We start from the raw sequence: 54,865 nt of genomic DNA, 5'->3' as shown, positions 1-54,865 counted from the left end.
CAGGTAGGCGCGAACACCCGCGCCCAGACCGTGAGCTGGACATCGTTCACCTCCTTGAGGCAGCCCGAGCCGAGACCGGGACGCAACATTGAGCATGCTCAAAATGCCCCGGAGTCCTGTTCTAACACTGACCGTTGAGCATGCGCAAGCCTTGATTTGTGCATGCTCAACGAGTACGGTTGAGCATGCACAACCACCTTCTGGGTGGACTACATCGATGCCTTGCCCGTTGCGAAGGGAAGGGGGTCACCGTCATGACCGAAGACGAGAGCCAGGCTGCGGCCGAAGACCTCGCCAAACGTCTGCGGCTCCTGATGGATGTCGCCGTCGCCGAGTCCGGCACGGAGCCGACCTACTCGCAGATCGCCGGCTACCTCCAAGAACGAGGCACCAACCTGTCGCGGTCGCGCTGGACGTACATGGTCAACGGCCACCGCTACGTCCAAGACCCCGCCGTCTTCGAAGGGCTCGCGGAGTTCTTCGACGTGGACGCCGCGTTCCTGCTCGGCGAGGACGGTGCTGCCACTCCCGAGAAGGTCTCTGCGCAGCTCGACCTGGTTCGGTCCATGCGTGCCGCGAAGGTGAAGTCCTACGCTGCCCGCACCCTCGGCGATATCTCGCCGAAAGCACTCCACGCCATCACCAAGTTCCTGGACGAGGAAATGACACACATGCCCGAGCACTGACCGGTACCGCACGATGGAGCCGCCACCGGTCCCTGCTCCCTACAGAGAAGGGGCGAACCGTGAAGATCGAACAGACCGTATCGGCGGCCGTCGCGGGCCTTGAGCTCGGCAATACCTTCGCCCTTGACGATCTCCTCCACACCGTCCAAGACCGGCGGCACCGTAGGCTCCGCGTCGTCGAACTCGCAGACCTCGACACCCACGACGGCCTCTGCGCGCTCTGGCTCTCCACCGATGCCGAAGACGTCGTGCTTCACGCCCGCAGCGACTCCGCGCTGCATCGCCAGCAGTTCGTGCTCCACGAGCTCGCCCACATGATCCTTGGCCACGGCGAAGGCGACGGCTGTGCAGTCGGGGAGGTACTGCTGCCCAACATCCCGCCGTACACCAGAGGTCGCCTGCTCAGGCGGCAAGACCTCGACAGCGAAACCGAGATCGCCGCCGAGTCCCTCGCCGACCGGCTCGCCGCCGGCATCCGAGGGTCGGTGTTCGCAGAGTCCAGATACTCGGAGATATTCGGATGATCCAGACGCTCGTCGCAACGCTCATGTGGGCGCTCGTGGCGAGCCTGCTCATCTTCCGACGCAAACGCACCGACCGAAGCATCACCTACGCCGCCCTCACCATCGCCATCGCGATGACGCTCAACGTGGATGCCGCCTACAGCGCCGTCGATCGACTGCTCGGTGGCACCAACCTCGCCACCCTGATCGCGGACGCGCTCCTGATGACCGGGCTGTTCTTCCTCGGCCGCGGCGTCATGAAGACCGGCGAGTACCGGCCCAGGCTCGTCCGAGCCGCCGTCAGCATCCCCGTCCTGCTCGTCGCGCTGCTCGCGATCACCGCATCGTTCCTGCTCATCGACCGCGGCACCACTACCACACGATTTATGATCGACCTCGGCGCACAGCCAGCGGCGGCGGTCTACTCGATCATCAACTTCACCTACTGCCTCGTCATTGTCGTGGCGATGCTCGTCCTCGCCATAAGGCAGTACCGGCACAACACCGGCATCCAGCACCTCCCCGCGGCACTGTTGAGCCTGGGGTCGGCGTTCGGCGTCGCGCTCTGCCTCGCCGTGATCGTCATGGACGTTGCCCACGCCACGGGCCACCTCGACCTCATGCACACTATCCAGTCCGCCTACGATCCGCTCTCCGTCCTGACCTTCGTGTTCCTCTGTGCCGGGTTCGCGCTCCAGCCTGCCGTCCGTCGCGCTCAGCACCGCGCCCGGCAGAGGCAGACCGTCGCCCTCACAGCGCAGCTGGAGTCGCTTTGGCACCAGGCGACGCGCGCACGGCCCGGGCTGAGCCAGGCCGACCCCCTCGCCGCCAGTAGCGAAGACCCCGAAGGGCACCTCCACCGAGTGATCGTCGAAATCCGCGACGCGATGATCGACCCTCGCATCACCTTCGACATCAGCACCGACGACCGCGACCTGCTCGAACGCGCCGAGAGCCACCTCGTCGGAAGCGACAGTGCCCTCGCGACGACCTCGCCCGTTCCCTACGTCGAGGAGCGGGAGTCGTGATAGGCCGCATCGCTCTCGGCGCTGGGGCCGCGGCGGCAGCGGTTGCCGGGGTCGGGTGGGCCATCGCGCGGCGGCTCACCGCACCCGTCGGCCCACGAATGTTCGACCTCACCGTTCGAGGCGTCGAGTACACCGACGACGGCGACCTGATCGTGCTCGACCGCACCGACCAGGCCGCCGCGCCAGGCATCTACAATCTCTGGTTCGAGCACGGCGGCTGGGCGCAGCTCGCCACAGATACCGTCGATCGAGGACCCACCCGCGTCGCTCGCAGGATCACGGGCACCACATCGGGTTTCACTCCGAAGACCGGCGATTGCGCCTCCTGGAGCGGCATCTACTACGCCACCCCAGCCGACGCCGGACTCCACACACGCGACATCACCATCACGACCCCCGCAGGACCATGCCCGGCCTGGCGCATCGACGGCGACCTCGCGACCTGGGCCATCCACATCCACGGCCTCGGCAGCACCCGCGCCGGCACCCTCCGCGGCGTCCTCGCCGCAACCGAACTCGGCTACACCTCCCTCGTCGTCAGCTACCGCAACACAGCAGAAGGGCCGCGAGTTGGCACCGGCCGGACGACCTTCGGCTACGCAGAGACGAGCGACGTTGACGAGGCCATCGGGTACGCCGTCCGACGAGGAGCCGAACAGGTCGTGATCTTCGGCTGGTCGATGGGTGCCGCTGTCGCTCTCCAGCTCGCCGACCACCCGCGACATCCGGGACTGATCGCCGCGCTCGTACTCGACTCCCCAGTCCTCAACTGGACCGAAGTCATCAAGTCCAACTGCGCCCGCAGCGGATGGCCTGCAGCAGCCGGGCACCTCGCGATCCCGTGGCTCACCCTCGACCCACTGGCACGCACAGTCGGCCTGCCAGGACGCATCCCACTTCCCACCTTCGACTGGACATCCCGAGCCGTAGAGCTCAACACGCCGACCCTGATCCTCCACGGCACCCGAGACGACTCCGTGCCGATCCGGCTCTCACAAGCACTCCGAGACGCTCGCCCGGACCTCGTTGAGCTTGAGACCTTCGATGCCGGCCACACCCTCTGCTGGAACAGCGATCTGGACCGCTGGCGGAACACGGTGACCGCCTGGCTCAAGGTGCGCATCCCACGCTGATCGGCAGAACGCAGCGGCCACTCTCGAAACCCGTCTCGTTCGGCCACGCCCGGAGAAACCCAACTCAAGCCGTACCTCAGCCGGTATCATCGTGGGTGTTGGCCTGCCTGGGCCATTGAGCGAGGAAGGACCAACGTGGCTGAGCCGTGGCTGTCCGCAGACGACATCGCCGCCCACCTCGGGGTCACCAAAGACACCGTCTACACCTGGATCGCCGAGAAGGCCATGCCCGCCCACAAGGTCGGACGCCTCTGGAAGTTCCAAGCCAGCGAGATAGACGACTGGGTGCGCGCGGGTGCGGCGGCCAGTGACCAAGAGCTCCACGTAGCCCATCCCGGTGTCGGTGGACGCTCCTACGCTCATGACAACGACGAGCACGGGGAGGGGGGAAGATGAACCTGAAAGACGCCCAGCGCTTGGTGAAGTCCAAGCAACGCGTTGCGGACCACGGCGAGGTGTTCACGCCGGCGTGGATGGTCGAGGACATGCTCGACCTCGTTAAGCACGAGTCTGAGCGGATCGACTCCCGCGTACTCGAACCCGCCTGCGGCTCGGGCAACTTCCTCATCCCCGTCCTGGCTCGCAAGCTCGCCACGGTCGAGCTTCGGCACGGCAAGAGCGAGTTCGAGAAGCGCCACTACGCATTGTTCGCGCTCATGTGCACCTACGGTATCGAACTTCTCGCAGACAACGCCGAAGAGTGCCGCCACAATCTCGCCGAGGTGTTCAACACATTCTTGGGTATCGGCAACGATGACCAGTGGGCGCGAGCGGCCCGCGCGGTTCTCGCCGTGAACATCGTCCAGGGCGATGCCTTGACCATGACCGTGCCAAGCGGCCAGCCGATCACCTTTCCTGAGTGGGGCTACCTCGGCAAAGGCAAGTTCCAGAGGCGCGACTTTCGCTACGACGACCTCACTCAGCGCGCCTCGTACGAGGGAACCCTATTCGGCGAGCTCGATGACGAGGACCTGTTCGTCCCCGCGCAGACTTACCCGACGATGACCGTCAGTCAGATCGCCGAGGCCGCCGCGTGACCCTTGCACCTTTCACCCTCCGAGGGCACAACCCGGATGTGTTGACGTGCATCGCGAACCTCTCCAACGATGAGGTCTTCACCCCGCCGGAGTTCGCGAACCAGATGCTCGACACGCTTGCCGCCGCGTGGGCAGACGCCAACGACGGCGCCGACATCTGGACCAACCCCGATGTCACGTTCCTCGATCCTTTCACCAAGTCGGGGGTCTTCCTTCGCGAGATCACTCGCCGCCTCACCGACGGACTGATCCTGACGTTCCCTGACCTCGCCCAGCGCGTCGATCACATCCTCACCCGTCAGGTTTTCGGCATCGGGATCACACAGCTCACTGCACTGCTGGCTCGCCGGAGTGTCTATTGCTCGAAGTTCGCCAACGGCCCGCACTCGATCGCCAGGTCGTTCACGACCGAGGACGGCAACATCTGGTTCGATCGCACGGACCACGCCTGGGGCGGTGGCAAACGCGAGTTTCGGGTTGATCCGCTTACGCGCGAAGAGATCGCCGTCTATACCAACCGCAAGTGCACCTACTGCGGTGCTAGCGAAGGCAGCTACGCACGCGGTGACGACTTGGAAACTCACGCCTACGCATTCATCCATACCGACGACATCAGAGCTCGGATCGCCGAGCTGTTCGGAGACAACATGCAGTTCGACGTCATCATCGGCAACCCGCCCTATCAGTTGGGGGATGGAGGCGGTGGTGGCGGCGCGTCGGCCACGCCCATCTACAATCTCTTCGTCGAGAAGGCACTCGCGCTCGACCCTCGCTATGCCGTGATGATCACCCCGTCGCGATGGTTCTCGGGCGGGAAGGGTCTGGACGATTTCCGGGATCGGATGCTCGCCGACCACCGCTTTGCGAAACTCATCGACTATCCGCAGCTGTACGACGTCTTTCCTGGCGTGAAGATTCGAGGCGGCGTGTCGTACTGGTTGTGGAGTCGAGACCATGAGGGACCGTGCGAGGTCACCACCAAGATCGGAGACGAGGCTATCGGCGAACCCGCACTTCGGATGCTTGACGCCTATGACGTGCTCGTGCGTCGCAACGAGGGCGTGCGGATTCTGGACAAGGTGAGGGCGCACAGAGTTGACGGAGAGTCGGAGCCTCTCCTCGGCGATGTGGTGAATCGCCCTGGGTCTGATGGAGGCTCGGGCTATTGGATTCCGACCAGGGTCTGGTCGGTCCGTTTCGTAGCGTAGAACCGCTCTTCGAACTCTGCTGGCGGGACGTCGGCCAGGTAGCTGTGGAGGCGGTCGTGGTTGTGCCAGTGGACCCAGCTCAGGGTGGCGAGCTCGACGTCCTCGACCGTCTTCCATGGCCGTCCCTCGCGTGCGGGGCCGCGGATCAGCTCGGCCTTGTAGTAGCCGTTGACGGTCTCGGCGAGCGCGTTGATGCTCCTATAGATCGTCAAGTCGATCAGGCCGCGATTTCGAGCTCTCCATTAACGGGCTTGGCGATGGCGTCCGGGGCCGGCAGCAGGCGGAAGAGCTCGCGAGCGAGGTACCGCTTCAGGCACCGGATGATCTCCCGCTTCGACATGCCCTCGGCGGTGCGACGGGCCACGTAGTCGATCGTCGGCTGATGCCAGCGCATGCGCACGATGACCACGCGATACAGCGCGGCGTTGGCCTGCCGGTTCCCGCCGCGGTACAGACGGTGCCGGCTGTTGGTCTTGCCGGATCCAGCCGGGATCGGGCACGCGCCACACATCTTGGCAAACGCTGCCTCGGACTTGATCCGGTTGGCGTTGTCGCCGGCGGTGATCAGCATCTGTGCCGCAGTGTCGTAGCCGACGCCGACGGCCTCGACGAGCTGGGGCGCAGCGGCCGCAGTGAGTGCCTTCAGTGATGCGGCGTGAGCCTTGGCCTCCTCGTGCAGCGCCAGCCAACGCTTCGCCATCGAGGACAGCACGTGTCGCATCGCCACATCCGGGTCGCCCGGCACAACAACGGCAGGTGCGCCACGGCGCACGGGCGGCAGTGGAGTCGGACCCTCCAGCGCCGCGCACGCGAGGATCAGCTTGTGGTCGGTGAGCGTCTCCAGCTCCGCCCGCAACGCCTCGCTCCCGGTCGCGAGGGTCGCCTTGAGCGTGATCATCGCGGTTGTCCGCGCTTGAACGGCACCGTCGTAGGCGATCTTGACCAGCCTGATCGTTTCGACCGCGCCGTCGGCGGTCTTGGGTGTCGACAGCCCGTGCCCAGCCAGTAGCTGGCGTGCAGCGTGCTCGGCATCGATGGTGTCGTTCTTCCCTGCGAGTCGACGTTCCGCGGCCCGTGCTGGGCGGGCGATCTCGTGGACGTCGTGACCGTGGTTGCGCAGGTAGCGCGCCAAGCCGACCCCGTAGGAGCCGGTGCACTCGACGCCGAACCCGATCAGCCGACCGGCCGACCCGACGAAGGCCAGACAGAAGGCGAGGAGCTCCTCAAACCCGGCGATGGTGGTGGGCACGACGATGTCGCCGAGCCGGCCGCCAAAGCCGTCGATCGCGACCGCTACGTGGTTGTCCTTGTGGGTGTCGACGCCGACGATGACATCGTCACGCCGAAGCTGCATGCTGGGCATCGGGCTGTGGATCCTCTCTCGCACTTTCCGGGCGGGCTGTCCATGGCTCAGCTGGCCGGAGTGGGCGGACAGGACTGCGATGAGGCCCTGGTCGAGTCAGGCTCCTATCAGGTCACTGCCCACCCGGCCAGCAGCCTGGTGAACGCCACCACCCGGGGCCGACACGTCAACGCGAGGGCACCCGCAGGGCCGGTCATAAGCAAGGGTCAGACCCCAGGTGGTGGCGCAGTCACGATGCTCGCAGTCGAAGCATTATCCGGCTATTCTTCGCCGCGATCAGCCCGTTGGCCGGTTAACGATGTCAGTCTCGGGTGAGCCGGCGGAGTTGTTCTTCGTGGCGTCGTACGCGGGCAGCGAGTTCGTCGACCACGGTGCGCAGGGTGGCGATCTCGTCGGTGAGCCCTGCCATGGTTCCGTCGGTTGCGCGGCGGTGGCGGTGCTCGTTGATCAGCGCGTGGATCGTGGTGTTGCGGTACAGCGTGCTGCGGGCGATGCCGGTGGCGGCAGCGACGGCGGTGAAGGTGACCGGCTGGCCGTCGCGGCGTAGCTGCACGCAGGCACGTTCGATGTCGTTGAGGACGCTCGCACTCATCCGGTCTGCTCCTGGCCGTCTCGGTGGGTGTGTTCGATGAGATGGTCGAGCCGGTCGACGAGCCGTTGGTGGCGTTCGGCTTCGGTGATCCAGCCTCGTTGTTCGGCGTCGCGTGCGAGCGCTTGGGCATCGACCCGCTGGGCGGCCAGGATCGGCAGCGAACTGGCGTCGGTGTGGAAGCTGGGGCAGTGCTCGCAGATGTTGGCGTAGGCGCAGGCTTGCTGGGCGGGTGCACGTAGGCAGAAGCCGCCGGCCAGCCGGGACTTCAGCAGCGGCGTGTCCTTCCAGTCTTTCCCGCCGGTGATGTTGACGAGGGGCAGCTCGACCCGGCCCGGGACGGGTGTCCGGGCCTGCTGCTTGGCCAGGTCCAGGGCTCGTTCGTACTCGGCGCGGACGGTGGCGTCGAACAGGCGCCCGTACCGCAGGCTCATCTCTGCAGAGGCGTGTCCCAGCAGCGCCATCAACGCCTGCAGCGACACCCCGGCGTTGACCAGGGCGGTGGCGTAGGTGTGGCGCAGTTGGTGGCTGGTGATGTGCCCGAGTCCGGCGACCGTCGCGGCCCGGTCGAGTTCGGCACGCACGGCCTGCTGGGTCAGGCGTCGGCCCAGGTAGGTGAACAGGAACTGGGCGGGCCGTCGGTAGCGGGGATGCGGCAGCGCCCTGCCCGGTGTGCGCAGCGTGGTGATGTGGTCGCTCAGCTCGAGGATCTCGGCGTCGATGGGCACCATCCGTTCGGTGTCGAGCTTCCCGAGCGGGATCTTGAGCCAGTGACCGTGCTCGGGGACTTCATGGACGCAGTCCATCTCCAGGTCGAGAAGCTCGCCGATCCGCAGCCCACAGGCCCGCTGCAGCCGCAGCGCCGCGGCAGCGAGCTGGTTGGTGGGCTGCTCGGTCAGCGCGGCAGTCGTCTGTCGACGTCGACTGGTAGGTAGCGCGGCAGGATCTGCGGGGTCTTGGGGATGTCTTCGCGGAAGACGAGCTTGCGGGCCGGTGCGTCGGGCCAGCCCCACTCGGTGATGTCGGTGAGAAAGCCGGACAGTGCGATCACCCGGCGGGCGCGGTCGGCGACCGTGATCGGTTCCCCGGTCTTCTCGCTGACAGCGTCCAGCAGGGACGACAGGTAGGGCTCGATGTGCTGGCGGCGTTCCAATCCGGCCAGCGACTCCAGCCGCGGGTCGATCTGGGTGATGAAGGTCCCGAAGTGCTTCAGGCGGGTCGCCAGCGCGGTGACGGTCTTGGGTTGGCAGGTGGCCAGCTTGCGGTCCAGGTAGGCCACCAGTGCGGTCTGGAGCGGCCTGCTGACCCCGGCGAGCCGTTCTGCGAACGGCACTGGTCCGCCGCTGCGGGGCCATTGATCGACGATCGCCAGGTGGTACAGGACTCGCTGGGCGTTGCTGAGTGCCGCCAGATAGTGGTGATGTCCCTTGCCGGCCCGGGCTTCCCGCTCGCGACATGCGGCCGCGAACTCGTCCAGGTCGCCGATGGTGAGCTGCTCCAACGGCCGACCTGTCTGGATCAGCAGCCGGATCGGGACCTGGGAGCCGGTCGCGAATCGAACCCGTTCGGTGAACCCCAGCTCGGCGGCCGCTGTCATGAACCGCTCAATGCTTGCCGCGTACGGGGAGGACTTGATCTCACGCCAGATGCTGGCCAGCTTTCGATCCAGCAGGTAGTCGTAGCCCGGCGCCAGACCCTGATGAAGCATCAGGTAGGTGATGATCGGCCGGGTCGCACTGCCGGCCGACAAGCGCACTTCCAGCGGCTCGGCCGCCCACGTCCTCGGGTCCGACCACCGCTCGAAGAACCGCTGCGCAGCTCTCGTGTAGGACACGTTCCCGCGCCCTGTGGCGGTCAGGTACTCCAAGTACGACTCCAGCAGACCCGGGGACCCGCCAGATGCTTGGGCTGGTAATTCAGGATCGGTCGCGGATGCGAGCGCGAGCGGCATCGAACTCTGCCTTCACATGAGCTGGGGCCAGATGGATGTAGCGCGCGGTGGTGTCGACGTGCGCGTGGCCGAGCAGCGCCTGCATCACCGCGAGGTCCACGCCGGCCTCGGCCAGCGCGGTCCCGAAGGTGTGCCGCAGCGTGTGCGGGTGTCCGGCGGCGACGCCGGTCAGCGCGCGGTGGTAGCGGAAGATGGTGCGCAGCCCGGCCGGCGTCAATGGCTGGCCGCGGTGAGCGCCCTTGGCGACCAGGAACAGTCGCGGCGAGTCAGACTCGGGACGTTCGGTGAGCAGGTAGACCTGGATCACCGACCCCAAGTCGACGTCGAGCGGGACCCGGCGTTCGCGTTGGTCCTTGCCCATCACGCGTAGCCAGCCGCCGCCGATGTCGACGTCGGTCACGTCCAAGCCGAGGACCTCGGCTGACCTCAGCCCGCAGTAGAGCATCAGCCCGGCGATGGACTGGTCGCGCCAGGACTTGAAGCTGCCCAGCAGTTTCGCGGCCTCGCCCTGGGACAACGCGACCGGCAGCCGCCGTGGTTCGCGTAGTCGCAGCGAGGACCGCTTCGCCGGTCGACGTCTGGTGTGCGCCAGCAGCCCGGAGCGTTCCCCGGCCACGACCCAGCGGGCCTCCTTGCCCTTCGGCACCGGACTCCTCAAGTCGGGATCGCGCAGCGTGAGGAACCCGAACAGGCTTGAGATCGCCGCCAGCCGCCGGTTGATCGTCGATGGCGCGTACCGGTCGACCCGCCGTCCCGACATCGCGACCACGTTCGGTCCCGGCCTGCCTGGGACCGTCGCGTCGCGGCAGGCGCGTAGATACCGAAGCAGCACATCGGTGTCGATCGCATCGAGTGGGCTGCCCGCGTCGTCGCGGAGTCCTGTGGCGCTCTCTTCCTCGACCAGCCACCGGCAGAAGCTCAGCAGGTCATAGCCATAGGCCCGCACCGTCTTGGGCGAGTAGTTCCGGTCGACCAGATGCGCCAGGTACTCATCCACAACGACGAACCGGGCAGCGTCGGCGCCGGCCAGCACCCACCCCTCGTCCTGCTCCACGAGCCGAAGATCAACGTCTCTGCCCATAGGACAGGTGTAGCCCCGATGACCCCATCGGAGCCGTCAACCGCAGTCGCCCGGCGTGTCGCTGACCTGGGAAGATGCCTCGTTTAGCCGGTTAAGAGGGACGACCCGACTCGGCCCATCGACTGCCGGATGCCCTGCTGGCGGCAGAGCTTGGTGAACGCGTTCGCGGTGTAGGTCGAGCCGCGGTCGGTGTGGAAGATGACCCGCTCGGCCTCGTCCTCGCGCCAGATCGCCTCCCGTCCGCCACGGGTACTGGACTCGCCGAACCCGGCCGTCGCGCTCGCCGTCGCTCTGGTGGCCTTCCACGGACTGACCGGCAAGCAGGTCCGCGAGCTGCAGCTGACCGACATCGTCGACGGCCGCCTCCACCTCGACGGCCGCGACATTCCGCTCGCCGCCCCCGTCAGGAGCCGGCTCAGCGCCTGGCTCGACCACCGCAACCGAACCTGGCCGGCCACCGCGAACCCACACCTGATCATCAACCGACGCACCGCGCCGCGCCTCGTCCCCAGCGGCCCGTCCTTTCCCTGGCGAGACAGCCGCCTCCGCCCGCGGGCCCTGCGGGAGGACCGCATCCTTCACGAGATCCACGCCAGCGGCGGCGACGTACGCCGCATCTATGACCTCTTCGGGCTCAGCGTCGAAGGCGCCACCCGCTACCTGAAGACCGTCGAGCACCCCGACCTGAGGAACGAAGACCAGCCTGGCACCCGGCCATGACCGTGTCTTTACGTACCGCGCGGCGCGGGTCGAGAGTTGTCGCGACATCCTCACGCCACGGATAAGCAACCGCGGCGCGCACGATTCGGACGCTCTGGCGCTGCTGACTTTGGTCACGGGCCGCAGCGTGGCGGCTCAGCGTCCCCGCATCCGTCCCCCCGAACCGTCGAATGGCGGGGGGACGTGGCGCCCTACACCGCGTTTTATGCAGGTCAGGCGGCTCCCCCCGAAACATCAAGGAGATTCCAGAGCCGGTGGCTCGAGTGGTGGAGGAGGAGTCCCGCCAGCGGATCCACTTCTCGCGGAGCTCGGCGCGACAGCGTTCGTGGTCGGTCTGCTTACCGGCGTCGCGAGTCCGCGGCGCTGCGGCCCTGCGCCGAGCTGGTCGATCCTGGAGGTTCCCACGCCGCAGCCCATTGGGCTATGGACTCGATCACCGGCGCCAGGGAGTGGCCCTTGGTCGTCAGCGTGTAGTGCACGGTGGTGGCGGAGGAGGCGCGTTCCACCACGCCCTCGCGCTCGAGCTCGCGGAGCCGCTGGGCGAGGAGCCGATCGGTGAGCCCGGGGATTCTTGAGCGGATCTCGCCGAAGCGGTCGGCTCCGTCGAGGAGTGCGCGGATGATCGGGCCGTTCCAGCGCCGCCCGATCAGCTCGACCGCGCGGTGGAAGACCGAACAGTAGCCCTGTGTCTCGTCCATGCAGACAACCTCCGCGGCCGACGAGTCGCCGGACCTTGACTCTTGCCAACGCCGTTCCCGGAATGATACTCCTAGAGTCACTTACAAAGAGTAAGTGACTACTTCGCATACGAGGAGCTCTCATGGACGTTCTGGTCCTCATCGGCCGGATCCTTTTCGCGCTACTGTTCCTGGGCGCCGGGATGGGCCACTTCAGCCAGCGGGAGATGATGACCGGCTACGTGGCCAGCAAGGGTGTGCCGGCCGCCGGGTTGATGGTGCCCTTCTCTGGTGCGGTGAGCATCCTGGGCGGCCTCATGGTGGCCGTCGGGGTCTGGCCCGACCTCGGTGCCCTGCTGCTGGTCGCCTTCCTGGTGCCGACGGCGGTGCTGATGCACGGCTTCTGGCGCGAGACCGACCCGGCGAGCAAGGCCAACGAGCAGACCCAGTTCCTCAAGGACCTGTCCCTCGCGGGTGCCGCGCTCGCCCTGTTCGCGTTCTTCGCCTCCGCGGGCGACGAGCTCGGCCTGCTCGTGCTCGGCCCGGTGTTCACGCTGTGACCGGCTTGCTGGTCGACCTGCCCGCCCGCGGCGGCGCCAGGCCGCGCACCACGCCGAGCAATCCGCACACTCAGCTCGATCAACAACCGGACGACGATCGGCCGCGCCGCCTCTTGGAGGAGCGGCTCGCCCAGCTGCCGGACGTGGTCTGGCGCCCCAGCATGATCTCGGTCCCGGGAGCGCGCGCCCTGACCCTGCCGGAAGACGCCGCGCAGGGCCCGCCCGAGGCCTTCATGATCGGCACCGAGTTCGCTCACCTGCACCCCGCCCCGGACCACTCACTGCACCTGGTGCTGCCGCCCGACGTCGCCTCCCGCGTAATCGAGACAGGCTGGGCAGAGCAACACCCGATCGCCCGCCGCGGCCTGATCACCTCAGGCGCGGTGATGATCTACGCACCCCGCGACGAGGAGGAGGCCGAGCTGGTCTCCCAGATCGTGACCGCCGCCTTCGAGTACGCCACCAACCCCCCGGCCTGACCAGCCGTACTGACAGAGCGCCGACGTGACCGGCATCCGGGCCACTCGGGTCCGGACCAGTCGAACAAGGATCGGAGTCACCCATCATGCGCATCCACGAGCTCGGCCACCTGGTGCTCTACGTCCGCGACGTGGAGCGCTCACGGCGGTTCTACCGAGACGTGCTCGGGTGGAACGAGATCCGCGGGGAGGTCCCCCTGCCGGTCCCCGCGGCGGCGTTCTCCTCCGGACGCACCCACCACGAGCTGCTGCTCATCGAGGTGGGCTCGGCCGCGGCCCCGATGCCCCCGGGGCACCGTGTGGGCCTGTACCACTTCGGCCTCAAGGTCGGCGACAACGACGACGACCTACGCGAGGTCGTGCGTCACCTGACCGAGCACGGGGTGCAGATCCAGGGGGCCAGCGACCACACGGTCACCCACTCGCTCTACATCGCCGACCCCGATGGGCACGAGATCGAGCTCTACGTCGACGTGATGGCGACCGAGGAGTGGCTCGCCGACCCGTCGTTGGTCTTCGCCCCCATCCGTCCGCTACGTCTCTGACCTTCTCTGGATGCCTGGAGCGGCGTGGGCGGCAGCGGTTGGGCACGAGCACACAATCGTGCCAAGCACGTCACCCAGCCTGCGACCGGGCCGCCACGTTTGCTGGGTCAGCCCTGAGTCGCTGCGGAGGTCACCGCCCCGCCGGCCCTTCCCCTCGTTGTACGCGGCTGCTTGCCAGTGCTGTCCCGCGTGACCCTGTGCGTCAGGCTGAGGTGAGACACATCTGCTGAGTTCCTTCCCTTGCACGGGGCGAGAAGCGAGTTGCTGCCGATGACGATGACCCTGGCTGATTCCTGCGTCGATGATGGGGGTATGGGACCTCGAGCTGACCGGCCCAAGCGCCGCACCTTCACCGCGGAGTACAAGGCGAACCTGCTGGCCGAGTACGAGGCAGCAGATCGTGGTGAGCGTGGTGCGATCCTGCGCCGTGAGGGCCTGTACTCCTCGCACATCATTGAGTGGCGCAAGGCCGCCGATGCCGGCGCCCGCTCCGGGCTGGCCCCGGCCACCAGGGACCGGCGCGACCGCGAGATCGAGCAACTGCGGGCCAGGGCGGAGAAGGCCGAGGCCGAGCTGGCCCGGACCCGCGCAGCGTTGGACCTGGTGGGAAAAGCACACGCGCTCTTGGAGACGCTCTCCGAGAGCGCGGAGCCGCCGAGGCGGTCGCCGCGGTGATTAACCCGCTGGTCGAGGAGCTCGCCTCGCACACCAACGTCAAGACCGCCTGCGACCTGCTGGGCCGACCCCGCGGCAGTCACTACCGGGCCAAGGCGCCCAAGCCGGCCCGGCAGCCGGGGCCGCGGCCGGCGCCGCCGAACGCGCTCAGCGACGACGAACGCGCCCAGGTCCTCGGTGTTTTGACCAGTGACCGGTTCGTTGACAAGTCGGTGGCCCAGGCGTGGGCGACGCTGCTGGACGAGGGCACCTACCTGTGCTCGATGGCGACGATGCACCGGATCCTGCGCGCCCACGGCGCTGCAGGTGAGCGCCGTGCCCAGGCCACGCACCCGGCGAGGACCAAGCCCGAGTTGGTGGCCACCAAGCCGGGGCAGGTCTGGTCCTGGGACATCACCAAGCTCCGTGGCCCAGAGCGCGGGGTCTATTACGACCTCTACGTTGTGCTCGACATCTTCTCCCGCTTCGTCGTGGCCTGGACGATCGCCGCCTGTGAAGACAGCCAGATCGCCAAAACGATGCTCGAGCAGGCGATGGGAGTGCACGGCATCCCCGAGGCGATCCACGCCGATCGGGGCACCTCGATGACCTCCAAACCGGTTGCCCAGTTGATGGTCGACCTTGGCGTCGCACGCTCGCACTCCCGTCCGCACGTCTCGAACGACAACCCCTACAGCGAGGCCGCGTTCAAGACGCTGAAGTACGCCCCGGTCTTCCCCGAGCGGTTTGGCTCGCTGGCCGACGCCCGCGCGTTCGGCGAGAGGTTCTTCAGCTACTACAACCATGAGCACCGCCACTCCGGGATCGGGTTGCACACCCCGGCGTCAGTGCACTTCGGCACCGCGACCGAGGTCCGCGCCCAACGGCAGCAGACCCTGAACGCGGCCTACACCGCCCACCCCGAGCGCTTCGGGAACCGCCGACCACAGCCACCGAAGCTGCCCGCCGTCGCGTGGATCAACCAGCCCTCGCAGGAGGCCCTGATACAGACCGCTTGACGAGACGTGTCTCAACCGGCTTGACACCTTCCGGGTCCTATTTCCCGAGTCTGAGAGGCATCTCGTAGGTGCAATTCAAGCATGCTCCCGTTGCCGTGTCGGCTGTGTTCGATGATCCGAATCTCGTGTCGGTCGCGGGGCTGGTCCCGATGCTCCGTCTTGCCCGTTCTGCGGGGCTTGATGAGCTCGCGCAGTCGCGATTGAGCGTCCCGACGGACAAGGGTGCGAACGCCGGCGGCAAGGTGATGGCGCTGGTCGCGGGGATGCTCGCTGGCGCGGACTCGATCGACGACATGAATCTGCTGCGTCATGGCGGGATGGGCCGGTTGTTCGATCGGACGTATGCACCGTCGACGCTGGGCTCGTTCCTGCGGGAGTTCCGGTTCGGGCACGTCCGCCAGCTCGATGCCGTCGCCTCACGGACGCTGGTGAACCTCGCATCGGCCGCGCCGCTGCTGCAGATCCGGGACGGTGAGCGGGTGATGGTCGACGTGGACGACACGATCATCGAGGTCCACGGGTACCAGAAGCAGGGAGCGTCGTTCGGGTACTCCGGCGTCCGCGGCCTCAACGCCCTCGTCGCGACAGCGTCGACGACGACCTCAGCGCCGGTGATCCTCGCCCAGCGGTTGCGGCAGGGGAAGAGCGGTTCCCCGAAAGGCGCGGCCAGGATCGTCGCCGACACCCTCGCCACGCTTCGCCGCATGGACCTGGGCAGCAGTGTTCGGCCGTTGCTGCGGGCGGACTCCGCGTTCTACGGCCACGCCACCATCGGCACCGCGATCAAGGCCGGCGCGGACGTGTCCGTCACCGTTCGGATGGACCCCGCGGTGAAGACGGCGATCGCGACGATCCCCGAGGACGGGTGGGAGACGATCGAGTACCCGAACGCGATCCGTGACGAGGTCACGGGCCGGTGGATCTCGAAGGCCGAGGTCGCCGAGGTGCCCTTCGTCGCGTTCCGTTCCCGGAAGATCGCCGAACGGGTTGAAGGACGACTGGTGGTCCGACGGATCCCAGACCTGAACCCCAAGCAGGTCGAGCAGCCGACCTTGTTCGACAGCTACCGGCACCACGCGTTCTTCACCACCACCGACAAGCAGACAATGGGAACCGTCGCGGCGGACAAGACCCACCGCGGGCACGCGATCATCGAGCAAGTTCACGCCGACCTGAAGGCGGGCCCGCTCGCTCACCTGCCCTCGGGAGTGTTCACCGCGAACAGCGCATGGCTCGTCCTCGCCGTGATCGCATTCAACCTCACTCGCGCCGCTGGACTCATCGCCGACCGAGGCGGGCGGCTCGCCCGGGCAACGACCGCGACGATTCGCCGCACCCTCATCTCAGTGCCGGCACGACTGGCACGGACGGCGCGCCGCATCATCCTGCACCTGCCGGACGCCTGGCCCTGGCAGACCGCGTTCGACCGACTCTTCACCGCGACGCACGCACCACCACCACCGGCCGCGGCCAGCTGACCACCGCCGCCACCAGCGGCACGACCGAGAACGAAGTGGACAACCGGGATGAGACGCCCGGAACTCACCCCTGCCCGCAGCCGATCACGCCGCGCCCATCACGCCGACGCCACCCGCCGAAGGCTCATCGGTGGATCGAGGCTAAGGGTGAGTACTCGTATCTAGTCAATCACTTGCGAGACATAGTTGCGAGAATCGCCGAGCCTGGGAAACTCGCGAACTATGTCAATGTCCGAAGCCCTCAACACTCAGGCAGATGAGACGTCTCGTAAGCCTAGGGTTTCGAGAACAGTGCCAAAGTTTATCCTTGTGCCGCAAGTCTCCTACTTGTTCTGATGGGAGTCCCATTCCACGCGGATGATGCGAATAGCATCGTCGAACCCACGGGGAGATTCCCGCCGCCAATCTGGGTTGTCTTCGTCCCCGAAGGCGGCGACTGAGCGACCGAGCCCGGCTCTGGTCGGCGGTGGAGAACCGTGGCGAGATCTCGAATGACGGCATACTCCGCACCTTCGACCTCGCCGTTTCGAAGCGCATGGCGGACCTTCGGAACAGGCTCGTGGTCGGTTGGAGATCACCACGCACTTGGCGACTCAACGGCGACGCGAACTGCGGACCCCCGCGAGCAGCCACCGTCTGACCACCCAGCCAGCATCGGCGCAACCAGAAGCAAGTGGAACACTGCGGGCAGCGAGGCCCGACGATGGTCACGTCTGCGCCCCGCGAAGAAGCGACTCAAATCGAGTTCAGCCGCTCACCCCGAGCGGATCGGCGGATCGAGGCTCATGTCAGCGGTCAAGTAACGCGCGTAGGCCTGCAATAAGGCCAGCGGTTCGCGGCTCTCCCACCAGCGATCCGGAAAGCTGATTCTGTACGTAGGCGAACCCGACCGCGTGTTTGGCGTCACCGAACCCGAGTGCACCGCCAGCGCCAGCATGCCCGAAGGGACTGCTGAAGGTCTTGGTGACTCCTCGGGTTAGACCGCGAGTGCGGCCGGTGTGGTCAGCATGATGGTCTCGAATTCGATCGGAGTCAAACGGCCCAACGCTCGCTGTCTCCTGCGTCGGTGATAGGTCGCCTCGATCCAGGACACGATCGCCAGGCGGAGCTGCTGGCGAGTTGCCCATCGGTGCTGGTTCAGGAGGTTCTTCTGGAGTAGTGCGAAGAAGGACTCCATAGCGGCGTTGTCGCCTGCTGCCCCGAACCGTCCCATCGATCCGGTGAGTCCAGCGGCGCTGAGTTCGTGGACGAAGCGCCGTGAACGAAACTGGCCGTATTCAACCGGTCGAAGCAACAGTTGTTTCTCGCGATGAGCGTAGCTGATCGGCGAAGGCTTCCGCAGGAGTGCGCCAGCCCAGGATTCCGCGCGACCGGTTGTTCATCGTGAGGTGTACTACTGATGTGAGACACAGTTTGAAAGGATTGTGCTCATGTCTGCTCGACTTACCTATTCCGATGAGTTCAAGGCTGATGCCGTTGAGCTCGTGGTTTCATCTGGGCGTTCACCCGCCTCTGTCGCTCCGGAGCTCGGCATTTCCGTTACCGCGTTGAAACGCTGGGTGCGACTGTCCCGTGAAGGGCAAACGGAGGGCGGCGGCAAACCGGATGATCCGGTGGATCCTGCGAAATACAAGGCTTTGGAGGCACGGCTGCGCGAGCTGGAGAGGGAGAACGATTTCCTGAAAAAAGTTTCGGCGTTCTTCGCCAAAGAACAACGGTAGAGGACTTGTACCGAGTTGTTCAGGAGAAGAACGTCGACTTCCCGGTGGCCTGGATGTGCCGTCAGCTTGGTCTCCCACGGGCCACGTATTACCGGTGGCTGGACGCCGCAGAAACCCCGACCGCGCTCCGTCGCCGGGAGCTGACCGATCAGGTGAAGACCGTCTTCGATTCCTCCGACGGGATCTTCGGCCACCGCATGGTCCACACCAAATTGGCCGCCGCCGGCATCGAGGTTTCAGTGGGTACCGTGGCCGGGATTATGGCCGAGAACGGGTGGGTCGCCAAGCGGATGCGCGCCTTCAAGCGCACCACCATCCCCTCAGATCCGGACAAGGTCTTCGCGGACCTCATCGGCCGGGACTTCACAGCAGAAGCACCCGGAACGCGCCTGGTCGGAGACATCACCTACCTGCGCACTGACGAGGGATGGCTCTACCTGGCCACCGTCATCGACCTGTGCACCCGCATGGTCGTCGGCTGGGCTATGGCTGAACACATGCGCGCTTCGCTGGTCACCGGGGCCCTGACGATGGCCAGAGACCGCGGCCATTTGAGTCCCAACGCGATTTTCCACAGTGATCATGGAACGCAGTACACGTCACGCGAAATGGGCGCCTGGTGCGCCGGGAATAACATCCGCCAATCCATGGGCGCCACCGGGGTGTGCTGGGATAATGCCGTGGCGGAATCGCTGTTCTCATCGCTGAAAAACGAGTTTTACCATCACCACAGCTTCACCACCCGCCAGGACGCCAGACTGGCCACTATGCGCTACATCGAAGTGTTCTACAACCGCTGGCGGCCTCACACCAACAACGAAGGCCTGCCGCCGGCGACGGCTATGGCCAACTTCACAACCAGAAACCAACAGCTTCCCGCTGCTGCCTGACCGAAAAGAAACTACGCGACTGTCTCACATCCTTGACACACCTCATCGTGTCGGCGACGGCTTGGAGTTCGCGGGAGGTCCAGCGAGAGATATCGGTGCCCTTTGGAAAAAACTGCCTGAGCAGCCCGTTGAGGTGTTCGTTGCTGCCGCGTTGCCAGGGGCTCTTCGCGTCGGCGAAGTAAACTGGCAACCCGATCTCCCGCGTGAGAAGCGCGTGCGCTGACATCTCCTTCCCGCGATCCCAGGTCAGCGAACGTTGAAGCGCCCTGAGTTTGTTGGAGACTCCCGACCCGGCCACCGCGAGGCACCCGGATCTGGTCAACCGGGAGTTCACCGCGACGGCCCCGAACCGCCTCTGGGTCACCGACCTGACGTTCGTTCCGACGTGGGCTGGCGTTGCTTACGTCTGTTTCATCGTCGACGTGTTCAGCAGGATGATCGTCGGCTGGAGGTGCGCGTCACACATGCGCACCGAGATGGTGCTCGACGCGATCGAGATGGCCCGGTGGAGTCGAGGCACGCATCACGCCGATCTGCGCTGTCACAGCGATGCGGGCAGTCAAGGCGGATTCAACCGGTCGTCGCAACACCTCGATCTGGAGGTGTTGAATGGCTCGTCGTCAACAAGCAGCGGATCGGGCGGTGCGCCCCAAGCTGAGGTCGCCCGGTCACCCGAAGTTCCAGCGTCACGTCGAGGCTGCGTTCTGGGTCGAGATCGCCAAGGGGCTACTGCCCATCGAGGCAGCGGCCGTAGTCGGCGTGGCGCCGGCGGTCGGTCAGCGGTGGTTCCGCAATGCTGGCGGTATGCCGCCGTTCGATCTGACGTTCAAGCCGACAGGCCGGTACCTGTCATTCACTGAGCGAGAGGAGATCGCGTTGCTGCGGGCGCAGGGCAACGGCGTGCGCGAGATCGCCCGTGAAGTCGGGCGTGACCCCGGAACGGTGTCGCGCGAGCTGCGCCGCAACGCTGCGACTCGCGGCGGGAAGCCGGAGTACCGAGCGTCGGTGGCGCAATGGAAGGCGGACATGGCAGCTAAGCGACCGAAGGCCGCAAAGCTCGTCGTCAATGCCCGGTTGCACGCCTACGTTCATGAGCGGCTGACTGAGGTGTGTCAAGGATGTGAGACAGTCGCGTAGTTTCTTTTCGGTCAGGCAGCAGCGGGAAGCTGTTGGTTTCTGGTTGTGAAGTTGGCCATAGCCGTCGCCGGCGGCAGGCCTTCGTTGTTGGTGTGAGGCCGCCAGCGGTTGTAGAACACTTCGATGTAGCGCATAGTGGCCAGTCTGGCGTCCTGGCGGGTGGTGAAGCTGTGGTGATGGTAAAACTCGTTTTTCAGCGATGAGAACAGCGATTCCGCCACGGCATTATCCCAGCACACCCCGGTGGCGCCCATGGATTGGCGGATGTTATTCCCGGCGCACCAGGCGCCCATTTCGCGTGACGTGTACTGCGTTCCATGATCACTGTGGAAAATCGCGTTGGGACTCAAATGGCCGCGGTCTCTGGCCATCGTCAGGGCCCCGGTGACCAGCGAAGCGCGCATGTGTTCAGCCATAGCCCAGCCGACGACCATGCGGGTGCACAGGTCGATGACGGTGGCCAGGTAGAGCCATCCCTCGTCAGTGCGCAGGTAGGTGATGTCTCCGACCAGGCGCGTTCCGGGTGCTTCTGCTGTGAAGTCCCGGCCGATGAGGTCCGCGAAGACCTTGTCCGGATCTGAGGGGATGGTGGTGCGCTTGAAGGCGCGCATCCGCTTGGCGACCCACCCGTTCTCGGCCATAATCCCGGCCACGGTACCCACTGAAACCTCGATGCCGGCGGCGGCCAATTTGGTGTGGACCATGCGGTGGCCGAAGATCCCGTCGGAGGAATCGAAGACGGTCTTCACCTGATCGGTCAGCTCCCGGCGACGGAGCGCGGTCGGGGTTTCTGCGGCGTCCAGCCACCGGTAATACGTGGCCCGTGGGAGATCAAGCTGACGGCACATCCAGGCCACCGGGAAGTCGACGTTCTTCTCCTGAACAACTCGGTACAAGTCCTCTACCGTTGTTCTTTGGCGAAGAACGCCGAAACTTTTTTCAGGAAATCGTTCTCCCTCTCCAGCTCGCGCAGCCGTGCCTCCAAAGCCTTGTATTTCGCAGGATCCACCGGATCATCCGGTTTGCCGCCGCCCTCCGTTTGCCCTTCACGGGACAGTCGCACCCAGCGTTTCAACGCGGTAACGGAAATGCCGAGCTCCGGAGCGACAGAGGCGGGTGAACGCCCAGATGAAACCACGAGCTCAACGGCATCAGCCTTGAACTCATCGGAATAGGTAAGTCGAGCAGACATGAGCACAATCCTTTCAAACTGTGTCTCACATCAGTAGTACACCTCAGACAGGGCAGATCAAGACCCCTGACGGGAAGGTCATTCGTGGGCCGGAGCCCCCACGGTTTACCGGCATCAACAAGCCACACCGCAAGCACCGAGGGTGGTCCTCGGCATGGAGCCCAGAGCAGATCAGCAACCGGCTGAAGGTCGACTTCCCGGATGATGAGTCCATGCGCATCAGCCACGAGGCCATTTACCAGTCGCTCTACATCGAGGGCCGCGGGGCGCTCAAGCGCGAGCTGGTCTGGTGCCTGCGGACCGGCCGGGCATTGCGGGCACCGCGGGAACGGTCGCGGCGCAAGACCTGGGCACACGTCACACCCGAGACACTGATCAGCGAACGCCCCGCAGAAGCCGAGGACCGTGCCGTTCCCGGCCATTGGGAATCTCAATGTTTCTGTCAAGCCGCCTGAGCGGTGATGCGTGGCATTGGTTCCTGGTAGATGGTGTGGTCACGGAGCATCGCCCAGAGGACGTTGATGCGACGTCTGGCGAGGGCGATGAGGGCCTGTTTATGCGACTTTCCTTCTCCGCGCTTCCGGTCGTAATAGGTTCTTGAGGCCGCGCTGTTCTTCAAGCTGGAGAGGGCGGCGAGGTAACAGGTCCGCAGGAGCCTGCGGTTAAAGCGACGTGGTCGGTGCAGGTTCCCGCTGATTCGTCCGGAATCGCGCGGGACGGGAGCCAGCCCCGCGACGCTGGCGAGCCGGTCGACTGAGTCAAACGCGTCCAGGTTGCCGCCGATGTTCGCGAGAAAAGTAGCTGCGAGTACGGGGCCGAAGCCCGGCATGGTGAGCAAAACATCGGCGCTGTCGTGCTTCCCGAACAGGTCCGTGATCTGGGCATCGATGCCGGCGATCTCCGCATCGAGAGTGCTGATTTGCCCGGCCAGCCGGACGACCAGGGCAGAGCCTGTGGTCTGAGTTGGCAGTACGGTGTGCTGGGAGTTTGCGGCTATCAGTGCCTTCTCTGCCATCTTGGCACTATTGCGGCAGCCGCGTTTCCTCAGCCAACCGGTGAGCCGAGCTAGTCCGATCCGCCGGATGCCCTCGGGTGTCTGGTAGCCGCCCAGGAGGACCAGGGGCGCCTGTTTGGAGTAGTCGAACGCACGCTCGAGAGCCGGGAAATATTCCAGCAAGGTGGCGCGGAGCCTGTTGATCGCCCCGGACACGGTCGCAGATCAGATCCGTACGGCGGGCGGTGAGGAGCCGCAGGTCAACGCTGATCTGGTCCGTGCGGCGGACTGGTTGGAGGTCCGTGCGCATCCGTGCCTGGTCAGCGATGATCCTGGCATCTTTCGCGTCGGTCTTGCCATCTCCGCGGTAGGTCTCCGCAGCGTGATGCACGATCCGTCCAGGTATATAGAGCAGTTGCTGGGCGTGCGCGGCCAACAACTCGATCAACAGGGCCGCTCCGCCGGAATTCAGATCCGTGGCCCAGCAGACTTCGCCCCCGGCCGCGATCTCCGCGATCGTGGCTATGAGTTCGAGCACTGCGTTTTCGTCGTTCTCGACCCGTTTCGAGAGCAGCACGGTCCCCGTCTGATCGATCACGACGCAATGATGTGCTCTTTTGCCTGAGTCGATTCCTACCCAGAATGCCGGCATGTTCAGTCTCCTTCGATCAGCTCCAATTTCGGTTGGCCCTGTCGATAACTACGCCGGCACGTCCTTACCCAACGATCAATGTCGTAATTCTCAATCAGCGGTCGAGTCATCGGCGGGCAGCGGGCGGCCATTCCCAGTGAGCCATCCAAGCGGCAGGGCGACCTAGGCCATACCCGCCACCCGAGGGTGATCGAAACACTACGACAGCTCCGAAATCACCCACAACAAAATCGTAAGGAAGGTGATCTGCTGATCGGGTTGGAGCGCTCAGCGATCGGCACCGTCGTCGACCGAACGACCAGGTTCACGATGTTGGTGCATCTGCCGCGGGAGCAGGGCTACCGGCACAAAGAGACACCCAAGAACGGTCCGGCGCTGGCTGGCTATGGTGCGTTCACGATGAAGAACGCGTTAGCGAGCACGATGTCGACGCTGCCAGCCCAACTGGCGAGGTCGTTGACGTGGGATCGTGGCAAGGAGATGTCCGCGCATGCCCAGTTCACTGTCGAGACCGGCATCCCGGTCTTCTTCGCCGACCCGCAATCGCCGTGGCAGCGCGGCACCAACGAGAACACCAACGGCCTACTACGCCAGTACTTCCCGAAAGGCACCGACCTGTCCCACTGGTCCGCCGAGGAGATTGAAGCTGTCGCTCACGCCCTCAACACCAGGCCCCGCAAGACACTCGACTGGAAGACCCCCGCCGAGGCCTTCAGTGAGCAGCTACTCTTGCTCCAACAACCCGGTGTTGCATCGACCGGTTGAACCTGGTCAATACACCTCGCTGGTGTGGACCGAGAAGCTCGCCCTCGACGGTATCGCCCCCTCGATCGGATCCATCGGCGACGCATACGATAACGCGCTCATGGAGACGATCAACGGGATCTACAAGGCCGAATGCGTACGCACGACGATCTTCCACGACGGCCCGTACAAGACGATCGCCGACGTCGAGTACGCGACCGCTGGCTGGGTCGATTGGTACAACCACCGCCGGCTGCACGGTAGCCTCGGGATGGTCAGCCCCGACGAGTTCGAGGCGGCCTACTACGCGGCCCTCAAACCTGAGCCGCTCCCCGCATAGAAGCGGCCGAGAACCTGGGACGGTTCAGGGCAGGAGGTGGTTCTTGCGTGCCATGACGAGGTCCCAGAGCTCGTTCAGGAGGGTGAGTTCGGCGGCGGATTCGTAGCGGTAGCGGAACGCGTGCTTGCGGACCCAGTCGCCGTTTCGTTGTTCGATATGCGCGTTGTCGTTGTGCTTGTAGGGGCGGGTGCGCGTGAGCGGGATCTTGCGTTTATCGGCCCAGGCGATCACGGACCAGTTCAGGAACTCGCCACCGTTATCGAAGTCCATTCCCGCGATCGGGATCGGGGCGTGCTTGTTGATCCATTCCAGACCGGTGTGGACGTGCGTGAAGGCTTTGTTCTTCACTGTCCGCATCATCGTCCATCCGATCACCGGGTCGGTCGCGTTCAACGTCCAGAGGAACTCGCCCTTCATCGTGTGACCGCAGTGCGCGACCGTGTCTAACTCCAGGAATCCGGGGTTGGTGATCGGGTCGTCCATCGCGGTGCGTAACGGGATCGAGGAGCGCAGAATATGTGAGGGCTTCGTGCCGGACAGTGCGACGGGATAGGCGGCGTCTTTGTGAGGCTTCAGATACCGGTCGATCGTCGCCGCTGACATCTGCCGCAACTCATCCAGCACCAAAGGTGTGACCCGGTCGGCGACTTTCCCGAGTTCCCGGAATCGGACGAGACGTTCCAGCAGATCGTCCATGACCGCGGCGAGATATTTCCCCGAGGGCTGTCCGACCAGCCGCCAGACGTGTTGAAGCACGACCAGCGCGTCATAGGAGAACTTCCGCGGACGATGCCTTCGCTGCTGCTCATGTGCAGCGCCCTTGCGTTGGAGGGCAACGCGGATCGCGCGACGCGAGTGATCACGCGTCCACCCGGTCGCAGCGACGAGCGAGTCGAGTATCTCGCTCTTACCCCTTCTATCGGCTTTGGCGTACTCGCGCGCGAACTTCTTCGTGATCTCCCGGCGCGCGGACATCGACAATTCCCCGTTCATCTACCCAGGGAACTACGCGGACATTCTTATCTGAGGCACGCGCTCACGTTCCCGGACCTTTTACGTGAGTCTCGTCGAACTCTTGCCTTCTCGCACGCAGAATCGTACTGTTGAGGACAGAGTAACTTAGAGTCGCCGAAGGAGACCAGCTATGGATTCAGTCAATATCGAAACCCCCGCAGCCACTCAGGCCGAAGCGCTCGCAGTATTCGACCAGCAGGCAGCAGGGCAGTACTTGCGCGGTCAGTGGATTGCGGAGGAGCACCTGATGCGGGCCATTGGCGGGCCTCGCCCCGCAGGCATCCCTTACCGGTGGGCATGGGACGATGTCGAGAAGGCCCTCGCTGAGGCGACCATTGCACTCGGGCCCGTCGACACGGCGAGGCGGCACCTCACCTTCGTCAACCCTGGTCTCCTCGATCGCGGAAGCGCCACCACGCACACCATCTCTGCCGGCTTCCAGCTCGTGAAGCCGGGCGAAGTATGCTGGTCGCATCGACACACCATGGGCGCTGTGCGATTCATCACGAAGGGAGATCCGGAGGCTTTCACGACCGTCGACGGCGAGCGTCTGCCCATGGAAGATTTCGATCTTCTGATCACCCCGCGATTCTCGTGGCACGACCACCACAACCCGAGCGACACCGACGTTGTCTGGCTCGACGGCCTCGACATAGGCCTTCTCTTCGCCCTCGGTGCAGTCTACTACGAGCCCTACGGCGACGACAGCCAGAACGTGCGCCCGTCGAGCAGCGAAGGCATCGGAACCCGCAGCCACTGGCTGCGTCCAACGTGGGAACGCGGTCGCGAGAGCAGACTGCCCGTGCGCTATCCCTGGAGCGAAGTCAAGGCGCGACTCGACCTCTACGATCTCTCAGCCGGGAATGAGTTCGACGGACTCGCCCTGCGCTACGCCAACCCCGTGACGGGCGGGCCCACCATGCCGACCATGGACTGCTGGGTGCAGCGTCTCGCCCCCGGGTTCGATGGCCGCACGCACCGCCGTTCATCGAGCGCGATCACCTACGTCATCTCGGGTTCGGGCACGATGCAGACTGACACCGAGACGATCACGTTCTCGGCAGGTGATGTCATCACGCTCCCGAACTGGACGAACTTCCGGTGGACGAACGACTCCGCCACCGAGCCGGTTCAGCTCTTCTCGATGCATGACATTCCCGCGCTGCAGGCGTTCGGACTGCTCTATGAAGAGCCCGAGTCGATCCTCAACGCGACCCCTGCGCCCGCGAATCCCTCGCCCTCGCTCAAGCCGATCTACCGTCCCGGCGCGTTCTACGACCAGGACGAACTGTGACAGGTCGCACGGTCAGCTCCTCCGACATCGTCGGGCTGGTCGGCATCGTACCGACTCCCTCCAAGCCGGGAGCCGACCGTGCGGACGCGATCGACACCGTCGACCTCGAAGAGACCGCGCGCATGGTCGAGCTCATCGTCGCTTCCGGTGTTGACGTGCTGCTGACCAATGGCACCTTCGGCGAAGTCGCTACCCTCACTTATGAAGAACTACTGGCGTTCAACGACACGGTCATCCGTACGGTCGCTAATCGCATCCCCGTCTTCTGCGGGGCCTCGACGCTGAACACCCGCGACACGATCGCCCGCAGCCTCGCCCTGATGGGGCTCGGTGCGGACGGTCTGTTCGTCGGGCGACCAATGTGGCTGCCTCTCGACGACGAGCAGCTGGTGTCCTACTACGCGGCCGTGTGCGATGCCGTTCCGGCTGCCGCCGTCGTCGTCTACGACAACTCTGGAGTGTTCAAGGGCAAAATCTCCTCCGCCGCCTACGCGGCGCTGGCGGAGATCCCGCAGATCGTGGCATCGAAGCATCTCGGCGTACTGTCGGGCAGTGACGCCTACGCGAACGACCTGGCCGCTGTAAAAGGCCGCTTTCCTCTGTTGCCCACCGCGGACAACTGGCTCCCCTCACTCGAGGCCTTCCCAGGCGAGGTGCCGGCGGCTTGGAGCGGTGACGTGGCCTGCGGCCCCGAACCCGTGATGGCGCTCCGCCGTGCGATCGTGGAGGGACTCTGGGACGACGCCCGTACCGTGCACGAAGACATCGCGTGGGCCATGGAGCCCCTGTTCCCGGGCGGCGACATAAGTAAGTTCATGCCATACAGCATCCAGATCGACCGGGCCGAGTTCGAGGCCGCCGGTTACATCGTGCCCGGCCCCAGCCGGCATCCCTACGGCACCGCCCCAGCCGCCTACCTCGAAGGGGGCGCGGAGGTTGGCCGCCGTTGGGCGGGCATTCGCCAGAAGTACGTCGCAACTCTCGTCGAACCCGATCACCCGATCACCCAATCGCTCCACCCGCAGTAGAGCCGCGACTGCCTCAGCTGTGGGCAGAGCGGTCGTCTGATTATTCACATTACGGATCAACGGGGATCCCGTCTGAGTGACGACCTTCCCGGTGATTTCTAGATTGGAAAGGCGCCACCATCATGAACACAGTCCCCACACCTCCGACGGGCGTCCGTGCCTTCGTAGACTCGCTGCCCATCGGCCGGCGCCAGCGCATCATCGTGCTGATAATGTTCTTCGTCATGGTCGCTGATGGCATGGACATCACAATTGTCAGCCATCTCTTTCCTCCGGTCATCCGCGACTGGGGCGTGCCAATTTCGGCGGTCACCCTCGTTGTCTCCGGCGGGGTCGTCGCAATGGCGATCGGAGCACTGGTCTCCGGCCCGCTCGCCGACCGCTGGGGCCGGAAGGGCGTGACGGTGGTCGGCTTCGTTTTGTTCTGCCTTGCCACTGCCGGGCTCGGACTGACAGGCGACATCTACTCTTTCGCGGCCTTCAGAATCATCTCGTGCTTCGGGCTCGGGGCCGTGATGCCGGTCGCTCTCACGATCGTCGCCGATTGGGTGCCCGCGGCAAGGCGGGCCCAGATGGTCAGCATCGCCTTCGCCGGTGTCGGACTCGGCAGCATCATCGGCGCTTACCTGGCTGCGGCTGTCATTCCCACACTGGGTTGGCAGGTCATGGTGCTGATCGCGGGCCTGACGCCTCTGATCATCCTGCCGTTCTTCATCGTGCTCGTGCCCGAACCGGCCATCATCTCTGTTTCGCGCGGCATTCCGGAAGCCCGCATCCGAAGGGCCCTCGCTCTCGTGGCGCCCGACCGCGACATCGCGGGTGTGGATCTCACCCGTGCGGGTCTCACCCTCGGTGCCGGCGAGGCGCGCGCGAAGGCTTTGTTCGCCGAGATACTGTCGCGGCCACTACTCGGAGTGACCCTGCTGATCTGGGGAGTGTTCTTCGTGGTGCAGGGGTCGGGCCTGCTGGTTCTGCAGTACATGCCGGTTCTTCTCCAGGCCCCCTCCCCCGGTCTGTCGACGGCCGAGAGCGGACTGATCGTCGCCGGGTACGGCTGGGGCTCCTTGATCGGCCAGTTCGCGATCGCGTTCATCCTAAAGCGCTTTGATCGCTTCATCGCTCTGGCAGGTGTCACCCTCTGGGGCGTGATAGGCCTGCTGATCGTGGCCGCCTTCGGCACCGGCTTCGGCTTCTTCGGCTACTTCGCGCTGCTGTTCGCGATCGGATTGTCGCTCCCCGCGGGTGCGGCTGCCATGCAATCCATCACTACACTGGCCTACCCGGAACAGTTCCGAGCGACGGGAATGGGGTCGGCAGGATTCGCTGGTCGGCTCGGTACCCTGACCTATGGTGCACTCGGCGGGACCCTGGTTGGCGCGGGCTTTGGCCTCACCACGATCTCGCTCGTGCTCGCCGTTCCGCTCGCCGTCTCGATTGGTCTACTCTTCGGTCTGCGCGCCCTGTCCCGGCGTGCCGGGATCGCCGCAGAACCGCAGCAAATTCCCCCGGAAGTGGCCGATGCTGTTGTCAGCACCTGAGCTCGGTCACACGACGTCGCTATATACACCGCGCCGGCAGAGGCCCCGGCGTCCGGGCACTACCGCAGGCTCACAGGAAGGATATGGTTCGATAGCGGACCTCATTGAAGCCGCGGTGCTGCGGGAAGTGAAACGAATGCAGCGCAAACATAACCAGGGCAGAATGTGGGAGCCGGTACCAGCCGGTGCACTACGTCCGGGTAGACGGACTCTCAACGAAGAGAGACACCGGGCCTGAATAGATTTCCTTTCGCAGGGACAACAAGAAAGATAACGGGGCCGGGAACTGTGGGGTGCGGTTTCCGGCCCCACCTTCACGCATGGAACCCACCACCGATACTGTATTACATTATTACCAATTCTGTAGTACAATATAAGTGTGGCGATTCGATGGACAGACAGCGCAGCGAAGCACGGCATCGACCAGAGCGATGCACTGTTCGCAATGCAGAACTTCCTCTACCGGATCGAAAAGTTTGACGAACCGCGCATAGAGGGCGGTCAACGCCCGGACCTGTTCATCAACCCGTCACGAAACCGCCAGATGATGCTTGAAGTCATGGCGATCATCACCCCGCCGGCAGACATTCTGATCTTCCATGTGATGGAAGCCCGGAGGAAAATCATCGACATTGCAGAAGAGAGGCAGTGATGACCAGGACCAACGAACCAGCACTGACCAGCCAGGAACAGGAACGCTACCACCGGCTGGCAGAGTCGGCCGAGAACATGGATACCCTGCCCGAAGGCGCCGTGATCACCAAGAGCAACGGCCCAGGAGCCGGCCAGGCACTACTGGAAGCCGCTCTCGGATCACCGGAAGCCGTGCAACGCTCCGTGGGCCGTCCTTCACTAAGCGGCAAGGCAGCCCCGGCGCCAGTGCGCTCCTACCGGCTGACGGAGGAACTACTGCGCGAGCTGGGGGAGCGGGCCGAAGCTGAACACCGCAAACCCAGCGAGATTGTGCGCGAGGCACTGCACCAGTACTGCACCGGGCATCTTAGGAGCCAGGCCCGCTTAGCTCTCCTGCCGGTAGCAGCCCAACCATCCCCATATCTCGACACCGCCACAGTCGCTGCGGCCCGTACCGCCGAGCTGGGGGGGACCATCGAGGGAGGCCCTAGGGCGTGTCTCCTAATGCCTTGAGCCAGATTGTGATGGCGCGGAGGACGACCCCACCGCGATAGGTGATGGCGAGTTTGTCGTATCGTGTCGCGAGACCGCGCCATTGCTTCTGGTCGTTGAAGCTGCGCTCGACCACGTTTCGACCCTTGTAGTCCTCGGCATCGAACGCGGGCGGGCGGCCACCCGACGTCCCGCGCCGTTTCCGGTGTCCGATCTGGTCCGACGGCTCCGGAATCACCGCCGTGATCCCGCGATCACGCAGGTGGGTGCGGATCGCTCGCGACGAGTACGCCTTGTCTCCGCGGAGCCGATCCGGGCGTGTGCGGGCACGGCCCGGACCGGTGCGCCCGACTCGCAGTTGCCCCATCAGGTGCGCGAACATCGGCGAGTCCCCGCCTTGCCCTGGCGCGACGATGACCACGAGAGGGCGACCCTTCCCGTCGGTCAACGCGTGCACCTTCGTGCTCAAACCACCGCGTGACCGGCCAATTCCATGGTCAGGAGGCTCGACGCGCAGATTCGTGTAATTCGACAGATCCCCCTGTGGTGCGCGGGAGGTTCGTCGCGTGTTGATGCGCTCGGTTGATGGTGGAGTCCACCGAGACCGACCAATCCAGCACGCCAGCATCGTCGGCGTCGACCAGCAATCGGTCGAGCAGACGATCCCACGTACCATCGCCGCTGTAACGGCGGTGACGTTTCCAGAGCGTCTGCCACGGTCCGAACTCTGTCGGGACATCCCGCCACGCGATCCCGCACCGGTATCGGTAGATGATGCCCTCGACCACCCGGCGGTCGTCTCGGAACGGACGACCAGCGCGCCCCGCCGATGACGGCAACAACGGCTGAATCCTAGCCCACTGCGAATCACTCAAAACAGACGAACGCGACATCCCTCCAGCCTCGACCATCAACCCTGAAACGATAAGGAGACACGCCCTAGCGCCGAGCCGCCGCAACAGTGCGTCGAAATCCAACCTGCCCTCGCTCCACACGACCGCTTCACCGTCGAGGATGACGCCGTTGGGAAGCTGCGTTTCGGCGGCCGCCACCAGTTCGGGAAAGCTCCGTGTGAGGTCCTTGCCCTGCCGTGACCAGAGAGTCACGCCGTCGTCGACGACAACGGACAATCTGAAGCCGTCAAATTTCGGTTCAAAACGCGATCCGCCAGGCATCCCGTCCGCTCTTGGTATCGAGGACACCGGCCGAGCGAGCGCCAAGCTCAGAGGCGGGCGCAACTCAGCTGGCAGGGGCATGCTCAGCCGGGAATGTTGCGGGGATCGTTCCCGTACGAGTTACGCTCTGCGATCTGACCGTCTTCGTTCTTGATGATGTGCTCGACCTGGCGCTCTCGGGCGAGATCCCGGCCGGCGTCGACCGCTTCGGCTTTCGTTCGGAAGCTGCCGCCTACGGTCGCAGCTTCGCCGGTAACACGATTGAACCAGGTACCGTCCTGTGGAAATGTCTCAACGTCTCCGTTTGGCATGTCGTCTCCGATCTATCGATGATCCACGATCCTCTACGGATGGAGATGACGACAGCACCCCCTTGTCAGAGGACCATCACTAGCGGTAGGCCAGGATCATGGGCGAGAAGATGAGCTTTGATGAGTATCTGGCCTCACACAACATCCGCGCGGCCGACGCCGGGGGCGAGGCCTTCGCTGCCTATCTGCACTACCTCTCAGACGCTGCCTGGGACGGCGAGGCCGAGCAGGCGCAACCCAGAGACGGCACGTAGTTACTTACCCGCGCAGATCGATCAACGGTTCTTACCGAGCGTTGGTGCGCCGGCCGAACCCTTCGAGGGGCGGGCGGAGGCCGCGCGAACTCCGTCCCAAGGGTTCGTGCCCGGTCCTTGCTTGTATGCGCGCTTATTCGGACCCTTGATCAACGCACGTTTCTTTTGGCGACGGGAAAGCTCAGCGTTTCCCCGTCGCTTCTCTTGCTCTGCGGGCTCATGGACGATTGTGAATCCCTCACCCGGACACACGCCTTTAGCAGTGGCTGTGGGGTGCGCGCGCGGTTTAACGGTCGCGTCCTCACTTCTGACCAGGAGTCCGCACTTGCACTGCAACCACAAGGCAGGAGGCTTCGTCATGAGCGTCATCATGCCACGCCGGCCGAGGGCTGACTATCTCTCAGAACCGGGCGGCACGGTCGCGCGTTGAGATCCTTCATCTGCGAGTGCCGAGGCTGGGCAGCCCTCCGCCGACAGTTCGCACTGACTTGCCGCGGTGTGATCACTTTCCTTCTTTCTTTGGCTTCCCGGTCGGCTGCGTACCGTTGGGACACGGTGACGGCCACGATGTAGCCGCTACGACCCGTCGACTTACACGAGGGCCTGCACGTGCGCACGTGCAGGCCCTCAGGTTCGATCAGACGCGCTGACTGATCGTGCCGCCCGGGTTGCGGTTGGCAGTCGATTCGGTGACAAACCGGCCCGACGACGCGGAACGGTGCACCGTCGTCGAGTTGCTCGTGCCGGAACCGACACGTTCGGTGGTGGTCTTTCCGGGCCAGCGGGCCGCAGCGGCCTTGGAGACGAAACGACCGGTGGATGCGGAGCGACGAACGGTTCCCATGGGAACTCTGAGGTGTGTCAAGGATGTGAGACAGTCGCGTAGTTTCTTTTCGGTCAGGCAGCAGCGGGAAGCTGTTGGTTTCTGGTTGTGAAGTTGGCCATAGCCGTCGCCGGCGGCAGGCCTTCGTTGTTGGTGTGAGGCCGCCAGCGGTTGTAGAACACTTCGATGTAGCGCATAGTGGCCAGTCTGGCGTCCTGGCGGGTGGTGAAGCTGTGGTGATGGTAAAACTCGTTTTTCAGCGATGAGAACAGCGATTCCGCCACGGCATTATCCCAGCACACCCCGGTGGCGCCCATGGATTGGCGGATGTTATTCCCGGCGCACCAGGCGCCCATTTCGCGTGACGTGTACTGCGTTCCATGATCACTGTGGAAAATCGCGTTGGGACTCAAATGGCCGCGGTCTCTGGCCATCGTCAGGGCCCCGGTGACCAGCGAAGCGCGCATGTGTTCAGCCATAGCCCAGCCGACGACCATGCGGGTGCACAGGTCGATGACGGTGGCCAGGTAGAGCCATCCCTCGTCAGTGCGCAGGTAGGTGATGTCTCCGACCAGGCGCGTTCCGGGTGCTTCTGCTGTGAAGTCCCGGCCGATGAGGTCCGCGAAGACCTTGTCCGGATCTGAGGGGATGGTGGTGCGCTTGAAGGCGCGCATCCGCTTGGCGACCCACCCGTTCTCGGCCATAATCCCGGCCACGGTACCCACTGAAACCTCGATGCCGGCGGCGGCCAATTTGGTGTGGACCATGCGGTGGCCGAAGATCCCGTCGGAGGAATCGAAGACGGTCTTCACCTGATCGGTCAGCTCCCGGCGACGGAGCGCGGTCGGGGTTTCTGCGGCGTCCAGCCACCGGTAATACGTGGCCCGTGGGAGATCAAGCTGACGGCACATCCAGGCCACCGGGAAGTCGGCGTTCTTCTCCTGAACAACTCGGTACAAGTCCTCTACCGTTGTTCTTTGGCGAAGAACGCCGAAACTTTTTTCAGGAAATCGTTCTCCCTCTCCAGCTCGCGCAGCCGTGCCTCCAAAGCCTTGTATTTCGCAGGATCCACCGGATCATCCGGTTTGCCGCCGCCCTCCGTTTGCCCTTCACGGGACAGTCGCACCCAGCGTTTCAACGCGGTAACGGAAATGCCGAGCTCCGGAGCGACAGAGGCGGGTGAACGCCCAGATGAAACCACGAGCTCAACGGCATCAGCCTTGAACTCATCGGAATAGGTAAGTCGAGCAGACATGAGCACAATCCTTTCAAACTGTGTCTCACATCAGTAGTACACCTCACTCCTTCACTGATTGGTGCCGGGGTGCCATGAGATGGAGCGCCGCTAGTCTGCGGCTGCCGACTCCGGTACAGTCAGTGCTCTGGATGAGACCTGACCTTCTCAGGGCTTTGAGCCGTCCCGTTACCGCGGGGCGGCTCTTTTCAGTTGTGATCCCGACGTCTCGGTATATGTCCGCAGCAGGTCACTTCCCCTCGCGGCCTCTCAACTTCCTCGATTGAGTTTTGTCTGTCATCGATCGCGAGACGAGCGACTGCGCTTTGCTGGCTGGAACGGTTCGGCGTGCCGCCTTCGCACTCTGGGTCCCGAAGGACGAGCGCTCAATCTTGCCCCGAAATTCACTGCTCATGCGGACTCCCGGTTCTCTCGTACTTGATGACGTGCGCGCGCAATCGCCGACTCCACCGCTTTCGCGGTCATGCCGAGCTTCTCGCCAATCTCGGCATGCGTGAAGCCATGCGTCACGCTCAGATAAAAGGCTGAGCGGACACGCTCGTCCGTGATGCTCCCGAATGCACGGCGCAGCTCGTCTTTGATGTGCGCCGCCTCGCTCGCATCGGGAGCCGCCGGCGTCAACGGGCCCTCCTCGAAGTCGTCAGCCCAGGCCGCGGCGGGCGGCGGAGCCTGCGGCTCCGCATAAGAACGCAGCTCTTCTCGACGCCAACGCTTGTAAACGTTGCTGAACTGCAGCAGGCACTGGCCCACGAAGAACGTACGCAAGGAAGCGCCCTTGGCGGGGTCCCACTTGCCCGGAACGAGCACCTTGTCTCGAAACGCGGTGAGGGCGAGCACGATCGTCTCATCCGCCAGGCTCTCGGCCTCTTCGATCATCGAACCCGGGCGGGGCTCCGGCTCCAGTGCGCCAAAGCCCTTCCGCTTCACCTCGCCACGAATCTGCCCTTTGTAGATCCACCCGCGGATGACAGCCCACCCGTACTTCGCGATCTCGTTCGCGAACAACTCATAGTTCCGGCCACGGTATCCGCTGGCCTGAAGTGCGGTCGCGAGGTCGCGGTCTCCGGCGAGCCGGTCGAATCGTTCCTCAGCGCGATCGCGATCCGCCTCGGCCAGCCAGGCCTGATCCGTTGCCCACGCGCTGAGAGTAGGAACGCCATCGGAGGACGAATGCCCTTCGGGCTCGTCGTTACCGGTCATAACGTTCCCTCACGATCCTGCTCAGCTCATAGTCACCACGATCCCTCATATGTCCGACATGAGGTGTGTCAAGGATGTGAGACAGTCGCGTAGTTTCTTTTCGGTCAGGCAGCAGCGGGAAGCTGTTGGTTTCTGGTTGTGAAGTTGGCCATAGCCGTCGCCGGCGGCAGGCCTTCGTTGTTGGTGTGAGGCCGCCAGCGGTTGTAGAACACTTCGATGTAGCGCATAGTGGCCAGTCTGGCGTCCTGGCGGGTGGTGAAGCTGTGGTGATGGTAAAACTCGTTTTTCAGCGATGAGAACAGCGATTCCGCCACGGCATTATCCCAGCACACCCCGGTGGCGCCCATGGATTGGCGGATGTTATTCCCGGCGCACCAGGCGCCCATTTCGCGTGACGTGTACTGCGTTCCATGATCACTGTGGAAAATCGCGTTGGGACTCAAATGGCCGCGGTCTCTGGCCATCGTCAGGGCCCCGGTGACCAGCGAAGCGCGCATGTGTTCAGCCATAGCCCAGCCGACGACCATGCGGGTGCACAGGTCGATGACGGTGGCCAGGTAGAGCCATCCCTCGTCAGTGCGCAGGTAGGTGATGTCTCCGACCAGGCGCGTTCCGGGTGCTTCTGCTGTGAAGTCCCGGCCGATGAGGTCCGCGAAGACCTTGTCCGGATCTGAGGGGATGGTGGTGCGCTTGAAGGCGCGCATCCGCTTGGCGACCCACCCGTTCTCGGCCATAATCCCGGCCACGGTACCCACTGAAACCTCGATGCCGGCGGCGGCCAATTTGGTGTGGACCATGCGGTGGCCGAAGATCCCGTCGGAGGAATCGAAGACGGTCTTCACCTGATCGGTCAGCTCCCGGCGACGGAGCGCGGTCGGGGTTTCTGCGGCGTCCAGCCACCGGTAATACGTGGCCCGTGGGAGATCAAGCTGACGGCACATCCAGGCCACCGGGAAGTCGGCGTTCTTCTCCTGAACAACTCGGTACAAGTCCTCTACCGTTGTTCTTTGGCGAAGAACGCCGAAACTTTTTTCAGGAAATCGTTCTCCCTCTCCAGCTCGCGCAGCCGTGCCTCCAAAGCCTTGTATTTCGCAGGATCCACCGGATCATCCGGTTTGCCGCCGCCCTCCGTTTGCCCTTCACGGGACAGTCGCACCCAGCGTTTCAACGCGGTAACGGAAATGCCGAGCTCCGGAGCGACAGAGGCGGGTGAACGCCCAGATGAAACCACGAGCTCAACGGCATCAGCCTTGAACTCATCGGAATAGGTAAGTCGAGCAGACATGAGCACAATCCTTTCAAACTGTGTCTCACATCAGTAGTACACCTCAACATTGAGGACTTCCCCTCGCCACTCGCAAGAAAAGTTGAGCAACCTCACGGCTAGATACCCCCAAGCCGGAAACGATCGTTTCCGGCGCGCGAGCGCGCAGCGGCTCTGATTGGCTGCCGGTAACGTGAGCTGTAACTCGGTTCCGGCAGGGGCTTTCGAACGGCGCTGTGCTGCGATGCCCGTAGCATCGAGCCATGTCGAGAACAGCGCTGATCGTGAAGGTTCCGGCAACTGAAATGCTCGTAGGGCTCCGTCGGCAGTTTGCACGTGACGCTACGTATGGAGTGCCCCCGCACATCACGGTGTTGTTCCCGTTCATTCCTGCCGCGAACCTCAGCGGGCCGAACCTCAGCGTCCTGCGCCACGCGGTTGGCGGCATCCCAGAGTTCGACTTCTCGCTCACGAGAACTAGATGGTTCGGGGATCACGTTCTGTGGCTTGCGCCCGCCAACCCGTCGCCGTTCCCCTGTGCGTCAGGCTGAGGTGAGACACATCTGCTGAGTTCCTTCCCTTGCACGGGGCGAGAAGCGAGTTGCTGCCGATGACGATGACCCTGGCTGATTCCTGCGTCGATGATGGGGGTATGGGACCTCGAGCTGACCGGCCCAAGCGCCGCACCTTCACCGCGGAGTACAAGGCGAACCTGCTGGCCGAGTACGAGGCAGCAGATCGTGGTGAGCGTGGTGCGATCCTGCGCCGTGAGGGCCTGTACTCCTCGCACATCATTGAGTGGCGCAAGGCCGCCGATGCCGGCGCCCGCTCCGGGCTGGCCCCGGCCACCAGGGACCGGCGCGACCGCGAGATCGAGCAACTGCGGGCCAGGGCGGAGAAGGCCGAGGCCGAGCTGGCCCGGACCCGCGCAGCGTTGGACCTGGTGGGAAAAGCACACGCGCTCTTGGAGACGCTCTCCGAGAGCGCGGAGCCGCCGAGGCGGTCGCCGCGGTGATTAACCCGCTGGTCGAGGAGCTCGCCTCGCACACCAACGTCAAGACCGCCTGCGACCTGCTGGGCCGACCCCGCGGCAGTCACTACCGGGCCAAGGCGCCCAAGCCGGCCCGGCAGCCGGGGCCGCGGCCGGCGCCGCCGAACGCGCTCAGCGACGACGAACGCGCCCAGGTCCTCGGTGTTTTGACCAGTGACCGGTTCGTTGACAAGTCGGTGGCCCAGGCGTGGGCGACGCTGCTGGACGAGGGCACCTACCTGTGCTCGATGGCGACGATGCACCGGATCCTGCGCGCCCACGGCGCTGCAGGTGAGCGCCGTGCCCAGGCCACGCACCCGGCGAGGACCAAGCCCGAGTTGGTGGCCACCAAGCCGGGGCAGGTCTGGTCCTGGGACATCACCAAGCTCCGTGGCCCAGAGCGCGGGGTCTATTACGACCTCTACGTTGTGCTCGACATCTTCTCCCGCTTCGTCGTGGCCTGGACGATCGCCGCCTGTGAAGACAGCCAGATCGCCAAAACGATGCTCGAGCAGGCGATGGGAGTGCACGGCATCCCCGAGGCGATCCACGCCGATCGGGGCACCTCGATGACCTCCAAACCGGTTGCCCAGTTGATGGTCGACCTTGGCGTCGCACGCTCGCACTCCCGTCCGCACGTCTCGAACGACAACCCCTACAGCGAGGCCGCGTTCAAGACGCTGAAGTACGCCCCGGTCTTCCCCGAGCGGTTTGGCTCGCTGGCCGACGCCCGCGCGTTCGGCGAGAGGTTCTTCAGCTACTACAACCATGAGCACCGCCACTCCGGGATCGGGTTGCACACCCCGGCGTCAGTGCACTTCGGCACCGCGACCGAGGTCCGCGCCCAACGGCAGCAGACCCTGAACGCGGCCTACACCGCCCACCCCGAGCGCTTCGGGAACCGCCGACCACAGCCACCGAAGCTGCCCGCCGTCGCGTGGATCAACCAGCCCTCGCAGGAGGCCCTGATACAGACCGCTTGACGAGACGTGTCTCAACCGGCTTGACACCTTCCGTTCATCGAACTGACCGATGCAGTCGTCGGTGCTTTTCCTGACTTCCCTCCGTATGGCGGTGCACACGATGGGTCCGCACCGCATGCGACCGTGGGAGACTCCGGTGATCATTTGGCGCTGCTTCGTGCTGAAAGAGAGGTGAGCCCATTCCTCCCTATATCGGGTGTCGTTGCTGCGGTCACCCTTATTGTCGAAGATGGTGACGGACAGTGGCGTGAGCACATCGAATTGCCGCTAGCGAAGCGGTTGAGCTAGCTCGGCGTCTCGTTGCGCGCGCCCTGCCGCAAACGATCGTTTCTGGTGTGAGCACGACGGCCGACCGGACGCACCTCAAAAACGTGAGCCGTAACCTAGTATCGGCGGCGATTTCGGTCGGAGGACGTCGAGTGTTACCTGGCAGCGCTATCGTCGACCACTCTGCCGAGGAAGGCGCCTTGACCGGCACCGATCACGTGGGCCTTTTCGAGTGGGACCCAGTAAAGCTCGAAGCGGATGCGCTCACCCACCCCGTCGTTGTCCTCGTGCGCTTCCCATCGCTCGGGCAGGTCCTTGCTGTCGGTCGTCAGGTGAAAGTAGTGCCGCGCATGGGTGGCATCAGCGTAGGGACGCATGTCATATTCGCCGGTGCCGAGATATTGCACGATGCGCAACCCACTCAGCCCGGTTTCTTCGCTGGCCTCTCGAAGAACCGCGTGCTCAGGTAGTTCTTCTGGCTTGACCGTCCCGGCAGGCACCTGCAATCCCGTTTCATCCATGGCAGATCAGCATGGCGCAGCACCACGATCCGACCGTCCTTGACGATGTAGGCGACCACCTTTTGCGGACGATTCATTTCTTCTCCTCAGGTCACACGCAGTAGGGTATCTGGGGCCTGATCGCCCCGCTTACGACTGCCCTTCGGCTTCCCGTCCCGTCAACCGTATTTCATTGCGTCGCCCGCGCGGCCCAGCGGTTCGTGCTGGCTAGGGTGCCTCGCAGCGGCGGTCGAACAACGACCACCCACACTTCAGTAGTCGGTACGACGCTAGGAACGGTTCCGCGACGTGCTCCGAGCTTCCTGGAGCTTTTCCCTCGCCAACACCCGTGCGTCGGTCAGCCAGTCCGAAGGTTGTCCACTGGAAGAGCGACCAACCAAGAACGTGAGCGTCAGCGCTCATCTCGCGCCACAACCGCCGGGTCGCGTCGCGTGACGTCGTGTCTGCGAACGCGTGGTCAGCTGCGGTGCCGATGATCTCAGTGAGGTTGAGGGTCGCCCTTGTGGTCCGGATTGAGGCCACATCACCACGGCGTTCGCTCAGCCACAGTCGCTGATCGTCGAGGCTCGCACGGTCGGCGGCGTCGAGTGGCGTGCTCTCGAGAAAGCCGTAGTACTTGTCCATCTGTGCGTACATCTCTGTGAGGACGGTCAGACCTCGGTCGCGCCGCACATTGCGATCATCGGGTTCCAAGATCCACACCGCTTGAGATGCGCCGACCAGGGCTCCTCGCAGCACAGTGAAATGTGACGAGGGGTACAGCTGCTGTGCGTTGATCGCATCAAGCGCGAGGCGAAGGTGTTCACCCGCGGCTATGAGAGACAGCCGTGCAAGCTGGCTGATCGCCATACGCTCAAAGATCTCGTCGTCGACCGCGAGCTCACTTCCGCGCTGGGGCTCTTCGACGCGATGAGCCCTGAGTCGCCAGCGGTTGAGATCGGACGCTGTATCGAGCATCTGGGTCAGAGCTGCTCGCTGGGCCTCGGTGAGTGACATGGTGGGCACACTAGCAACGACGATGTGCCCCGCCGGAAACGATCGTTTCCGGCAGGTCCGTCGACGTCGACAACCAGGTGTCAGTGTTCGAAGTCGTCGGCACAGCTGGCCCTAGTTTTTCGGGCATTTTGCTGGGGACTGTGGACAACGCCCGATCTGTACTGGTGTGGACAAACCGACACTTTGCGGCTGAGTGCTAGTCGGTGAGTGCTCGTGAGCGGCGGTAGAAGGGCGCTTGACCCCTGATCTTGGACACGCTGATTCCAGCACGATGCTGGGGAAGCGAGAATCCAAGGGATGGCTAGGAAGAACTACACGGACGAGTTCCGGCAGCGGGCGGTGGACTTGTATGAGTCCACGCCGGGTTCGACGCTCAAGGGCATCGCCGGGGATCTCGGGATCTCTCGGGGTGCGCTGAAAGAGTGGGTCGACAAGTTCGGCTCCGGGGTCACGGTTGCCGCTGCGTCGCCGCCGGGGGCGACGGGGCGACCGGAGTCGCCGGCGGCGAAGGTCCTCCGGTTGGAGGCCGACCTCGCGGCCTTGCAGGCCGAGGCCCGCAAGCTCGAGACGGAGCGGGACATCCTCCGTCAGGCGGCGAAGTATTTCGCTGGGGAGACGAACTGGTGAACCGCTTGCAGTTTGTTGAGGATCACAAGGACGCCTACGGCGTGAAGCGGTTGTGTGAGGTCGTCGAGGTCGCCCGCTCGTCGTTCTACGCCTGGCTGGACTCCGCCGGGCGGCGAGCCGCGAAGGCGACAGACGACGCGGTGTTGGCGGCGCGGATCCGGGTGCTGCAAGACCCCGCTCAGGGTGGCGACCGCGCCTACGGGGCGCCCAGGATCACCGCCGACCTCAACGACGGTGTGCCCGTGGCGGAGCGGGTGAATCACAAGCGCGTCGCGCGGGTAATGCGTGAGCACCGTCTCGCGGGGATCCGGTTGCGACGACGGGTGAAGACCACGATCCCGGACCAGTCCGCCAGGCGCTTTCCCGACCTGATCGGACGGGACTTCTCCGTCGGCGACCCCGGCCGCCGCTACGTGGGCGACATCACCTACCTGCCTATCGCCGACGGCACGAACCTCTACCTCGCGTCCTGCATCGATCTCGGCTCCCGGAAGCTCGCGGGCTGGCAAGTCGCCGACCACATGCGCACCGAACTCGTCGAAGACGCCCTCCGTGCCGCGCACCGCGACCGCGGGTCGCTGGTCGGCGCGATCTTCCACTCCGACAGTGAGACTGTCGGAACCGGTATTCCCTGAGGATCCTTGACTCGCAGGGTGATGGATGCGACAGGATGCTGGTGCCGGGTGCGCCCAGGGTTCTTGACCCTCACTCCGATCGACAGCTGTGTCTTTCCCCGGATCTGTCAGTCCCCAGGCGTACCCAGTGAGGCGCTAGGCCTCGCCGCCGGAGTGACCTAAGGAGAGCCTGCGCCAAGTGTGCTCATCACTGTCTTGTCCGCCGGTGGTCGATGCCCGGGGCCGTGCCCCTTGCACATCGGATGGACCGGAGGAAAACGACATGACCAGAACGCCCGAAACCAGCGAGCCGGACCAGGCACCGACGCCCGTCTTCGCCGGCGTCGACACGCACAAAGAACTCCACGTCGCCGCCGTCATCGATGCCGGCGAGACAGTGCTGGGCACTAAGAGCTTCCCGACAACACGCACCGGCTACCGGGCAATGCTCGCCTGGATCGGCGATTTCGGTGACTTGGCCCGGATCGGTGTCGAGGGCACCGGATCCTATGGTGCCGGCCTGACCCGACACCTTGCCAAAGCCGGTGTCATGATCCTTGAGGTCGACCGGCCCGACCGGTCTGACCGCCGCCGTAAAGGCAAGGACGACGATCTGGACGCAATCAATGCAGCCCGCGCCGCACTGCATGGCCGACGCACCAGCATCCCAAAAAGCAAGGACGGCGCCGTCGAAGCTCTGCGCGTGCTGCGCATCACCCGCGCGCACGCGGTCCGGGAGCGCCGCAGCGCCCTGCAACTCCTTCGGATGTCGATCGTCTCCGCGCCGGAGGTGCTTCGCGACCAAAGTCCGCCACCTGACCCGGATGCAGCTCATCCGCACCCTCGCTGCATGGCGGCCGGACGTATCAAACGCGACCGACCCCATCACCGCCTACCGGGTCTCGATGAAGTCCCTGGCCCGCCGCTACCTGGAACTCACCGACGAGATAACCGACCTGGACGAGCTCATCAACCCCATCGTCCAAGCCCTCGCACCCCAACTCCTCGAACGCGTCGGAATCGGCATCGAAGTCGCTGGACAGTTCCTCGTAACGGCCGGTGACAACCCCGAGCGGATGAAATCCGAAGCCGCATTCGCGATGCTCTGCGGCGCTTCACCCCTACCCGCGTCCTCCGGAATGACACAACGGCACCGACTCAACCGCGGCGGCGACCGCCAAGCCAACCGCGCCCTGCACCTCGCCGTCATCAGCCGGATCAGGCTCGACCCGAGAACGCAGACGTACGTCGCGAAAAAGACCGCCGAGGGGCACTCCAAGATGGAGATCATCCGCTGCCTGAAGCGATACCTCGCCCGAGAGGTCTACTTCATCCTCAACCCCGGCCACCAGCACATCGTCCCGAACACCAGGCAACACCGAAACGCCGCTTGACACTTAGGAGAGCATCCACGGCAGCGCCTACACCTCGAAGGCCTACGCCGCGCTCTGCGAGCAGCTGGGCGTGACCCAGTCCACGGGCGCGGTCGGCACGAGTGCCGACAACTCACTCGCGGAAAGCTTCAACGCCACGCTCAAGCGCGAACTCCTCGCCGGCCGGTCAGCGTTCCCGGACCAGGCCACCGCCTACCGGGCCGTGTTCCGGTGGGCGAACCGCTACAACACTCGCCGGCGCCACTCCGCGATCGGCAACATCAGCCCGAACGCCTACGAAGCCGCGCGCTCCGCTACGCTCGCGGAAGCGGCATAACCGAACCGACACCGTGTCCACGATCAAGGGCCAAGGCCCGAACGAGCGGCGCCGACCGACGCCGCTCCCCGAGAGAAAGAAGCACACAATGTCAAACTCGCTCGATGGCAAGGTCGCACTCGTCACCGGTGGTGGCGGAGGGATCGGGCGCGAGACCGCGAAGGTCCTCGTCGACCGCGGCGCACGGGTCGTCGTCGCCGACCTGTCCGAGGATGCCGGCAACGGGACGCTCGAGTACATCGACGGCGGAGACGCCGTGGCGTTCGTCCGGGCGGACGTGACCGACCTCGCGTCGATGCAGCACCTGGTCCAGGCCACGGTGGACCGCTACGGCCGACTCGACATCGCGCACAACAACGCCGGCATCGAGGTCACCGGCCCCGACCTCGCCGACGTCACGGTGGAGCAGTTCGACAAGGTGATCGCCGTCAACCTCACCGGAGTGTTCATCAGCATGAAGGCCGAGATCCCGCAGATGCTGGCGCAGGGCGGCGGATCCATCATCAACACCGCCTCGTCCCTCGGGCAGGCCGCCATCGCCCACCAGTCCGCCTACGTCACGTCGAAGCACGGCGTCATCGGCCTCACCCGAGCCGCCGCGGTGGAGTACTCCGACAAAGGCATCCGCGTGAACGCAGTGCTGCCCGGGGTGATCCAGACGCCAATGATAGACGCGCTGGAGGAGACCTACCCCGGCTTCAAGGACGCGCTGCTGACGAAGCACCCGATCGGCCGACTCGGCACGCCTCACGACATCGCCGAGATGGTCGCGTGGCTCGGTTCCGACGCGGCCGCCTTCGCGACCGGCTCGCAGTTCGCCGTCGACGGCGGGTACCTCGCGATTTAGACGAGGTGGCCACGACGGACGGGAGGCACGGTGTCAGCTGGCACCGTGCCTCCCGTCCGTCACCGGTCGCGCCGCGACCCGCGTGTCAGCCGTTCTTCGCGACCAGTCGGTCCGTCTCGCTGTCGTTCCGCCACCCGGCGGTCGCGCCGCCGTCGACGCTGTAGTTCTGTCCGGTCACCCAAGAGGACTCGTCGGAGGCCAGGTAGAGCGCCATGTACGCGATGTCCTCGCCGGTGCCGGGGCGTTGAATGAGCGCGTTGCCGACCTGCCAGGCCTTGCCCTCCGCGTCCACCGCCTTGTCCGTCGCCGGGGTGCTGACGAAGCCAGGCGAGATCGAGTTCGCGCGGACGCCGTAGCGGGCCCTCCGCAGCGAGCGACTTCGTCATCGCGATGACGCCGCCCTTCGCGGTGGTGTGCGCGACCTGGGCGAGCGGCTCGATCCCGCGCAGCGCGGAGTACGAACCGATGTTGATGAGCGAGCCGCCGCCGTCGCAGAGCAGTGGCCACGCAGCCGTCGTCGTGTGGAAGACGAGGTCGAGCTCGACCGACATGACGTGCCGCCACAGGTCGAAGCTCATCTGGCTGAAGGGTGCGAAGCCGAAGCCCGCCGCGTTGTTGTACATCAGGTCGAGACCACCGAGCTGCTCAGCGCCGTTGCGCACCCAGTCCCCGGCGTCGGTCGGGTCGCCAAGGTCGACGGTGAACCCGGTGACGTCAAGCGCGAACTCCTCGCCGGCCGGTCAGCGTTCCCGGACCAGGCCACCGCCTACCGGGCCGTGTTCCGGTGGGCGAACCGCTACAACACTCGCCGGCGCCACTCCGCGATCGGCAACATCAGCCCGAACGCCTACGAAGCCGCGCGCTCCGCTACGCTCGCGGAAGCGGCATAACCGAACCGACACCGTGTCCACGATCAAGGGCCAAGGCCCCGTCGAGCCACGCGAGCGACACCGCCCGACGCCCCCATCTCCGGCCTTCGCTCTGACCGCCATCCGAGGTCACACGCGTCTTGCAGATCGAGGTAGCCGGGCATTACCGCGGCAGAGGTCACCGGGTGAGGGTGCTCACCTGCCCGGCAGGAGCGGAGGTGAGCATGACGGTTTCGATGCGCGTGATGTCGGCAGGTGACGGCTATAAGTACCTGCTCAAGACCGTCGCGGCAGCCGACGGCAACAGGCCGCTCTCGACGCCACTCACTCGCTACTACATGGAAGTAGGCACCCCGCCCGGCCGCTGGGTCGGCGCGGGCGTAGCGGCCCTCGGCAAGGGCGAGATTCAGTTGGGCGACCGAGTATCAGAACACCAACTCCAGCTACTGATGGGGACTGGCCATGATCCGATCACCGACCAGCCGCTCGGTCGTTCCTTCCCGACCTACAGGAGCCAGGCGGAGCGGATCGAGGCGCGCATCGCCGACCTCGAACCGACGATGACGCCTGGCGCCAAGGGCGAGGCCGTCGCGCAGATCGTTGCCGAGGAGACTGCCCGGAGCACACGACGCGCGGTAGCTGGCTTCGACTTCACCTTCTCGATCCCGAAGTCCGCGTCAGTGTTGTGGGCGGTCGCAGACGCCGGGGTCCAAGCGCTGATCGCGGAGGCGCATCATCGAGCGGTTGCGGAGGTGGCTGCGTTCATGGAACGCGAGGTTGCAGCCACCCGCACGGGCGCAACCGCCGGAGATGGCGCGGTTGCGCAGGTCGATGTCACCGGACTCATCGCGACCGCATTCGATCACTTCGACTCCCGCGCCGGCGACCCCCACCTCCACACGCACGTCGTCATCAGCAACAAGGCCAAGACCGTCCTCGACGGGAAGTGGCGCTCGCTTGACGGCAGACCGATGCACGCCGCCGTCGTGGCGCTCTCCGAACTACACGAAGCCGTGTTCGCCGACCACATGACGCGCACCTTCGGCCTCTCCTGGGAAGCGCGCGAGATGGGCCGTGACCGGAACCCAGCATGGGCGATCACGGGAGTCCCAGAAGAACTGGTCACAGAGTTCTCTACCCGCGCCCGCCACATCGACGCCGAGAAGAACCGGCTCATCGACGAGTACGTCGCTCAACACGGACGCCAACCATCGAACGCAACAATCCTCAAACTGCGAGCCCAAGCCACACTCGCGACCCGCCCAGAGAAGCAGGTCCGATCCTTGGCTGACCTGACCGCCGAGTGGCGGGACCGCGCCACGAAGACGCTCGGCCGGGACGCGACGACGTGGGCACGCGAGGTCACCGACAACGACAAGCCGCTCCTGCTGCGCGCCGATGACGTGCCGCTCGACGTGATTGGCGAGTTGGGGCGTTCGGTCGTCGAGGTGGTCGGTGAGAAGCGCTCGACCTGGCGGCGATGGAATCTCATGGCCGAGGCATCCCGGCAGACGATGGGCTGGCGCTTCGCCACCATGCAAGACCGGGAAGCCATCGTCGCGATGACCGCCGACGCCGCCGAACTCGTCTCGCTCCGGCTGACTCCGCCTGAACTCGCAGCCTCTCCGGTCGTGTTCCGCCGGCCCGACGGCAGCTCGGTGTTCCGACCGAAGAGCTCGACCGTGTTCACCTCCGAGACCCAGCTCGCGGCCGAGGACAGACTCCTCGAACGAGCGGCGAACTTGGCCGGTCCGACAGTGCCTCTCGCAACCGTTGAGACGATCACGCGCAGTCCTGACGCAGACGGCCGGGTGCTCGGCGACGACCAAGCCGACGCCCTGACCCGCATCGCGGTATCAGGACGCCTCCTCGATGTTCTCGTCGGCCCCGCCGGGGCGGGCAAGACCACCGCCATGAACGCACTCCGCCGCGCCTGGGAGGCCGAGCATGGCTCCGGGTCCGTCGTCGGGCTGGCGCCGTCAGCGGTCGCAGCCCAGGTCCTCGCCGACGATCTCGGGATCGCGACGGAGAACACGGCGAAGTGGTGGCAGAACCACCTCCTCCACGGCACCACCTTCGAGGCGGGCCAACTCGTCATCATCGACGAAGCCTCCCTCGCCGGCACCCTGTCCCTGGACCGCATCACCCACCTCGCCCAGAACGCGGGCGCGAAGGTACTCCTGGTCGGCGACTACGCCCAACTGCAATCCGTAGACGCCGGCGGCGCGTTCGCGATGATCGCCAGAGACAGAGCCGACACCCCCGAACTTGTCGACGTTCACCGCTTCACCCACGCCTGGGAGAAGACCGCCTCACTCGAACTACGCCAGGGACGAACCCAAGCCATCGACACCTACCTCGTCCATGAGCGCATCACAGATGGCGACGGCGAGGCCATGACAGAGGCCGCCTACAACGCCTGGCGCGCCGACCGCGACGCGGGACTGGTGTCTGTGATGATCGCCGAGACCCATGAAGACGTGACCGCACTGAACCGGCGCGCCCGCGCCGACCTGATCCTCAACAAGACGCTGAACCCCGACCGCGAAGTCGAACTGCGCGACGGCACCGCCGCAGGCGTCGGCGACACCATCATCACGCGACTCAACAACCGGAGCCTGCGCACCCTGGCCGGGCGGGACTGGGTGCGCAACGGCGACATCTGGACCGTAACCGCCGTCGGTGACGACGGGACCATCACCATCGCACGCGACTACGGGACCGGCACCTCGATCCGCGACGACGGAACCATCAGGGCTGGCAGGCGCGCGCGCAGGTTCGGCGGCGGCATCGTCCTCCCCGCTGCGTATGTGGCTGAGCATGTCGATCTCGGCTACGCAGTCACCGCCTACCGCGCCCAAGGCGTCACGACCGACACCGCGCACGTGCTGGTCGAACCGACCTCGACGAGGGAGACCTTCTACGTCGCGATGACCCGAGGCCGGCACTCGAACCACGCCTACGTGACTCTCGACCGCGCCGACGACCACGCGCAGCCACACCCCGGCGACGACCCGCATGCCACTGCGCGAAGCGTGCTCTACGGCATTCTGCAGCACAGCGCGGCCGAACTCTCGGCGCACGAGACCATCGTGGCCGAGCAGGAGCAGTGGGGCTCCATCGCGCAGCTCGCCGCCGAGTACGAGACCATCGTCGCCGCTGCCCAGCACGACCGTTGGGCCGCTCTCGTCCGCGGCTCCGGGCTTACCGCGGAACAGGCCGAGAGCGCCGTCGAGTCCGATGCGTTCGGCCCGCTCGCGGCTGAACTCCGCCGTGCCGAAGCCAACCATCACAATGTCGATGCGCTCCTCCCGCGCCTCGTGGCCGCGCGCGGATTCGGCGACGCCGACGACATCGCCGCCGTTCTCCACTACCGGGTCGAGCGGGCGACCGCGCGTCCCGCAGGCTCCGGCAGGACACGCAAGCCAGCGCGACTCATCGCCGGCCTCATCCCGCAGGCGCATGGCATCATCGACGCCGAGATGCGAGCAGCCCTTGACGAGCGAGAAGCGCTGATCGAGGCCCGTGCCGACGCCGTACTCGAAGCTGCGCTGACCGAGAGTGCACCGTGGACGAACGCCCTTGGAGCGCCTCCCGCCGACCGACGACGAGCCACAGCGTGGCGCAAGGCCGCACGCGTGATCGCCGCATACCGCGACCGCTACCGCGTCACCGACGACGCACCCCTCGGCACCCCGCCCGAGTCCGCCGCGCAGAAGATCGACGCCGCCCGAGCACGAACTGCCCTCGATCGAGTTCGTGGCTTCATCGCTGAGGTGAGCGAAGTACCGCAGCATTCACAGGGACGCTATGGCGCCGAGCGCTCACTCTGAAGCGCGCCGACTGCCGTAGTCAACACGCATCCGGGAGAAGCACCTCTTCGATCACCCCTGCGCTTGCAGACGTACGTACACGAAGGGTAGGCACGTACCTTGCGCGGTGATCTTCACCAGTGATGGGATCGGAGTCATCCCACTCGTGGACGACCACGCGCAGGGTATTGGTGAGCCTCCCGATGAGCAGCGCAAGTGGGAACGGGCACCGTAGCAGGAGGTGCACCTCGGCGTTGGAGTTGTCGTTCGACAGGGCACGAATGTGCGCGGCAACGTCGGCGGCGATCAGGCCTGCATCAGAGGGGTCGAGTAGCGTGCCGCTCGCACTTGTGAGATGACGCCAAGCCGCGAGAAACGGTTCGTGGGCTTCGATGTACCGAACGAAGGCGGTGTCGCTGCGTTGCGGCAGGAGATCGACATAGACGGCTACGGAGGGCCGGCCGGCTGTGATCGCCGAAGGACTTCGCCCCTCTCCTGCGACTTGTACTTGTGGTTGGGCGATGAACCGCGCTTCACCATCGCTCGCCCAAGTGGCGCCCTGTTGGTCAATCACGTCCATGTGTCCGATACGAGACGATGGCAGGGCAGCCCCGACTGCGAAGGCCACGGAGAGATGAGCCCCTCCAGCGACACGTAGGCGATGTGCCCCAGAACGGGTCACTGCATCGGGGAGGAGACCGATGGTGTCCTTGAGGTCTTGGAGTCCGCCGACGCTCGGAAGCCGCTCATGAACAGAGGGTCGGAGCCGGATGTCCAGTTCGTCGCCGGTCCGGTCATAGACCTGTGGCGTGTTTCGAGTCTGGAGGCTCAGATGGAACGTTTGGTCGGTTACCTCGATTCGCTCGCGAAGAGACGCGATTCGGTGCCAGACGAAACCACGGATCAATGCGAGCAGACCGTTGCGTTCAGCGGGCTGCTGATCTACACCGCTCAAGGTGCCGGGACGAAGTTCCAGAAGACGGTCGGGAGCGTTGTAATCTGTTCCGCCGTCTTCTGTCTTCACCGAGTTGGTGATGCCGAGTGCAAACACTTCGTGGTCGGCATGTAGGTCGAGGAGTTGGGGTGCTTCCAGCGTCTTCACGACTCTGCTGTTCACCACGTCTGGTGTCGTCACGAGAACGCCGCCGGAGATGCCGACCGCTATCGCTTGCTTGAGTCGCGCCTCGGTGTCGCCTGGGGGCAGATCGTCTCGGTCCCGCCAGACAGGGATGCCGGCGGCGCGGAAGAGCCAGGCGAGCTCCGCAGCAACATCCGTGCCATCGTTCTGGCGGTACGAGATGAAGACAGGGTCTACGGGGTCAGGAGTGGCGGAACCGGATGTCATGGCATCTCCTTGTGTTCTTCAGCGATGAAGGCGGCGTGCCTCACCGCGTCATTGGCGTCTGCGCTGTTTCCAGCAGGCGCGATAGGCAGCCTCGTGGGTATCACTGGCCAGATTCGGTCCCGTTCTATCAGCCAGGTTGCAACGACCACTCGTGCCGATGAATCGAACCCGGCGATGATTGCGATGAAGTGGTCGAATCCCAATTCGGGATCGTTCAGATGACGCATGTACGAGTGGAGATCGATCTCGCTCGGGGAGAGTCCTCCGGTTGGGTGGGTATGCCATTCGCCTATCCACTGGCTACTGTCCTCCAGCCAGGCGGAGTCCGCAAGATGCCGAGCATGGTCGAGGTCTCGCATAAAGCTGCGTTCGCCGTGGGTGGCGTTGGGCCCAGGTCCGCCAGCGTGCCTGATATCAATCCCATCGCGGCCGTCGACTCCGAGCAGGATTCCGCCCGTTTCGAGTCCATCGGTGGATCGCGAAGCTTCGCGCGCAATCGAGCTGAGCGCGACGTCGGTGATCGTCACCGGGGGCACCTCTCCTCGACCTGTCATCCTGGCGAACAGGTGGGGCACGATGTGCGGGGTCTGGGGATGGACGACCACCGAACATCGCCGGCTTGGCTGAGGTTGAAGGGAGCTGCCAGGTCACCTGCTGGTTGGAGACCGATGATGGCGTGTTCGCCGGGAACCTGCTGGGTGTGGTCGCCGTGAAGCGATTCCAGCAGCGTCGCGACGGCTACTTTTGCGGCGAACGTGCCGATGTATCGGAGATCAGGCGGCACAGCCGTCATCGGCTGATGGACGCGTCCGGTGCCGTACTCCAACTCCTGATCGGCCTCAGCGTCCATCGCCCCTTGATCTGCAAGCTGCTGCCGTAGACAGAGGAGACATCCGAAGCGGGACGTAGGACGTAGCCTGATGACTTCTCCGATCGAGCCACTGTCGAGCATACACGCCAAAACCGCCGCCTTCTGTGCGCGCCTGGACAGGTGGCTGACGACGCGCCTGGGAGCAATGCCGTCGGCGGCACAGAGCACCAGATCGACGCTATTGACGATGGGCCGGATATGGTGGGCCTCGGCAACCACGTCACGTCTGTGAGCTACCACGGTCTGCTGCGGCCAGTGTCGGGCGAGGTGATCCTTCATGGCCGCTACCTTGAATCGCCCGACGCTTTCGGCTCCGAGAGCGTGGCGGAGCATGTTGTGCCAGAGGAATCGGTCCGGGTCGACGAGTTCCACACGTCCGACTCCGTACCCCGCGAGGGCCTCTGCTGCGGCGCTCCCGATGCTGCCGCAGCCCACAACCATGACGCTATTGGTGGCGAGTTGCTCGATCGGCCACTTGCCGGCCAATTGCGCCAGGCCAACAACTTCTGGCTCGATCTCGATAGGGAGCGGTTCCACACCGTCGCGTCGGACAGCCCATCCCGCAAACTCCGAAGCCCCGGCCTCTACCAGCTCCGGTGGAAGGTCGGGGTCGTGGGTGACAACCACGCCAAGGTTGTTGCCGGGGTCGGCGACGCCTGGCACCAGCTCCCTGAAATCCTTGAACCCGATAGAGACATCGGGGCGTCTGGACAAGAAAAGATGGTGAAGATGAGCGTCGTTAGGTGCCACTCTGATCCACTGAGCTGCATGGTGGGGGTCGCCCGAGCGAAGCGCGGCGTACTCGCGGGGGACTTCGGCTGGGAGACGGATGTCTTTGCCGGTTTCCACGGCCTGGACGACGTACATATCGTCTGCGGGAGCACGGCGGAGCACCAGTGATCCGCGCGAAAGGTCGGAGCCTGCGATCTTAGTGACCGCGTCTCTGGGCATCACGATGTAGGGATTACGGGGAGGCATCCGCGTCTCCCACATCGTTCGGGTCTGGTGTTGCAGCTGCTTGCTGAATCGCTTGGTCAATCAGGTGGTCGTGCGATGGGTCAGAGACGATGCCGTTGACCGACATCTCATCAATGAGCCCGGCCTTCATGAGGGCGTACTCGATCCGCCACCCCGATGCTTTCGCCAGAAGCTCGGTGAGACTGGCCTCAGGCTGCCAGCCGCCATCGCTCTGGAGCAGGCAGAGTGATCCTCCTGGAGCTACATGCCATGCGGACTGTGTCTGTTCCCAGACCGACGGCTTCGGATCGAGGGAGTAGATGGTCGGCGGAACCATCGGGTGCGCTGCGGAGTAGGCGACGAGCACCCGCAGTTCCTGGTCCCCGAGCAGCGCATCGAGAGCTTCGGGCTTCGGCCTCTCGAAAGGCCAGCGGGGGAGGACGCCGATCCATCCGCCGTGCGGCAAGCCGTCGTCTGCGGGGCTCTGGAATTCGAGTAACGGCGCGAATGCCTGGACCTCAATTTGGTCGCGCGCCAGTCGCGCAGGTTCACACTCAGTCCAGAGCACGGGGCTGAGCGCCGTGGTGCCCGCGTCGTGATCCGGTCCTGTTGCGCGAGTCATCCCTGCGGAGTGTCCTTCACCGGCCGGGGCGCCGCGGGCACGACCGCAGGCGCCGGGTTGCCAGTGGAGGCGGGAGGCTTCGGGAAGTCGTCGCCAAAGACCTCGCCCCAGTGCTTGATCGCGGCGGCAGTGTCGTTGTTCACCTGCGCCCGGAAGGCCCTGATGGCGTTGTCTCGTGCGGATCGAAGGGAATCGACGAACTCGTCATAGTCGATGTCAGGCTGAATCGGTCCGCAGAGCCCAGCAGGATCGGCGACTTCGTTCCCACCCTCGATGTGGTAGCAGGCACTGACGAAGAACTGCTTGATCGCAGCGGGCTGGTTGACGTCCGTCGGCAGGAAGTCGAGCGCGAGGACCTCCATGACGAGAGACTTGATCTTGGTGTCTTGCTCGGCAGCCCACCACTTGAGCATCCGAACAGTGCCGGCGAACTTGTTCCACTGCGCGTGCCGATCCGCCACTTCGGCGATCAGGAACTCTGGGTCGCAAGCGACCCAGTCTTCCGAGAGTGCTTCCGGAATAAGGAGCCGCCCATCGCGGCGAAGCGCAGGCATGGCATCAACCGTGAACGCGTCAGGATCGTCGGGGTCATCCAGGAAGCACTTGACGGCATGGTTGCGCCACCGGGCCACCCGGACGGCGTGGTCGTAGGTGCCGTTCGTCGCCCCGAGCAGCGCGTTGACACGCCCGCGCGTGTAATCGAGAGCATCCGCGGCGGAACCTCCCGGAGTTCCCCACTCAGGATGCTCCTCCTGATCGAAGACGACGATCACATCGACGTCATGGATCGGGTCCTTGTGTGTCCCTCGCGCGAGCGATCCGGACGCGATGACTTCCTTCACGTCGACCTCGGCCCCGAAGGCATCCTTGAAGAGATCACGTCGAGTGCGGGCTTCGCGGACGTGCGCGATGTCGGCGTTCACGACGTCCTGGAAGGTCTTGAAGGCGTCAGTCACGCTCATAGTCGTTCTCCTGATTGGTTCGTCTGGTCGATCACCGTAGCCACTGCCACCGACATTGCTGTGCGGTGCGGAGCGCGGCACGGTGCCTACTTCTTCTTGCTGCCCCTGCCGGTGCTCTCGTTAGTCGTGGTCTTCGGGTGACGCTTCACCGTAGACTGCTTCACGAACCGGCCCGTGACCGCGCTGCGTCCTCGCTTGCCTGCCATGTTCCTCACCTCCTCTGTAGTTCGCGCTCGATGGCGTGCCTCCAGGTTGGAGCACGTCACGACTGTATCAGCAAAGCGGCATCAGTCTCGTTGAGACACGCAGTGTCGTATCAGCAACGAGTCAACGACGCGCTAGGCTTGCGCTCATGGAACGGAGACGGACAGAGGCGACTAACACGGCGAGTCCAGCATGACAGGGACCTCCGACACCGCCCCGGGCATGGAGCGACTCGACCTAACACAACTAGGTGCGATGCTCCGCGAACGTCGGGGGAAGCTGTCGCTTCGTCAAGCGGCTGCCGAGGCTGGCGTCAGCTTTAGCACCTTCACTCGCATCGAGGCAGGTGCTCAGCCCGACCTGACCTCGTTCACCCTTCTGTGCGCGTGGCTCGGCTTGTCGCCCGGGCAGTTCTTCATGCCGACGGCGTTGCGCGAGGTGGCGCCAATCGATGAGGCGATCGCGCATCTTGCTTCCGATCCGCGCCTTGAACCGGATGCTGCATCCAAGATCGCAGAGATGCTGCGCAGCATGTACGACGTCCTGGCCAAGGCGCCGGCTCAGCGCCAGGTGGTTGCTTGCCACCTCCGCGCCGCTTCGATGCTCCGGCCCGGGGTGCCCGAACGGCTCAACTCGCTCTTGGGTGAGATGCACAGCAAGTTGGCCGCGCGCGTTTCGGCTGGGGAGCTGTGACGCTACGTCGCGGGTTCAAGGCAGAGGCCGAACGTGAGGCCGCGCGGGTTCGGAAGGAACTTGGACTCGCCTCGCACGATCGCCTTGATCCGCGCGATCTCGCCAAACACCTGAATGTGTCGATCGTTGATGCCGCAGACTTGGTGGACGTCCGCGAGCTCGAAGAGTTGGAACGACTGCAAGCGTTCGCCTTCTCCGCCGCGACCTTCGAGATCGAGGATCGCCGGATCGTTGTCGTTAGCCCGCTCCGGACTCCGGGTCGGCAGAACAGCG

General features: G+C 64.8%; 52 protein-coding genes and 17 pseudogenes (1 of these 69 running past the window's edge). 38 read left to right on the top strand and 31 right to left on the bottom strand.

Annotation, left to right across the window (positions count from 1 at the left end; translation table 11 throughout):
* Positions 1-254: 254 nt before the first annotated feature.
* From ASPHE3_RS11030 to ASPHE3_RS11000, 7 genes are all read left to right on the top strand, one after another.
* Positions 255-686, top strand: coding sequence for a hypothetical protein (locus ASPHE3_RS11030; protein WP_013601296.1), 432 nt, complete (start codon positions 255-257; stop codon positions 684-686).
* Positions 687-745: 59 nt separating this feature from the next.
* A complete protein-coding gene (locus ASPHE3_RS11025) occupies positions 746-1,210 on the top strand; it encodes a hypothetical protein (protein WP_013601295.1) in 465 nt (154 codons plus the stop codon).
* Positions 1,207-2,217, top strand: a complete 1,011-nt coding sequence (locus tag ASPHE3_RS11020; RefSeq protein WP_013601294.1) for an MAB_1171c family putative transporter — start codon at positions 1,207-1,209, stop codon at positions 2,215-2,217. The genes ASPHE3_RS11025 and ASPHE3_RS11020 overlap by 4 nt, the downstream gene beginning before the upstream one ends.
* Entirely contained in the window at positions 2,214-3,350 is a 1,137-nt protein-coding gene (locus ASPHE3_RS11015) for an alpha/beta hydrolase (protein WP_013601293.1), read from the top strand. Before ASPHE3_RS11020 ends, ASPHE3_RS11015 begins: the two co-directional genes overlap by 4 nt.
* A gap of 135 nt (positions 3,351-3,485) precedes the next feature.
* Positions 3,486-3,746 carry a helix-turn-helix domain-containing protein gene (locus ASPHE3_RS11010; RefSeq protein WP_013601292.1) on the top strand — a complete coding sequence of 87 codons (261 nt, stop codon included), beginning with the start codon at positions 3,486-3,488 and terminating at the stop codon, positions 3,744-3,746.
* Positions 3,743-4,387 (top strand): N-6 DNA methylase, encoded by a 645-nt coding sequence (locus ASPHE3_RS11005; RefSeq protein ID WP_013601291.1) that lies wholly within the window; start codon positions 3,743-3,745, stop codon positions 4,385-4,387. The genes ASPHE3_RS11010 and ASPHE3_RS11005 overlap by 4 nt, the downstream gene beginning before the upstream one ends.
* Positions 4,384-5,595, top strand: coding sequence for an Eco57I restriction-modification methylase domain-containing protein (locus tag ASPHE3_RS11000; RefSeq protein WP_148258099.1), 1,212 nt, complete (start codon positions 4,384-4,386; stop codon positions 5,593-5,595). Before ASPHE3_RS11005 ends, ASPHE3_RS11000 begins: the two co-directional genes overlap by 4 nt.
* Here the strand turns inward: ASPHE3_RS11000 and ASPHE3_RS10995 are convergent.
* From ASPHE3_RS10995 to ASPHE3_RS22925, 7 genes and pseudogenes are all read right to left on the bottom strand, one after another.
* Positions 5,550-5,786 (bottom strand): annotated as a pseudogene (locus ASPHE3_RS10995) (integrase core domain-containing protein); the annotation flags it as partial. The gene ASPHE3_RS11000 and the pseudogene ASPHE3_RS10995 overlap by 46 nt on opposite strands.
* Before the next feature lie 26 nt (positions 5,787-5,812).
* Complete coding sequence (locus ASPHE3_RS10990; protein WP_013601289.1) at positions 5,813-6,958, bottom strand: IS110 family RNA-guided transposase; 1,146 nt, start codon at positions 6,956-6,958, stop codon at positions 5,813-5,815.
* A 301-nt stretch (positions 6,959-7,259) separates the two neighbouring features.
* Complete coding sequence (locus tag ASPHE3_RS10985; protein WP_013601288.1) at positions 7,260-7,550, bottom strand: DUF6262 family protein; 291 nt, start codon at positions 7,548-7,550, stop codon at positions 7,260-7,262.
* Positions 7,547-8,560, bottom strand: coding sequence for a tyrosine-type recombinase/integrase (locus tag ASPHE3_RS22695; protein WP_254362857.1), 1,014 nt, complete (start codon positions 8,558-8,560; stop codon positions 7,547-7,549). Before ASPHE3_RS22695 ends, ASPHE3_RS10985 begins: the two co-directional genes overlap by 4 nt.
* Positions 8,443-9,414 (bottom strand): hypothetical protein, encoded by a 972-nt coding sequence (locus tag ASPHE3_RS22690; RefSeq protein WP_013601286.1) that lies wholly within the window; start codon positions 9,412-9,414, stop codon positions 8,443-8,445. The genes ASPHE3_RS22695 and ASPHE3_RS22690 overlap by 118 nt, the downstream gene beginning before the upstream one ends.
* A 49-nt stretch (positions 9,415-9,463) precedes the next feature.
* Entirely contained in the window at positions 9,464-10,552 is a 1,089-nt protein-coding gene (locus tag ASPHE3_RS10975; RefSeq protein WP_254362854.1) for a tyrosine-type recombinase/integrase, read from the bottom strand.
* 125 nt (positions 10,553-10,677) lie between these two features.
* A pseudogene (locus ASPHE3_RS22925) lies at positions 10,678-10,830 on the bottom strand (DDE-type integrase/transposase/recombinase); the annotation flags it as partial.
* On the opposite strand from ASPHE3_RS22925, the gene ASPHE3_RS10970 reads away from it, so the two are divergent.
* Positions 10,778-11,299 carry a hypothetical protein gene (locus ASPHE3_RS10970; protein WP_049786062.1) on the top strand — a complete coding sequence of 174 codons (522 nt, stop codon included), beginning with the start codon at positions 10,778-10,780 and terminating at the stop codon, positions 11,297-11,299. The pseudogene ASPHE3_RS22925 and the gene ASPHE3_RS10970 sit on opposite strands and share 53 nt — an antisense overlap.
* Positions 11,300-11,637: 338 nt before the next feature.
* Here ASPHE3_RS10970 and ASPHE3_RS10965 read toward each other — a convergent pair whose 3' ends face one another.
* A complete protein-coding gene (locus ASPHE3_RS10965; protein WP_013601284.1) occupies positions 11,638-11,997 on the bottom strand; it encodes a winged helix-turn-helix transcriptional regulator in 360 nt (119 codons plus the stop codon).
* A gap of 122 nt (positions 11,998-12,119) precedes the next feature.
* Here ASPHE3_RS10965 and ASPHE3_RS10960 point away from each other — a divergent pair, with 122 nt between their 5' ends.
* The 5 genes and pseudogenes from ASPHE3_RS10960 (at position 12,120) to ASPHE3_RS10935 (ending at position 16,711) form a co-directional block, all read left to right on the top strand.
* Entirely contained in the window at positions 12,120-12,536 is a 417-nt protein-coding gene (locus tag ASPHE3_RS10960; RefSeq protein ID WP_013601283.1) for a DoxX family protein, read from the top strand.
* A gap of 161 nt (positions 12,537-12,697) precedes the next feature.
* Complete coding sequence (locus tag ASPHE3_RS10955) at positions 12,698-13,015, top strand: luciferase domain-containing protein (RefSeq protein ID WP_254362852.1); 318 nt, start codon at positions 12,698-12,700, stop codon at positions 13,013-13,015.
* An 86-nt stretch (positions 13,016-13,101) separates the two neighbouring features.
* Positions 13,102-13,560: a VOC family protein gene (locus tag ASPHE3_RS10950; RefSeq protein WP_013601281.1), complete on the top strand. Its 459-nt coding sequence runs from the start codon at positions 13,102-13,104 to the stop codon at positions 13,558-13,560.
* Positions 13,561-13,872: 312 nt separating this feature from the next.
* Positions 13,873-15,233 (top strand): annotated as a pseudogene (locus ASPHE3_RS10940) (IS3 family transposase).
* A gap of 68 nt (positions 15,234-15,301) precedes the next feature.
* Positions 15,302-16,711 (top strand): IS1380 family transposase, encoded by a 1,410-nt coding sequence (locus tag ASPHE3_RS10935; RefSeq protein ID WP_013601280.1) that lies wholly within the window; start codon positions 15,302-15,304, stop codon positions 16,709-16,711.
* 976 nt (positions 16,712-17,687) lie between these two features.
* On the opposite strand, the pseudogene ASPHE3_RS10925 reads toward ASPHE3_RS10935, so the two are convergent.
* A pseudogene (locus ASPHE3_RS10925) lies at positions 17,688-17,981 on the bottom strand (integrase core domain-containing protein); the annotation flags it as partial.
* A gap of 160 nt (positions 17,982-18,141) precedes the next feature.
* Between ASPHE3_RS10925 and ASPHE3_RS10920 the strand changes: the two are divergent.
* Both ASPHE3_RS10920 and ASPHE3_RS10915 read left to right on the top strand, forming a co-directional pair.
* The gene (locus tag ASPHE3_RS10920) at positions 18,142-18,432 is read left to right on the top strand and encodes a transposase (RefSeq protein ID WP_013599941.1); all 291 of its coding nucleotides are present in this window, start codon (positions 18,142-18,144) and stop codon (positions 18,430-18,432) included.
* 5 nt (positions 18,433-18,437) lie between these two features.
* A complete protein-coding gene (locus ASPHE3_RS10915; protein WP_013601278.1) occupies positions 18,438-19,322 on the top strand; it encodes an IS3 family transposase in 885 nt (294 codons plus the stop codon).
* Positions 19,323-19,365: 43 nt separating this feature from the next.
* On the opposite strand, the pseudogene ASPHE3_RS21505 reads toward ASPHE3_RS10915, so the two are convergent.
* Positions 19,366-19,584, bottom strand: a pseudogene (locus tag ASPHE3_RS21505) (IS30 family transposase); the annotation flags it as partial.
* Between the two features lie 22 nt (positions 19,585-19,606).
* On the opposite strand from ASPHE3_RS21505, the pseudogene ASPHE3_RS21500 reads away from it, so the two are divergent.
* Both ASPHE3_RS21500 and ASPHE3_RS22680 read left to right on the top strand, forming a co-directional pair.
* Positions 19,607-19,885 (top strand): annotated as a pseudogene (locus ASPHE3_RS21500) (DDE-type integrase/transposase/recombinase); the annotation flags it as partial.
* Positions 19,886-19,931: 46 nt separating this feature from the next.
* Positions 19,932-20,423 (top strand): annotated as a pseudogene (locus ASPHE3_RS22680) (transposase); the annotation flags it as partial.
* A 47-nt stretch (positions 20,424-20,470) separates the two neighbouring features.
* Here ASPHE3_RS22680 and ASPHE3_RS10900 read toward each other — a convergent pair.
* A complete protein-coding gene (locus ASPHE3_RS10900; protein WP_013601276.1) occupies positions 20,471-21,355 on the bottom strand; it encodes an IS3 family transposase in 885 nt (294 codons plus the stop codon).
* 5 nt (positions 21,356-21,360) lie between these two features.
* A complete protein-coding gene (locus tag ASPHE3_RS10895) occupies positions 21,361-21,651 on the bottom strand; it encodes a transposase (RefSeq protein WP_013599941.1) in 291 nt (96 codons plus the stop codon).
* Positions 21,652-21,701: 50 nt separating this feature from the next.
* Here ASPHE3_RS10895 and ASPHE3_RS10890 point away from each other — a divergent pair.
* Positions 21,702-22,079 (top strand): annotated as a pseudogene (locus tag ASPHE3_RS10890) (transposase); the annotation flags it as partial.
* Positions 22,080-22,093: 14 nt separating this feature from the next.
* Here the strand turns inward: ASPHE3_RS10890 and ASPHE3_RS10885 are convergent.
* A pseudogene (locus ASPHE3_RS10885) lies at positions 22,094-23,297 on the bottom strand (IS110 family RNA-guided transposase).
* Positions 23,298-23,534: 237 nt separating this feature from the next.
* Here ASPHE3_RS10885 and ASPHE3_RS10880 point away from each other — a divergent pair.
* Together ASPHE3_RS10880 and ASPHE3_RS10875 are read left to right on the top strand one after the other, a co-directional pair.
* Positions 23,535-24,062 (top strand): annotated as a pseudogene (locus ASPHE3_RS10880) (IS30 family transposase); the annotation flags it as partial.
* A gap of 1 nt (position 24,063) precedes the next feature.
* Positions 24,064-24,381: pseudogene (locus ASPHE3_RS10875) on the top strand (transposase); the annotation flags it as partial.
* Between the two features lie 24 nt (positions 24,382-24,405).
* Here the strand turns inward: ASPHE3_RS10875 and ASPHE3_RS10870 are convergent.
* The gene (locus ASPHE3_RS10870) at positions 24,406-25,374 is read right to left on the bottom strand and encodes an integrase (protein WP_254362850.1); all 969 of its coding nucleotides are present in this window, start codon (positions 25,372-25,374) and stop codon (positions 24,406-24,408) included.
* A 151-nt stretch (positions 25,375-25,525) separates the two neighbouring features.
* Between ASPHE3_RS10870 and ASPHE3_RS10865 the strand changes: the two genes are divergently transcribed.
* From ASPHE3_RS10865 to ASPHE3_RS10845, 6 genes are all read left to right on the top strand, one after another.
* Positions 25,526-26,689 carry a cupin domain-containing protein gene (locus ASPHE3_RS10865; protein WP_013601271.1) on the top strand — a complete coding sequence of 388 codons (1,164 nt, stop codon included), beginning with the start codon at positions 25,526-25,528 and terminating at the stop codon, positions 26,687-26,689.
* Complete coding sequence (locus ASPHE3_RS10860) at positions 26,686-27,717, top strand: dihydrodipicolinate synthase family protein (RefSeq protein ID WP_013601270.1); 1,032 nt, start codon at positions 26,686-26,688, stop codon at positions 27,715-27,717. The genes ASPHE3_RS10865 and ASPHE3_RS10860 overlap by 4 nt, the downstream gene beginning before the upstream one ends.
* 122 nt (positions 27,718-27,839) lie before the next feature.
* On the top strand, positions 27,840-29,255 hold the full coding sequence (locus ASPHE3_RS10855) for an MFS transporter (RefSeq protein ID WP_013601269.1): 1,416 nt from the start codon (positions 27,840-27,842) through the stop codon (positions 29,253-29,255).
* Complete coding sequence (locus ASPHE3_RS22835; RefSeq protein WP_081459845.1) at positions 29,236-29,493, top strand: ParB family protein; 258 nt, start codon at positions 29,236-29,238, stop codon at positions 29,491-29,493. Before ASPHE3_RS10855 ends, ASPHE3_RS22835 begins: the two co-directional genes overlap by 20 nt.
* 141 nt (positions 29,494-29,634) lie before the next feature.
* A complete protein-coding gene (locus ASPHE3_RS10850; protein ID WP_041652101.1) occupies positions 29,635-29,907 on the top strand; it encodes a hypothetical protein in 273 nt (90 codons plus the stop codon).
* Complete coding sequence (locus tag ASPHE3_RS10845; protein ID WP_013601267.1) at positions 29,907-30,401, top strand: ribbon-helix-helix domain-containing protein; 495 nt, start codon at positions 29,907-29,909, stop codon at positions 30,399-30,401. Before ASPHE3_RS10850 ends, ASPHE3_RS10845 begins: the two co-directional genes overlap by 1 nt.
* On the opposite strand, the gene ASPHE3_RS10840 is transcribed toward ASPHE3_RS10845, so the two are convergent.
* From ASPHE3_RS10840 to ASPHE3_RS10830, 3 genes and pseudogenes are all read right to left on the bottom strand, one after another.
* A protein-coding gene (locus tag ASPHE3_RS10840) for an IS5 family transposase (RefSeq protein ID WP_409372053.1) occupies positions 30,376-31,273 on the bottom strand; the annotation gives its coding sequence in 2 pieces (ribosomal slippage) (positions 30,376-30,936 and positions 30,938-31,273; 897 coding nt in all). The two genes, ASPHE3_RS10845 and ASPHE3_RS10840, sit on opposite strands and share 26 nt — an antisense overlap.
* A 66-nt stretch (positions 31,274-31,339) precedes the next feature.
* Positions 31,340-31,636, bottom strand: a pseudogene (locus ASPHE3_RS22830) (ATP-dependent DNA ligase); the annotation flags it as partial.
* 2 nt (positions 31,637-31,638) lie between these two features.
* Positions 31,639-31,866: a DUF2188 domain-containing protein gene (locus tag ASPHE3_RS10830; RefSeq protein WP_013601264.1), complete on the bottom strand. Its 228-nt coding sequence runs from the start codon at positions 31,864-31,866 to the stop codon at positions 31,639-31,641.
* Between the two features lie 98 nt (positions 31,867-31,964).
* On the opposite strand from ASPHE3_RS10830, the gene ASPHE3_RS22270 reads away from it, so the two are divergent.
* On the top strand, positions 31,965-32,120 hold the full coding sequence (locus ASPHE3_RS22270; RefSeq protein WP_167536981.1) for a hypothetical protein: 156 nt from the start codon (positions 31,965-31,967) through the stop codon (positions 32,118-32,120).
* A 637-nt stretch (positions 32,121-32,757) separates the two neighbouring features.
* Here ASPHE3_RS22270 and ASPHE3_RS21485 read toward each other — a convergent pair.
* The 6 genes from ASPHE3_RS21485 to ASPHE3_RS10805 form a co-directional block, all read right to left on the bottom strand.
* Positions 32,758-32,964, bottom strand: a complete 207-nt coding sequence (locus ASPHE3_RS21485; RefSeq protein ID WP_017201940.1) for a hypothetical protein — start codon at positions 32,962-32,964, stop codon at positions 32,758-32,760.
* A 53-nt stretch (positions 32,965-33,017) separates the two neighbouring features.
* Positions 33,018-33,902 (bottom strand): IS3 family transposase, encoded by an 885-nt coding sequence (locus ASPHE3_RS10825; RefSeq protein WP_013599940.1) that lies wholly within the window; start codon positions 33,900-33,902, stop codon positions 33,018-33,020.
* Between the two features lie 5 nt (positions 33,903-33,907).
* Positions 33,908-34,198: a transposase gene (locus ASPHE3_RS10820; protein ID WP_013599941.1), complete on the bottom strand. Its 291-nt coding sequence runs from the start codon at positions 34,196-34,198 to the stop codon at positions 33,908-33,910.
* Between the two features lie 390 nt (positions 34,199-34,588).
* Positions 34,589-35,398 (bottom strand): RNA polymerase sigma factor, encoded by an 810-nt coding sequence (locus tag ASPHE3_RS10815; RefSeq protein WP_013601263.1) that lies wholly within the window; start codon positions 35,396-35,398, stop codon positions 34,589-34,591.
* Between the two features lie 104 nt (positions 35,399-35,502).
* Entirely contained in the window at positions 35,503-36,387 is an 885-nt protein-coding gene (locus tag ASPHE3_RS10810; protein ID WP_013599940.1) for an IS3 family transposase, read from the bottom strand.
* 5 nt (positions 36,388-36,392) lie between these two features.
* Positions 36,393-36,683, bottom strand: a complete 291-nt coding sequence (locus ASPHE3_RS10805) for a transposase (RefSeq protein ID WP_013599941.1) — start codon at positions 36,681-36,683, stop codon at positions 36,393-36,395.
* Positions 36,684-36,925: 242 nt separating this feature from the next.
* Here ASPHE3_RS10805 and ASPHE3_RS22920 point away from each other — a divergent pair, with 242 nt between their 5' ends.
* Together ASPHE3_RS22920 and ASPHE3_RS10795 are read left to right on the top strand one after the other, a co-directional pair.
* Complete coding sequence (locus ASPHE3_RS22920) at positions 36,926-37,213, top strand: 2'-5' RNA ligase family protein (protein WP_081459842.1); 288 nt, start codon at positions 36,926-36,928, stop codon at positions 37,211-37,213.
* A gap of 101 nt (positions 37,214-37,314) precedes the next feature.
* Positions 37,315-38,675, top strand: a pseudogene (locus ASPHE3_RS10795) (IS3 family transposase).
* A 422-nt stretch (positions 38,676-39,097) separates the two neighbouring features.
* Here ASPHE3_RS10795 and ASPHE3_RS10790 read toward each other — a convergent pair.
* Positions 39,098-39,463: an NUDIX hydrolase gene (locus ASPHE3_RS10790; protein ID WP_217259034.1), complete on the bottom strand. Its 366-nt coding sequence runs from the start codon at positions 39,461-39,463 to the stop codon at positions 39,098-39,100.
* Between the two features lie 207 nt (positions 39,464-39,670).
* The gene (locus ASPHE3_RS10785) at positions 39,671-40,459 is read right to left on the bottom strand and encodes a hypothetical protein (protein WP_013601259.1); all 789 of its coding nucleotides are present in this window, start codon (positions 40,457-40,459) and stop codon (positions 39,671-39,673) included.
* A 297-nt stretch (positions 40,460-40,756) separates the two neighbouring features.
* Between ASPHE3_RS10785 and ASPHE3_RS22665 the strand changes: the two are divergent.
* The 4 genes and pseudogenes from ASPHE3_RS22665 to ASPHE3_RS10755 form a co-directional block, all read left to right on the top strand.
* A pseudogene (locus tag ASPHE3_RS22665) lies at positions 40,757-41,703 on the top strand (IS3 family transposase); the annotation flags it as partial.
* Between the two features lie 280 nt (positions 41,704-41,983).
* Positions 41,984-43,094, top strand: a pseudogene (locus ASPHE3_RS21475) (IS110 family RNA-guided transposase).
* Between the two features lie 10 nt (positions 43,095-43,104).
* Positions 43,105-43,410: pseudogene (locus tag ASPHE3_RS10760) on the top strand (transposase); the annotation flags it as partial.
* An 88-nt stretch (positions 43,411-43,498) separates the two neighbouring features.
* Complete coding sequence (locus tag ASPHE3_RS10755) at positions 43,499-44,257, top strand: glucose 1-dehydrogenase (RefSeq protein WP_013601256.1); 759 nt, start codon at positions 43,499-43,501, stop codon at positions 44,255-44,257.
* 85 nt (positions 44,258-44,342) lie between these two features.
* On the opposite strand, the pseudogene ASPHE3_RS22825 reads toward ASPHE3_RS10755, so the two are convergent.
* Positions 44,343-44,919 (bottom strand): annotated as a pseudogene (locus tag ASPHE3_RS22825) (SDR family NAD(P)-dependent oxidoreductase).
* On the opposite strand from ASPHE3_RS22825, the gene ASPHE3_RS22660 reads away from it, so the two are divergent.
* Both ASPHE3_RS22660 and mobF read left to right on the top strand, forming a co-directional pair.
* Entirely contained in the window at positions 44,812-45,147 is a 336-nt protein-coding gene (locus ASPHE3_RS22660; RefSeq protein WP_167536980.1) for an integrase core domain-containing protein, read from the top strand. The pseudogene ASPHE3_RS22825 and the gene ASPHE3_RS22660 overlap by 108 nt on opposite strands.
* A gap of 203 nt (positions 45,148-45,350) precedes the next feature.
* Positions 45,351-48,959 carry a MobF family relaxase gene (gene mobF, locus ASPHE3_RS10740; RefSeq protein WP_013601255.1) on the top strand — a complete coding sequence of 1,203 codons (3,609 nt, stop codon included), beginning with the start codon at positions 45,351-45,353 and terminating at the stop codon, positions 48,957-48,959.
* 19 nt (positions 48,960-48,978) lie between these two features.
* On the opposite strand, the gene ASPHE3_RS10735 is transcribed toward mobF, so the two are convergent.
* Genes ASPHE3_RS10735 through ASPHE3_RS21465 form a run of 3 tightly spaced genes read right to left on the bottom strand, consistent with a single transcriptional unit; the run spans position 48,979 to position 51,595 of the window.
* Positions 48,979-50,283, bottom strand: a complete 1,305-nt coding sequence (locus ASPHE3_RS10735) for an SAVED domain-containing protein (RefSeq protein WP_013601254.1) — start codon at positions 50,281-50,283, stop codon at positions 48,979-48,981.
* Entirely contained in the window at positions 50,280-50,810 is a 531-nt protein-coding gene (locus tag ASPHE3_RS10730; protein ID WP_013601253.1) for a Mov34/MPN/PAD-1 family protein, read from the bottom strand. Before ASPHE3_RS10730 ends, ASPHE3_RS10735 begins: the two co-directional genes overlap by 4 nt.
* 23 nt (positions 50,811-50,833) lie before the next feature.
* A complete protein-coding gene (locus ASPHE3_RS21465; RefSeq protein ID WP_254363053.1) occupies positions 50,834-51,595 on the bottom strand; it encodes a HesA/MoeB/ThiF family protein in 762 nt (253 codons plus the stop codon).
* 288 nt (positions 51,596-51,883) lie between these two features.
* Here ASPHE3_RS21465 and ASPHE3_RS22655 point away from each other — a divergent pair, with 288 nt between their 5' ends.
* A complete protein-coding gene (locus ASPHE3_RS22655) occupies positions 51,884-52,054 on the top strand; it encodes a hypothetical protein (RefSeq protein ID WP_254362848.1) in 171 nt (56 codons plus the stop codon).
* 64 nt (positions 52,055-52,118) lie between these two features.
* On the opposite strand, the gene ASPHE3_RS10715 is transcribed toward ASPHE3_RS22655, so the two are convergent.
* The gene (locus ASPHE3_RS10715) at positions 52,119-52,733 is read right to left on the bottom strand and encodes a hypothetical protein (protein ID WP_013601251.1); all 615 of its coding nucleotides are present in this window, start codon (positions 52,731-52,733) and stop codon (positions 52,119-52,121) included.
* Positions 52,730-53,695 carry a nucleotidyltransferase domain-containing protein gene (locus ASPHE3_RS10710; RefSeq protein ID WP_013601250.1) on the bottom strand — a complete coding sequence of 322 codons (966 nt, stop codon included), beginning with the start codon at positions 53,693-53,695 and terminating at the stop codon, positions 52,730-52,732. Before ASPHE3_RS10710 ends, ASPHE3_RS10715 begins: the two co-directional genes overlap by 4 nt.
* A 396-nt stretch (positions 53,696-54,091) precedes the next feature.
* On the opposite strand from ASPHE3_RS10710, the gene ASPHE3_RS10705 reads away from it, so the two are divergent.
* Both ASPHE3_RS10705 and ASPHE3_RS21460 read left to right on the top strand, forming a co-directional pair.
* Complete coding sequence (locus tag ASPHE3_RS10705; protein ID WP_013601249.1) at positions 54,092-54,592, top strand: helix-turn-helix domain-containing protein; 501 nt, start codon at positions 54,092-54,094, stop codon at positions 54,590-54,592.
* Positions 54,589-54,865: the 5' portion of an ImmA/IrrE family metallo-endopeptidase gene (locus ASPHE3_RS21460; protein WP_081459839.1), read on the top strand. The gene runs 275 nt beyond the window's last position; 277 of the gene's 552 nt are visible here — the first part of the coding sequence; its start codon is at positions 54,589-54,591; its stop codon lies beyond the right edge, outside the window. The genes ASPHE3_RS10705 and ASPHE3_RS21460 overlap by 4 nt, the downstream gene beginning before the upstream one ends.

The organism is Pseudarthrobacter phenanthrenivorans Sphe3 (assembly GCF_000189535.1).
Lineage (GTDB): Bacteria > Actinomycetota > Actinomycetes > Actinomycetales > Micrococcaceae > Arthrobacter > Arthrobacter phenanthrenivorans.
Note: the sequence above shows the minus strand (reverse complement) of the source record. Positions and strands in the feature narration are given on the sequence as shown.

Bases quoted from the DNA above. Each gene is read 5' to 3' on its own strand.
- ASPHE3_RS11030 (WP_013601296.1), top strand. From the start codon at position 255: ATGACCGAAGACGAGAGCCAGGCTGCGGCCGAAGACCTCGCCAAACGT.
- ASPHE3_RS11020 (WP_013601294.1), top strand. From the start codon at position 1,207: ATGATCCAGACGCTCGTCGCAACGCTCATGTGGGCGCTCGTGGCGAGC.
- ASPHE3_RS11005 (WP_013601291.1), top strand. From the start codon at position 3,743: ATGAACCTGAAAGACGCCCAGCGCTTGGTGAAGTCCAAGCAACGCGTT.
- ASPHE3_RS10990 (WP_013601289.1), bottom strand. From the start codon at position 6,958: ATGCCCAGCATGCAGCTTCGGCGTGACGATGTCATCGTCGGCGTCGAC.
- ASPHE3_RS10985 (WP_013601288.1), bottom strand. From the start codon at position 7,550: ATGAGTGCGAGCGTCCTCAACGACATCGAACGTGCCTGCGTGCAGCTA.
- ASPHE3_RS10970 (WP_049786062.1), top strand. From the start codon at position 10,778: ATGACCCGCTCGGCCTCGTCCTCGCGCCAGATCGCCTCCCGTCCGCCA.
- ASPHE3_RS10965 (WP_013601284.1), bottom strand. From the start codon at position 11,997: ATGGACGAGACACAGGGCTACTGTTCGGTCTTCCACCGCGCGGTCGAG.
- ASPHE3_RS10960 (WP_013601283.1), top strand. From the start codon at position 12,120: ATGGACGTTCTGGTCCTCATCGGCCGGATCCTTTTCGCGCTACTGTTC.
- ASPHE3_RS10955 (WP_254362852.1), top strand. From the start codon at position 12,698: ATGATCTCGGTCCCGGGAGCGCGCGCCCTGACCCTGCCGGAAGACGCC.
- ASPHE3_RS10950 (WP_013601281.1), top strand. From the start codon at position 13,102: ATGCGCATCCACGAGCTCGGCCACCTGGTGCTCTACGTCCGCGACGTG.
- ASPHE3_RS10920 (WP_013599941.1), top strand. From the start codon at position 18,142: ATGTCTGCTCGACTTACCTATTCCGATGAGTTCAAGGCTGATGCCGTT.
- ASPHE3_RS10895 (WP_013599941.1), bottom strand. From the start codon at position 21,651: ATGTCTGCTCGACTTACCTATTCCGATGAGTTCAAGGCTGATGCCGTT.
- ASPHE3_RS10870 (WP_254362850.1), bottom strand. From the start codon at position 25,374: ATGAACGGGGAATTGTCGATGTCCGCGCGCCGGGAGATCACGAAGAAG.
- ASPHE3_RS10865 (WP_013601271.1), top strand. From the start codon at position 25,526: ATGGATTCAGTCAATATCGAAACCCCCGCAGCCACTCAGGCCGAAGCG.
- ASPHE3_RS10855 (WP_013601269.1), top strand. From the start codon at position 27,840: ATGAACACAGTCCCCACACCTCCGACGGGCGTCCGTGCCTTCGTAGAC.
- ASPHE3_RS22835 (WP_081459845.1), top strand. From the start codon at position 29,236: ATGCTGTTGTCAGCACCTGAGCTCGGTCACACGACGTCGCTATATACA.
- ASPHE3_RS10845 (WP_013601267.1), top strand. From the start codon at position 29,907: ATGACCAGGACCAACGAACCAGCACTGACCAGCCAGGAACAGGAACGC.
- ASPHE3_RS10830 (WP_013601264.1), bottom strand. From the start codon at position 31,866: ATGCCAAACGGAGACGTTGAGACATTTCCACAGGACGGTACCTGGTTC.
- ASPHE3_RS22270 (WP_167536981.1), top strand. From the start codon at position 31,965: ATGGGCGAGAAGATGAGCTTTGATGAGTATCTGGCCTCACACAACATC.
- ASPHE3_RS21485 (WP_017201940.1), bottom strand. From the start codon at position 32,964: ATGGGAACCGTTCGTCGCTCCGCATCCACCGGTCGTTTCGTCTCCAAG.
- ASPHE3_RS10820 (WP_013599941.1), bottom strand. From the start codon at position 34,198: ATGTCTGCTCGACTTACCTATTCCGATGAGTTCAAGGCTGATGCCGTT.
- ASPHE3_RS10815 (WP_013601263.1), bottom strand. From the start codon at position 35,398: ATGACCGGTAACGACGAGCCCGAAGGGCATTCGTCCTCCGATGGCGTT.
- ASPHE3_RS10805 (WP_013599941.1), bottom strand. From the start codon at position 36,683: ATGTCTGCTCGACTTACCTATTCCGATGAGTTCAAGGCTGATGCCGTT.
- ASPHE3_RS22920 (WP_081459842.1), top strand. From the start codon at position 36,926: ATGTCGAGAACAGCGCTGATCGTGAAGGTTCCGGCAACTGAAATGCTC.
- ASPHE3_RS10790 (WP_217259034.1), bottom strand. From the start codon at position 39,463: ATGGATGAAACGGGATTGCAGGTGCCTGCCGGGACGGTCAAGCCAGAA.
- ASPHE3_RS10785 (WP_013601259.1), bottom strand. From the start codon at position 40,459: ATGTCACTCACCGAGGCCCAGCGAGCAGCTCTGACCCAGATGCTCGAT.
- ASPHE3_RS10755 (WP_013601256.1), top strand. From the start codon at position 43,499: ATGTCAAACTCGCTCGATGGCAAGGTCGCACTCGTCACCGGTGGTGGC.
- mobF (WP_013601255.1), top strand. From the start codon at position 45,351: ATGACGGTTTCGATGCGCGTGATGTCGGCAGGTGACGGCTATAAGTAC.
- ASPHE3_RS10735 (WP_013601254.1), bottom strand. From the start codon at position 50,283: ATGACATCCGGTTCCGCCACTCCTGACCCCGTAGACCCTGTCTTCATC.
- ASPHE3_RS21465 (WP_254363053.1), bottom strand. From the start codon at position 51,595: ATGGTTGTGGGCTGCGGCAGCATCGGGAGCGCCGCAGCAGAGGCCCTC.
- ASPHE3_RS22655 (WP_254362848.1), top strand. From the start codon at position 51,884: ATGAGCGTCGTTAGGTGCCACTCTGATCCACTGAGCTGCATGGTGGGG.
- ASPHE3_RS10715 (WP_013601251.1), bottom strand. From the start codon at position 52,733: ATGACTCGCGCAACAGGACCGGATCACGACGCGGGCACCACGGCGCTC.
- ASPHE3_RS10710 (WP_013601250.1), bottom strand. From the start codon at position 53,695: ATGAGCGTGACTGACGCCTTCAAGACCTTCCAGGACGTCGTGAACGCC.
- ASPHE3_RS10705 (WP_013601249.1), top strand. From the start codon at position 54,092: ATGACAGGGACCTCCGACACCGCCCCGGGCATGGAGCGACTCGACCTA.